This is a genomic window from Lysinibacillus sp. FSL K6-0075 (genome assembly GCF_038592945.1).
GTDB lineage: Bacteria > Bacillota > Bacilli > Bacillales_A > Planococcaceae > Lysinibacillus > Lysinibacillus fusiformis_F.
The window spans coordinates 922,745-980,415 of the sequence record NZ_CP151947.1 but is presented as its reverse complement, the minus strand read 5'-3'; the positions used below and the strand labels follow the sequence as shown (position 1 = coordinate 980,415).

Sequence of the window (57,671 nt, the reverse complement as noted above, 5' to 3'; positions counted from 1 at the left end):
GTTACAAGACGGCCCCCTAATAGAATTAAACCAATGACTAACATCCAGTTAAATAGTGCTTTAAGCATTTTTTGGCCCCTCTACTTTCATTGCTGTCCATATAATATTTGTTACTTCGTGACTATACTCCTCTGCTGTAATAGCAAGCGGTCCCCCTATTAGCATGTATTCACCAATAGCTCCTTGAATAACTTTTGCCATTACATTGATAGAGCTGACACTAAATGTCCCCTGTTTTTTACCCTCTTCTAAAATATTACATAATGCAGTCAATAGCGGATCTTCTTCTTCATCTGGCAGTTTATAGTAAGGGATATCTTCTGCCGTCCGAGCATTGAAGACAATTTCTAATAATGCCGCATTTTCCTTCGGGTGTGTCGCTTGATAAGCAATACTTGCCTCTATGAAGTTTGCTAATTGTGTAACAGGATTATTGGCAGTATATGTTTTTGTCAAAATAAAAGTTGTTGATTGATCAATTAGCGCTTGCAGACTTTGATTGATTAAATCTTGTCGATCTACAAAATGATAAGAAATTAATGCTGTGCTAATAGAAGCACGTTTAGCGATTTGTGCTAAACTCGCCTTCACATAACCAATTTCATCAAGGGTCGTTATCGTAGCTTCAATAATTTGCTGCTTTCTTGCTTCCTGAATAAAGGTATTTTTATTACGATCCATAGAACCTCCAATTGATTGATTGAACATTTTTTTGATTAACTAATCAAATTTTATATAATTTATCACTTAAACACAATAAAAAAAGGTTATGTAGATACTAATAAAAGTATCTAATAACCTTTTTTCACGACTATTTATTCAATTTCAATCAGTAAGTCCCCTGTTGAAATCGCATCTCCTGCACTTGCATATACCTCTTTTACAATGCCGTCTTTTGGTGCTTGGACAGTTGTTTCCATTTTCATCGCTTCTGTAATTAATAGGTGATCGCCACGTTTAACTGGACTACCTTTAGAAACAACGACTTTCAACACAGTACCTGGCATTGTAGCACCGATTTGATTTGGATTGCTTGGATCGGCTTTTAATGCTAGATTGCCATCTACCTCAACAGTCATGTCTTGAATCACCAATTCACGCGATTGTCCATTGAGCTCAAAGTACAGGACACGTGTTCCATTGTGTTGCGGTTCCCCGATTGATACGAGTTTAATAATCAATGTTTTCCCTTTTTCGATTTCGACTTCAATAATTTCTCCAAGCTTTAAGCCATATAAGAATGTTGGTGTGTCGAGAACCGAAATATTGCCGAAGGATTCTGCCGTTTTTGCATACTCCTCAAAGACTTTTGGATAGAGAGCATAAGCCAGTACATCCTTTTTCGTTACAGGACGATTTAATTTCGTCTCTAGCACAGCCTCTAATTGATCAAACTGAATAGGCTCTAATAATTCTCCTGGACGAACGCTAATTGCTTCGCGGTCTTTTAGCACTACTTGTTGTAATGCCTCTGGGAACCCGCCATGTGGCTGCCCAAGATAGCCTTGGAAAAATTCAATGACTGAATCTGGGAAGTCAATCGTTTGCCCTCTTGTTAAAACCGTATTTTCGTCTAGATCATTTTGTACCATGAATAAAGCCATATCACCTACCACCTTGGAAGATGGTGTCACTTTGACAATATCACCAAATAGTAGATTTACACGGGAATACATGCGCTTCACTTCTTCCCAACGATCACCAAGTCCTACTGCTTTTGCTTGCTGCTGTAAGTTACTATATTGTCCACCAGGCATCTCATGCACATAAATTTCTGAATGTGGGCTGATCATGCCACTTTCGAAATCTTTATAGTATTTACGAACATCTTCCCAGTAGTACGATAATTTTTCCATAGAATCGATATCCGCACGTACCTCACGTTTACTGCCCTTCATCGCATAGTACAAGGAGTTTGCACTTGGCTGAGATGTTAAGCCCGCCATAGACCCAAGTGCTGTATCGATAATATCTACACCAGCTTCAATGGCTTTGGCATATAAGTAAATTCCATTGCCACTTGTGTCATGCGTATGCAAGTGAATTGGCAGACTTGTCGTCTCTTTTAACTCGGAAATTAAACGATAGGCCGCTTCTGGCTTCAGTAAACCAGCCATATCTTTAATAGCTAGAATATGTGCACCTGCTACCTCTAGCTCCTTCGCCATATCCTTATAATATTGCACAGAATATTTCGCACGACTATCATCCAAAATGTCACCTGTATAACAGATTGCTGCTTCGGCAATTTTTCCTGATTGACGCACCGCATCAATCGCTACTTCCATACCTTTAATCCAGTTTAAGCTATCGAAAATACGGAATACATCAATACCTGATGAAGCTGATTCAGCGATAAATTCACGAATTAGGTTGTCAGGATAGTTTGTATAACCAACAGCATTAGCTCCACGTAGTAACATCTGGAATAACACATTTGGCACTTGTTCACGCAGCTTCGCTAGGCGCTCCCACGGGTCCTCTTTCAGGAAACGATAGGCTACGTCAAATGTTGCCCCGCCCCACATTTCCAGCGAGAATAATTGATGCATCATACGTGCTGTCGCATCGGCAATTTGGTACATATCTTGCGAACGAACACGTGTAGCGAGTAATGATTGATGCGCATCACGGAATGTTGTATCTGTTAGTAGTACATCGTCTTGTGCTAAAATCCACTGCACCAAGCCATCTGCCCCTTGTGTATCTAAAATCTGCTTCGTACCTGCTGGTGGTACAATTAAAGGATCGATTTTAGGTTGGTTCGGCTGCACAAAAATGGGCTTTGACTTCTTTTCTACTCCTGGGAAGCCATTTAATGTCACGTTTCCGATATAGCTTAATAGCTTTGTCCCACGGTCTTGACGAACAGGGAACTCGAAAAGCTCTGGCGTTGTATCAATAAAGCTTGTATCAAAGGCACCTGATATAAATTTCTCATGCGTAACGACATTGTTTAAAAATGGGATATTCGTTTTGACACCACGAATACGGAATTCTTTCAAATTACGATCCATTTTCGCAGCAGCTTCTTTAAAGTTCATGCCCGATGTCGAAATTTTCACTAATAGAGAATCATAATAAGGTGTTACGACAGCACCTTGGAATCCATTCCCGGCATCTAAACGTACTCCAAAACCGCCACTAGAACGGTAAACCATTAATTTTCCTGTATCTGGCATAAAATCATTTGCAGGGTCTTCTGTTGTCACACGAGCCTGAATGGCATAGCCAATCATTGGCATATCTTCTTGCTTTGGCATATGAATTTCTTCACTGTGTAGTCCATAGCCTGCTGCTACCTTAATTTGGGCATGGACGATATCTACACCTGTAATCATTTCTGTAATCGTATGTTCTACTTGAATGCGAGGATTTACCTCGATGAAATAAAAATCGTCTCCTGCGACTAAAAATTCCACTGTCCCTGCATTTATGTACGAGACATTCTTCATTAATTTCACAGCAGCATCACAAATACGATTTCTTAACTCCTCCGAAATCGAATGAGATGGCGCAATTTCTACCACTTTTTGGTGACGACGCTGGATCGAGCAATCACGCTCATATAAATGCACAATATTGCCGTGTTGATCACCAATAATCTGTACTTCAATATGTTTTGGTTTTATGATGGCCTTCTCTACATACACTTCATCAGAACCAAAAGCAGCCTTTGCTTCTGATTTTGCTCTTTCATAAGAAGAAGCAAGATCCTCTGGCGTATGGACAAGACGCATCCCACGACCACCACCGCCAAGTGCCGCCTTAATCATAACTGGATAGCCATAATTGCTAGCAAACGTCTCTACCTCTGCTAGATTGGCTACAGGGCCGTCTGTACCTGGTATAACAGGAATCTCAGCCGCAATGGCTTGTGAACGTGCTTTGACTTTATCTCCAAACATATCTAAATGCTGAGAAGTTGGCCCGATAAAGACAATGCCCTCTTCCTCACAGCGACGTGCAAATTCCACGTTTTCAGATAAAAAACCATACCCTGGATGAATCGCATCAACATCTGCATCTTTTGCGATGGCAATAATACCTTCAATATCTAAATAAGCATCAATTGGTTTCTTGCCCGCTCCCACTAAATAAGCTTCATCTGCTTTAAAGCGATGAAAAGCACCACTATCCTCTCTTGAATAGATGGCAACAGTTTGGATATTCAGCTCCGTACAAGCACGGAAAATACGAATTGCAATTTCTCCTCGATTGGCTACGAGAATTTTGTTGATTGATTCCATAGGTATCCCCCTTTATGATTGTGTTTTTTTCCTCTCTACCTTTTCAAACATAGAAACATTGATTAATATCCCCATCGCTAAAGATAGAATGATTATAGATGTACCGCCATAGCTTATAAAAGGTAACGTTACACCGGTTAACGGGATTAACCCGGTTACACCCCCAAGATTAATAAACGATTGCCAGCCTATCCAGCTCGCAATGCCGGCCGCAATCATGCGTGCCAATGGATCTTTTGTTCGTAATGCAATAGAAAAACCTTTATATACAATAAATCCTAGACCACATAAGACAATTAAAACGCCCCAAATCCCTAGCTCTTCCATAATAATTGCCATAATAAAATCTGTTTGTGGTTCAGGTAAGTATCCTAATTTTTGAATGGATTGACCAAGGCCACGTCCTTCTAAGCCACCACCGCCAATGGCATAATAACTATTCACCACTTGGTGACCACTACCATCCTCATACTCAAACGGATTTAAGTAAGACAATATCCGTCCTTTTCGATTTCCTGTCAGTAGCTCTCCCTTAAATAACCAAAGAATACCAAGAATAGCTGTACCAAATGCACCTAACACACCAAAAAATTTCCAAAATGTTTTAAACGGGATACCACTTGAAGCTACAACTGAAACGGCAATTCCGCATAGAATAATTACTGCTCCTAAGTCTGTTTCAAAGGCTACCCCAGCAACCACTAAAATCCATAGAAAAATTGGGTAAAAAATTTCAGTAGGTTGTAGCTTTTCAAATGTATACTTTTGCGCTTTTCGATAAAAAGCAGCTGCAAAATATAAAATTATAAATAGTTTCGCATACTCTGAAGGCTGAAAATTCCCTAATCCTGGAATAGCAATCCAACTTTGAGAGCCTACTTCATCTGCCCCATGACCAAACAATTTTAACCATGTGAATAACACCGCCAATACGACCGTTAGCAATAACATAATGTTCTTATTCGCATAATGTTTGTATGGAAAAAAGGCCGCCACTATAAAACCGAGAAAAGCCACCATTAAATTGGTCACTTGCTTTTGATAAAAAAAATCAGGTGCTTGTTTTTTCTGTGCAATAGCAACCATCATACTTGAACTGTAAATCATTATTAACCCAAATAAACTTAATAATAGGACCGTAAAAAATAAGGGGTAATCAAAATTTTGTGCATAACGTTTTAAGTATTGTCTCATTGGAAAACCTCGTTCTAGTAAAAAAACTCAAAGCGCAAAGAAGCGTTTGAGTTTTTCTTTTTATTTGTCTGTATACGCGTCGTGTAGTACAGAAAGTTCCTTCTCGAGTGAATCGAGAATTTCTTTGCCCTTATCACGTTCAATCAATCCAAGCTTCACAGCAAAGTCAATTTCACGTGACAGGCCGAACATTTGTGTATCTAATACTTCCTCATATAAAGGGCATTGTGGCATTGTTAAATGATCCATTTGTACTCGAATAAGGCGAGCAATCTTATCTGCATCAGCAACTAATAGCTCCAAAGCCTTCTCTTGAAAAGAAGTTTGTGATTTCGTATCCATGAGGACGCCCCCATTATCTGATATTTCTTCGATTCTATCTTAATAAAGTTTATCTTTTAGTCGATAAAAATGCAAGTGTCTTCGTTGGAAAATAGAGAATTGGAATTATATTTCTTTATTATCTCTAGGTATTAGCGTTATACTATGTCATGGATATACAAGATTTGAGGAGGATTTCTATTATGGAAACAATAATTCCTATCACAGGTGCAGTCACATACCAACTAACATTAGATCCTACTGTGTGGATTTTCGATGATCGTAAATTAGATTTAAACACTTACTTCATTACTCAAGATATTGAGGAAGATGCCGACATCAAATATATGCGTGAAGTAGGAGCTCACTGGTCACGTGAAATTATGGAAGGGGCAACATTCCCACCTACATTAAAATCTGAGCGGAAATTTGACCGTAAAGGAATGGAAACAGGTACTTTTGGTATCGAATTAAGTCATTTCTTGAAGAATGCTGAAATTAAACAAGAAGCGACAAAAATCGTCTTAACTTGCAAAGATGGTCAAGAATATCCATTCACAATTGAAGAAGCTTATACACTTATTTTAAAATATAGCCAAGATGGCAAGCCCCTTTTAGAAGATGGGCCAATCCATGTATTACTAAGAGACGGTTCAAATATTGACAATCCTATTAAAAACGTATCAGCCATTCGTGCTGAATAGGAGGGAATGCAATGCGCGTTAAATGCGTTATTTGCGATACGATTCATAATTTAGATGATAATTTACCTTTAGCAAAAAAATTGCGTAATCGACCAATTCATACCTATATGTGCGATATTTGTCATGATCGCATTTCTGAAAATACGGTTGCACGAATGGAAACAGGCAATTTCCGTTTTTATCGTACTTCACCCCAGATGGATAAAGAATTTTAAATAAATCATGCTAATAACAAAATCATTCCGAGATATGAGTATTCTCGGAATGATTTTTTAGTGTTGAAAAACAAAACAGTCAATTGAAAGGTAGAAATGGATTTCCGTTGCTGGCACTTGCTTTCCTGTGAGCGAGCGCCGAGCCGCTTCCTCTGCTACCGCTCCGTTTAGTGTCTCGCTATCCCACGGGAGTCAAGTAGCCTTCCACTCCAATCAACAAAAGTGTTACCTTTTTAGCAAAGGTTTTCAAATAAAGTGTAGGTTTTATGAAGAGGTGTTGTCACGCATCACTTCCCCAATAAGAGCTTATCCCCTCTAAGAATACAGATAATGGGCGATTTGATCGCTATTATGAAAAAAGTAAAGACACTTTGCAGAATGGTTGATTGGAATGGAGCCAGCGTCACTCCTAGGGGATTTAGCGTCACAGAGGAGACCCTGGAGCGAACGGAAGTGAGTGAAGCGGCTCATCGGACGCCCCCTGGAAAGGACGCTGGCGGAACGGAAATCAACCCCTCACCTTGCAAAGTAGCTTTTTCTGCCGTTGACATCATCTTTTTGCAACAACATGAAATCATTCCGAGATATGAGTATTCTCGGAATGATTTTTTGCTTGATTAGGATATATACTAGGAACAGTATTAATTTGTAGTTAAGAGGTCAGGTTAACTTATTTTCGCTGATATCCCCTACTGTCTTACCATGAGTGTTACCTGGAGGATGAACTATTCTTAACGATAAATCAAGAAATTTTCCATCCTTTCGCCTCTAGCTGCTCATGATAAAGCTGAGCATAGCCTCCTTCTAATTTAATTAACTCATCATGTGTTCCTTGCTCAGCAATCTGTCCATCCTTTAACAATAAAATTTTATCTGCATTTTGAATCGTGTTTAATTTGTGTGCAATAACGACTACCGTCTTTCCTTGCATTAATTCATCAATGACCTCCTTTATCTCCATTTCATTATCGGGATCAAGCGATGCCGTTGCCTCATCCAACAAAATAATAGGTGCATCTTTTAAAAACGCTCTTGCTAGAGAGATTCGTTGTTTTTCGCCTCCAGATAAAGTTGAGCCTCCTTCACCAACGATTGTTTCATAACCTTGTTCCATTGCCATAATGAAATCATGGCAATTAGCTCGTTGACAGGCTATTTCCACTTCCCTACGTGTAGCCTGTGAATTACCAATTAAAACATTATTGTAAATGGAATCGTTCAATAAAAATGGATGTTGGAACATAATACTCATATTTTGTAGCAAATAATCAGGTGCTATGCGAGAAATCGTTTCTCCACCAATCATAATTTTCCCTGCATCAATATCCCAAAAGCGAGCTAGTACATTTAATATAGTGCTTTTACCAGAACCAGAAGTACCAATTAAAGCGACAGTAGATTTTGCAGGTATCGTAAAACTAATATCATTTAAAACCGCTTGCCCTTCTTCATAGGAAAACTTTACATTTTCAAAAACTATATCAAAATCTGTAAATGTGGGATTTTCCAATTCATAAGTAGGCATCTCTTTTTTATATACAGATGCAACATAATTAACAGCTACGGACAACATTTTTATTTCAGTGTAAAACTGACTAAACGGTTTAAACATTGCGGATATACCTAACGAAATAATGATGAAAAGAACCATCGCTTGGGCGTCAATTGTCCCTCCTAATAGACTGTAGGAGCCTACTAGGAAAACAAGTGGTATGATACAGTCAATAATTATAAAAAATAAAAAATTAACGGGTACAAGCTGCAATTCAACTTTAATACTAACATCACGATACTTTTTTAAAGCATCATGCAAACGTTTAAAAGCCTCGCCTGTTTGATTATGAGCTCGAAATACTTTAATACCATCAATATATTCCATTACTCGCGACAACACTTCAGCCACAATATCTTTTTTATGTTCCCCATTTTTACGCCCTAAGTGACCAGCTAAGAGGAGCAGCGGAATCGATAACAGCACCATAATCAGCTGTGCCATAGCAAGTTGAGGATTAATGAAAAATGATACACTTAAAATATAAGTAGTGATCATTGTAATTTTTAAAATATCCCCTATTAAGTGCGTAATAACCCGTTCGATATCACTCATATTTCCTGTGCAAATATTAATCAGTTTGCCAATGCTTTGTTTTGAGAAATAACCTAGAGGTAAGGATTTTAAATGGTTGGATACGTTGATACGTGCATCACGAATAAGTATGGAACCTCTTAACTGATACAAATATTGAGAAAAACCAATGAATACAACACGGATGACAAAGCTGCCTATCAGCATCATGAACGCAAGTTTCAAGACATCAGAGGTAAAACTTCCTTGAACAATATTTACAATGACATAATACAGTGCTCCATACATAGTAGCGGTGCCAAATGTATCTAAAATAGATAATCCAATAGGTAGATACATGCGCTTCAATTGTCCTTTAAAGATGAGCTGTAAGTTGCTAAACATTGAGTGATACCCCCTTCTCATACTTAGTATAGCTTTTCCACATCTGATAATATATACCTTGCTTGTTCATTAATTGGGCATGTGCACCATACTCAATAATCTCTCCCTCATCAAACACATAAATAATATCTGCTTCTTTAATCGTATGTAAACGATGGGCTATAATAATGGTCATTTTATCTTTTAATAAATGATCAAGGGCTCTTTGTATTTTCCTTTCGTTCTCTATATCTGAATGTGAGGTTGCTTCATCTAAAATAACAATAGGAGCGTCCTTCAATAGGGCTCTAGCAATCGCAATTCTCTGTTTTTGTCCTCCACTAACTTTTATACCTGCCTCACCAAGCTTCGTCTGATAGCCGTTTGGTAAAGAAACGATAAAATCATGAATTTCTGCATTACGGCATACGTGCTCTACTTGCTCTATAGAATAGTTTTGACCCATAATGATATTCTCATAAATTGTATCCTCAGATAAAAAGGTATCTTGAAAAACAAAGGATATTAAATTCATTAAGTTGTGTTGAGCAATCGTTTGTATTGGCTGACCATTAATACAAATCTCGCCCTCTTCTGCGTCAAAAAATCTAGCTGCCAGTTCAGCTGCAGTCGTTTTACCTGCACCTGATGGACCAACAAAGGCAATTTTTTGTCCCTTTTTAAGCTGGAGTGAAATATCTTTTAGTACATACTTTGTATCATACTTAAATGATACATTTTGAAAGGATAATGAACGTACTTCTTTCGATTGTATATTGATTGCTCCCTGTGGCTGAGAAGGTACAAGCCAAATATCCTGAATACGAGATACCCCCTCCAATGTCATCGCTAATGTGCCTCCAAAATCAAGCAATTGCTTGAGCGAAGATAAAAAAGTCATACTCATTACAACAATTAACAAAAAGGCACTAGGTTCAAGCGTCCCATGTAAAACTCGTATGCCTCCAACAGGAATAATAAACACTAAAGCAGATTCTGTTAAAACAACAAACAAAGCATAGTAAGGAGATTGCTCACGATTGATAGATGCCCACATCAATTGGTATTCTTCAATCGCTGTTCGCAACTTTTTAAAGGAGGAGCCAGCAATATTAAAGGCTTTAAAAACAGCCATTCCTCGAATATATTCAACAAAAGAGGCATTCATATTTTCTAAATGAGTATGATAATTTTGCATACGACTATCAAAGTTTTTAAACATTATTATTTGTAGTAAAAAACTTAACCCTAATGGTATTAAAAGGATTAAGCTCAGCTTCCAGTCAATCGTCATTAAATAAATAAAAATAACAAGCGGTGCCATTATGGCGGCTGCAAAATCCGGCAATTGATGGGCCAATGAGTTTTCTATTTTTTCAATATCCTCATTGATAGATTTCTTTAATTCGCCTGAATTTTTCTTAGAAAAATAGCCTAGAGGCAATGTTGCTAGATGATTGATTGTTTTAATCCGTAACTGATACAGCACGCTAAAAGCCGCAATATGTGAAAACGTTCCTGATACTCCTAAAAGAACAAAGCGCACAACAACAATCACTGCAGTCCATATTGACCATACTTTAATGTGCTCATAATTAGGTTCAGGCTGTAATAACTCATTTAAAATAAAATAGCCCACTAAAAAAGGTGCATATGTTAGTAATGTACTCAGGACACTAAATAGTGCTGCTAAATATAATTTCCCATGCTCCTCTTTAGCCTCTCGCCAAAGAAAAGTGAGATTAGATTTCTTCTGCATACAGTTATGCGCCTCCAATGTAAAAGTATTATGCATAGTCTAATTGATAATGGTTTTCGATTACCACTCTAAAAAATAAAAAAACAATCCAAAAAGCTGCCCATTTAACAACAAGTTAAAATGGACAGCTTTCGTTTTGTTCAAAGACATGTGTTATTTTTTAAATTTTTTTCGATACTGTAATGGCGTCTCTAAATAAGTACGTTTAAAAATGGTCGTAAACTTGCTCGGATTATCATAACCAACCTCTAATGCAATAGCCAATATAGGTATAGTTGTGTCTTGTAATAGTTCTGCAGCCTTTGCCATTCTTCTTTTTTGAATATAACGGTATACTGTGCAACCAACGATATTTTTAAAGCCCACTTGTAAATCAGCTAAAGCTATATGATATGTCTGAGCTAAAGCTTTTACTTGAAGAGATTTACAATAGTCCTTGTCAATTTGTTCCTTTATTTGATGAATTCTTGAATCGTGACAGCAAGCCAATGTATTTGTACATACACTACTAGAATTTTGATTAATACTATGTGTTAAAAATTCCAATGTTTTGGTCTTTATTAATAATTGATTTAACATATTCTCTTCAAAATTCCCTAATAATTGTTTCGTTAACATTTGATGAATGGGTGTACTTTCTTGTTTATAAATATGACCATTTTCTGAAAAAATGGTCTGAACAAAATTTCTCCATTCCTCTAATATATTTCCATTATCACTACATAGAGATTTACGCATCACTTCTACATCCATACAAACTGAAATACCTGTTAAATTCTCACAAATAAAATCATAATATGGCAGTGGTTTTGAAAAATTAAAAAATAGTAAATCATGTGGGCTAAAAACCATCCATTCATCACTATTCCTACAGCGCACTTTCCCTAGCCCCTTTACCAAAGAAGTAATTTCAATTAAGTGACATTGATGATAAGGAACTTTACCTGCTTCTACTTTATACGTACAATCTCGAAAAATAGATATTTCAATTCCTGGCTCTACCATACAATGCTGTAACAATCCACTACCACTGGGCTGTTGTATGACATATTGTGTACCTAGCCAAGTATGACGTATATGCTTGACGTTAGTTGAAAGAGCGTAACATTTAGATAGAATATTTTCACACATCTCGTACCTCCTAAATGATAATTACTCTCAATTATATAAAAGGAAGCTGCATACTGCCAACTTTAAAAATGAATATATATTTTTTCTTTTGGAGCAATTTTCTTATGTAATGGGGTAGCTTGCTTAATTGAGAAATATTATCATTTAGAAAAATAATTTAGAAGCGAGGTTATTAGGTATGAAGACGTCCAAATGGCAGGCAAAAGATTTGATTACAATTGGTTTGTATACTATTTTAATTTACATTATTCATAATGTAATTAGTATTATTTTAAGTCCGATCATGCTTTACATCTATCCTTACATGTCAGGTATTTGTTTATTCTTTTCAAGTATTGTGTATTTATTGATGGCAATTCGAGTAGGCAAAAAAGGTACTCTATTACTTATGGCTACGGTTACAGGCTTTATCTATACGTTGATGGGCGCACCACTGATGCTACCATTCTTTATAGTTGCAGGTATTGTTGGTGAATTGACTCTGTTAAGTGGCGATGGTACACAATATCGTCAAGTTAAAAGGCAGGCTGTTGCTTATGGAATTTACGGTATTTTATTTGGCTCTGGCGCCTTTGTTATGATTTATGTACTAGGAACTGAGTTTTTCGAAAGTATGAAATATACAAAATCCTTCATTGATCGTATTCTTGAATATGCTTATTCTCCACTTTGGATGGCATCTGGGCTTGCCGCTTCCTTTTTCTTATCCTGGTTAGGCTGTATGATTTCAAAAGGTATTTTAAGCAAGCATTTTGTAAAGGCCGGCTATATTAGCTATCAGTCCTAATGGTGATTGCATATGAAGTTTGATGCTCGTATACAATTTTTCATGTTATTACTTTGCAGTATCATTGCTCTATTTATCACTGTAGAAAGTACGATATTACTTATTTTACTTGCATTAATAACCTTATTATTACAGGGCTTATACACACATTTTTTTACTTGGCTTTTCATGGGAGGCTTAATCGGCATATTTTATTACTTAATCCAATTAAATCCGCAATCTATTTTTAATGTCTTTAGCTTTTTACTATTTATCTCAATCAAATTATTACCAACACTTATCATTGCTTCATCTTTAAGCACGATACCTGTTGGAAAATTACTAGCCAGTCTACAAAAGTTAGCTATACCTAATAGCATACTTCTAACATTTACTGTTGCTTTACGCTTTTTTCCTATATTACGGATGGAATCAAAAATTATCAATGAACATGCCAAAATCAGAGGTATTTCCTATATGCAGATAAAAAATTGGATAAAGCCAAAGCAATTATTTGAATATACAATCGTCCCTTTACTCATGAGAACAATTAAATTAGCAGATGATTTAAGTGCTGCAGCTACTACAAGGGGAATTGATGCACCAACAAAAAAAAGCAGCGTGTACGCTATACAATTTGGTTACTATGATTACCTTGCCATACTACTACTATTATGCATGGTACTAATTCCATTTATTTAATAACGAAACAAAAGAACCATTACGAAAGGAAATTACAAGTGATTGCCTTAACAAATGTTAACTTTCAATATAATTCGGAAAACCCCTTGCTTAAAAATATATCTTTAACCATTAATGAAGGTGAATTTATCGTTTTAACCGGTCCTTCTGGGTCAGGAAAAACAACATTAAGCCGTATTATTAATGGCTTAATACCACATTTTTATGATGGTCAATTACATGGGCAGGTTACAATTAACCATACATCTCTTTTAGATCTACCAATGTGGCATTTAAGCCAATGGGTGGGAAGTGTCTTTCAAGATCCTAAAGCACAATTTTTTACAGCTAATGTTTATAATGAGATTGCATTTGAGCTTGAAAATCATGGGATACACCAACAAACTATTGCTAGACGAGTTGAAGATGTCTGTGAGCAGATGACTTTAAATATGATAAAACATCAATCATTGCATTCACTTTCAAGTGGACAAAAGCAAAAGGTAGCCATAGCTGCAGCAACAGCGATAGAGCCACTAATTTATGTAATGGATGAACCCTCTGCTAATCTTGATTTACAGGCAACGAATATCCTACAAAATGAACTACTCCGCCTAAAAAAAAGTGGAAAAACCATCATTGTAGCTGAACATCGTCTGTACTACCTGATGTCTTTAGCGGATCGTATTATTTATATGGAAGATGGTCAAATTCAGTGGGAATATAGTCCAGAGCAATTACTAGCATTATCTGCTCAACAATTGCAGCAATTTGGTTTACGTTCTCCCTCACTTACAAATGGATATAAAAAAACTATACCTTCTAGGGGTAAAGAGCCTGTCGTAACAAGTATGAATTTATGCGTTAGCTATAATAAGATTCAGGCTTTGGATTACCTACAATTACATTTACAAAGTGGTGAGGTATGTGCTCTAATTGGTCAGAACGGGGCAGGTAAAACAACACTTGCTCGTACTATAGCTGGACTTATTAAAGAAAAAAAAGGAGAAATCCGTATCCACGGTGATGTAAAAAATGCAAAGAAGCGTTTAGAGGATGTTTGGCTAGTTATGCAAGATACAGTTTATCAATTATTTACTGACAGTGTATGGAACGAGCTATTATTAAATAAACCATTAAGAGAGGAAACTTTAGAATATGCCGAAGATTTGCTAAAATCATTAAAACTATGGCACTTAAAGGACCAACATCCTGCAACACTTTCAGGCGGTGAAAAACAACGCCTTGTGTTGGCAATTGGCTTAATGCAACACGCCTCTATTTTCATCTTGGATGAGCCAACATCAGGATTAGATGGTTTTAATCTACAGCGTGTAATCGAGATTATTCAGCAACTTAAGGAAAGAAACTGCCATATTCTTGTTATTACCCACGATTATGAGCTTGTTGCAGGAGCATGTGATCGAATTATTAAATTACAATCTGGAAAAATTACGGATGACATTGCAACAGAGAACTTATCTTTTGAAGATATTGTACATATCATGCAATAGCAATTTTCCATAACGATAAAAGCGAGGAATCTCACAATGCTGAGATAAACCTCGCTTTCATTTTTTCAATTTAGGAGCCACTTCACCTTATGCCTTATTCTTTATGATTATCTTTTCAATCAGCTCCACCACTTGATACATAATGGTTGCAAAAAAGGCAATGATTAAAAGTGACATAAGAACAAGGTTAAAATTAAATACTTGGAAGCCGTAGATAATTAAATAACCGAGTCCTTTTGAAGCTACTAAAAATTCCCCTACAATAACCCCTACCCATGATAAGCCAACATTCACTTTCAAGGTTGAAATGATCGTAGGAAATGAGGCTGGCAAAATGACCTCACGAAAGATTTGCCATCTTGTTGCCCCAAATGTTTGTAACACTTTACTATAATTTGGATCGACACCTTTAAATGCTGTATATACTACTATGGTTGTAATAATGATGGAAATTAAGGCACCCATGGCTATGATGGAAAAATAACCTGGACCGAGCGCAACAATCAAAATCGGACCAAGTGCAACTTTTGGCATCGCGTTTAAAATCACTAAATATGGATCGAGTACTTTTGATAGGAGTGGAGACCACCACAAGACAACAGCTATCAATGTTCCTAATAAAGTCCCAGCTATAAAGCCAATCACGGTCTCCATTAATGTAACACTAACATGCAATGTTAAAGACCCATCACTGACTTTTTCAATAAATGTATGCCATACATGAGTTGGTGAGCTAAAAATTAAACGATCAATCCATTCTAGTCTTGAAAGTAGCTCCCATCCCCCAAAGAAAATAAGGAGAATAATAAGCTGATATAATCGAACGAAGCGTTTTTCTTTTTTTAACAATTGCTGATATTGTTTAAATAATGTGTTATCCAAGGCTCTCCAGCTCCTTCCAAATAGTTTGGAAAATATCTGAATAGGCTGGATGCTGTCTTATATCAAAAGGTGATAGATCACTAAGGGCTTTAGGTATTTCAAACACCTTGTGCACTGTCCCTGGGTTTGCTGAAAATAGAAATACACGCTGACTCATCGCGATTGCCTCGCCAATATCATGTGTCACAAGAATAGCGGTCTTTTTATAAGCTTTTAAAGTTTCCACCACTAAATCCTCAAGCTTTAATTTCGATTGATAATCTAACGCAGAAAACGGTTCATCTAATAGTAAAATTTTAGGATTTACAGCTAAGGTACGCGCAAGTGCTACACGTTGTCTCATACCTCCAGATAATTCTCGAGGATAATTGTTTCCCACATGAGGTAATCCTACTTCCTGTAACAACGCATTGGCAGTTACTTTATGTGTTTTATGGCTACGCTCCATTATTTTTAAGCCAATTGTGACGTTTTCTTCAATGGTCTTCCAAGGAAATAAATAGTCCTGCTGAAGCATATAGCCAATACTAGATTGATTACTTGCTGATAGCTTTTCACCATCTATATAGACATTGCCTTCAGTTGCAGGGAATAATCCTGCAATGATTGATAATAATGTGGTTTTACCGCAGCCACTCGGCCCAATAAACGAAACAAATTCTCCTTCATGAATGGCTAAACTGATATCACGTAATACTTCCTTTGCCTGTGTGCTTGAAAAATAACTATGGTGAATATTCTCCAGCTGTAAAAATTCCATATTACTCAGCAGCCTTTTTGGCAAAGGTTGTGTTCACAAGTTTTTCATACTCCACTCGTTGAGGAAGTTCACCTGCTTCCTCCATAATTGTTTGCAAGTTATCCCACTCCCCTTCATCAAGGATTGGGTCAGTGGCATAAGAGCCTTGTGCTTTATACCGCTCAATGACTGTTTCAATTATCGTTATATCTACATTTTCAAAATACGGTTGAATAATCTTTGCTACCTCAGCAGCACTCTCATTTTGTACAAAATCCTGTGCTCGTTGTAATGCATTTGTAAAAGCTTGAACAGTTGTAGCTTCATCCTTTAAATAACTACTTTTGGACATAAAGGATGTGTAAGGGAGATTACCAGACTCTGTTCCAAACGAAGCTACAATATAACCTTTTCCTTCTTTCTCGAAGACACTTGCAGTAGGTTCAAACAATTGTACATAGTCACCAGTACCTGATGCAAAGGCTGTAGCAATGTTAGCAAAATCAATATTTTGAATGAGCGTTAAATCATTTACAGGGTCAATGCCATGTTTTTTCAACACGAATTCACCTGCCATTTGTGGCATACCACCTTTACGTTGCCCCAAAAATGTTGAGCCCTCCAATTGATCCCACGAAAAATTATCCATCTTATCTCTTGCCACTAAAAAGGTACCGTCCGTTTGTGTTAACTGTGCAAAATTTTGAATGGGATCATTAGCACCTTGTAATGTGACATAAATAGACGTCTCCGACCCAACTAAAGCTATATCAATTCCATCTGACAGTAACGCCGTCATCGTTTTATCGCCACCTGCAATCGTTTGTAGCTCAACAGAAAGACCCTCCTCCTCGAAGAATCCCTTCTCAAGCGCTACATATTGAGGCGCATAGAAAATTGAACGAGTTACTTCTCCTACTTTGACTTTTTCTAGCTCTGCTTTATTACATGCCGTCAAAGAAAGGAGTAACAAAGCAATGACACCTAATAATAAACCTTTTGTAAGCCAACGCATTCCCTTTCCTCCTTGATATGATGAAAATAAGCCTATCGACATTAACTTATTCACATAAGGAGATTTCGGTGCCTATCAATTTATTTTGAAGCAGTAATATTTTGGTGCTAAAAAAGTAGAAGACTCTCCCCTCTAACGGAAAAAATGGATGCTTGTAGTGTTTTTTTAGCAGGCGTACAAATTTTGAGGAGAAGATATACATACAAAAAAACAGCCTTAGCTTAAAAATCGCTAAGACTGTTTATCACACGATAAAAAGTTCTTATTACAAAGTACGTAATTGTTACTGATTAGTGGCTTGTTGCTCTTCTCTTTTTTCACGCCATAATCTTGTTTTATAAACGATTAAAATTAAGGCCGCTACGATCAAACCTTCGATCATTGGCAAGAATAGGGCGAAAAACGTAAGCATGATACAACCTAAAAATAGGAACGCATAAATAATAATGTTTTGAGATAGTTTTAATTTCTTGGCAAAGCCTAACTTATAGACAATGGCAGAAAGTGCAAATACAAGAAGAAATACAACATAGCCTGCAATTTCATAGCTTGGTAAATTTTCGTATAAAAATCTAGTTATACCCGCCATTCTTCCATAAACTCTTGTTGTTTCATCGGAACTTGTCTGTGCAGCAACTTGAATAACATTTAGTTCACCCAATAAAGCGGACTTAATATCCAAGACTCCTCTTCCTTTCATGTCAGCGGAAAATTATTGTTCTGCGTTACGTAATTTTTTCGCTGCTTTCTCACGTTCATTTTTATCAAGAATTTTTTTACGCAGACGAATAGATTCTGGTGTGATTTCTAAGTACTCATCATCGCCTAGGTATTCAAGCGCTTCTTCTAAAGATAAAATACGTGGTTTTTTAATAACATTCGTTTGGTCTTTATTTGCTGAACGGATGTTTGTTTTTTGTTTCATTTTTGTGATGTTTACAGTGATATCAGCGTCACGAGTATTTTCTCCAACGATCATACCTTCGTAAATATCTGTACCTGGCTCTAAGAACAGTGTACCACGGTCTTCAATTTGCATCATCCCATAAGTTGTTGATTTACCAGTTTCCATTGAAACTAGTACACCTTGGTGACGTCCACCAATTTTACCTGGTAGTAATGGTTGGTAGCAATCAAACGTATGATTGATGATACCGAAACCTTTTGTCATAGACATGAATTCAGTCGTATAACCGATCAAACCACGCGCTGGTACTAAGAACGTTAAACGAACTTGACCACTGCCGTTGTTCACCATATCAAGCATTTCACCTTTACGTGTACCAATCGATTCAATAATTGAACCAACATTTTCTTCAGGAACATCGATTTGAACGCGTTCGAATGGTTCACATTTTACACCGTCGATTTCACGCACGATTACTTGCGGTTTAGATACTTGTAATTCGAAACCTTCACGACGCATATTTTCGATAAGAATTGATAGGTGAAGCTCACCACGACCTGAAACTGTCCAAGCATCTGGAGAATCCGTATCTTCAACACGTAAAGATACGTCCGTTTGTAATTGCGCACGTAAACGCTCTTCTACTTTACGAGAAGTAACCCATTTCCCTTCACGACCTGCGAATGGAGAATTGTTTACTAAAAACGTCATTTGTAAAGTTGGCTCATCGATACGTAATGGTGTAAGCGCTTCTTGGTGCTCAACAGGACAAACTGTTTCACCAACGTTGATATCTTCCATACCTGAAACGGCGATTAAATCACCAGCTTTTGCTGTCTCTACTTCTTCACGTTTTAAACCGAAGAAACCAAAGATTTTCGTTACACGGAAGTTTTTCACTGTACCGTCTAATTTCATTAGGGCAACTTGTTGACCTACAGAAATTGTTCCACGGAATACACGACCAATTCCGATACGTCCAACGAAGTCATTATAGTCAAGTAGAGCTACTTGGAATTGTAATGGGTCTTCTGAGTTATCAACTGGTGCTGGAATAGCCTCGATAATTTTTTCGAATAGACATTTCATATTTTCTTCTTGTTTAGACGGATCCGCATCCAAGGAAGCTGTACCATTTACACCTGAAGCATAAACTACAGGGAAGTCTAATTGATCATCATCTGCACCTAGCTCGATAAATAATTCTAGCACTTCATCTACTACTTCTAGTGGACGAGCTGAATCTTTGTCTACTTTATTAACAACAACGATTGGTGTTAGGCGTTGTTCCAATGCTTTTTTCAATACGAAACGTGTTTGAGGCATACAACCTTCATACGCATCGACAACTAGTAAAACGCCGTCTACCATTTTTAAAATACGTTCTACCTCACCACCGAAGTCAGCGTGTCCAGGCGTATCAAGGATGTTGATACGAGTTCCCTCATAGTTTACTGCTGTATTTTTAGCTAAAATCGTAATACCACGTTCGCGTTCAATATCATTAGAGTCCATTGCACGTTCTTCAACACGTTCGTTTGAACGGAATGTACCTGATTGTTTTAGTAATTGGTCGACTAAGGTAGTTTTACCATGGTCAACGTGGGCGATAATTGCGATATTGCGAAGATCTTGACGTAAGTTTGTCATTATTCCACTCCATATTCTTTTTTCGAATGTTTAACTGTGATATTATAGCACAAGAAGGATAGAAATGTCCTTATTAGAATTTCCATCATTCTAAAAAATATATTTAATCGACAAATTTTTTATATAGGAGGCTAGGCTATGAATCGTGCAAAAATCGTAATGGCCATCTACGCATTAGCTGCTGTATTAGCAATGTGTGCTATCGGTTACTCTGTTGCAGCTAGTAGTGTATTTGGTGCAATAGCTGGTATTGTGGCTACTTGTGTCATTTTCATGACAGCCTTTAAAATGAAACGTAAACTACGTGCGCAAGGATTACTTTAAGCAACATAAAAAGGAGCTGTCTAGTAAATAGACGGCTCCTTTTTATTCATATGGCACTATATATTTTTCTAATAATTCTTTATGAATAGCCGGATTGGCGATAATAAACGTATCCTGATGAAGGAAATCAAAGCCCTCACCATGTAAATTTGTAGCAACTGCTCCAACTTCCTGAGCAATGATGGTACCCCCTGCAATATCCCATGGTGCTAAACGCATAGAGACATAGGCATCTAATTTACCACTAACCACAAATGCAATTTCCATTGCTGCTGAGCCGTAGGACCGTGTACCTCGAACTTTACGAACCATATCTATCACCTTTTCATGGTGAATATGTCGATTAGGTGCTACCCAATGTGCATTAATCCCAATAACAGACTCCTCCATTGTAACAGACTGTAGTTTACGCAATGGTGAATCATTATACCATGCTCCTTGACCTTCGATGGCATTAAACAAATCCTCTCGCATGACATCAAATATGTAACCTAACTTTCCTACGCCATTTACAAAAATACCTATCGAAATCATAAAATGACGATGCTGTTTGACGAAATTCATCGTGCCATCAATCGGATCAATAATCCAAACTACACCATCAAGCGATTTAACCTGCTCGCCCATTCCTTCTTCCCCTAAGATTTTGTGGGTTGGATCAAAAGCTTTAATTTGCTCAATAAAGAATAATTCAGTCTCTCGATCAATATTGGTAACAAGGTCATTTGCACCTGATTTTGTCTCAATAACTAGATTATACGAAAAAGCCTCTCGAATACGTCTCCCAGCTTCAAAAATGATATCTTTTGCAAATTCATCAATTTGTTGTAAATCCACTAATAACCCACCCTTCGAATATAAGAAAAGGCCTTCTATATTTCTCGCTCCCGTATGTCCATAATACCTTTTCCCACTACTTCATAACTTTTTTGCTATATAAAACCTAGTACTACCTTATGATATAATTTCTATTTTACCCTTTGTCACAATAAAAATCACCTGCTGTCGGAATATTCAGCAAGTGATTTTTTAAATGGGTATTAGATTTTGATTACGCATAGGCGTGAAAACTTTCAAGTTCCATCTGAATTTCTGCCAGACGTTTTTTACTTTTTTCAATTTCAGTGTCATTTTTTTCATTCATTGCTGCAAAGAGTGAAGCTAATTCATAATCTAATTCTAATTGTAAAATATGCTCATATTGCTTTTCAATGTCAACTTTACGTATAATTTTTACGATCGGTTTCATAAAAACACTTCCTTTTTTTAATTTTTTTACAAAAACTTTTCTAATTTGATAAAGTTCTTGTTATAAGATTTTTTCCCAAATTCAGCGTAAAATAAACCTTATAAAACGAAAGGAGTAAAATAAAATTGCCAAAAATAAAGTGGACAAACAAAGATTTTAAGGTTTTTACAATAGACGGTTTAGAACAAAGAATGGATGCTTTAAATGTGGATGTACGTCCAAAATTTAATCAGCTAGGAGAAGATTTTTCTGCATATTTCTCCAGCCATTTAGGTGAAGAATTCTTCCCACATGTTGCTAAACATGCTCGAAGAACTGTTAACCCGCCAGAAGATAGCTGGGTTGCCTTCGCCCCCTATAAAAGAGGTTATAAATCATTGCCTCACTTTCAGATTGGTCTATGGCACACACATTTATTCATCGTTTTAGCTATTATTTATGAAGCGCCACAAAAAAATGTTATGGCTGAGCGTTTACTAGCTCATAAACCTTTAATTGAGCAGCTTCCAGATGATTTTATTGTATCAGGAGACCATATGTCCCCAGAGGCCATTTCTCTCGGAGAGGCAAAAGAAGACAAGCTTGAAGACCTGCTTATCCGCTTACGAGATGTCAAAAAGGGTGAGTTCTTAATTGGCCGTCACATTCAAAAAGAGCAAGCAACAAAACTAACAGCAAGTGAATTACAACAATTAACAGAAGACACATTTAACAGCTTACTTCCTCTTTACAACGTTATTGTTGGAAAATAGCCCCACTAAAAAATGTGGTTAAGTTCACCTTATAAAGTTTTTTATTGATGTAGTTTATGCAAAATGTCGTTTTTTAACACAAAAAAATAAAAAGTGGATGTGAGTTGACCTCACATCCACTTTTTTATCGACCGTTTCTAGGGGCAACTTTTATGATCATCCCATCTTCGGCTTCCTTTGTTTGCTTTACGACAGGATAGCTAATATAGCCACTTGCCTCTTCAAATTCACGAAATATTGACTTTTCCTGTGCTTGGGAAGGCACAATCTCTTTAAAGCGTCGATATTTAGCCAGCATGACTTCACGCTTGATGCCCTTTTCATAAGCTTTCTCAATCCCCTCGAAGAATTGAACAACATCCACAATCTCCTCTGTGGACCAATCAGTTGAAAACGGATAAGAATATTCCATTCGACAAAACCACCTTTACGTTATTGCCCCCATTTTAACCGTATACTTTCAGCTTCTGCAACCATTCGCTTGATGAGGTCTTCAACGGTTGGGATATCGTGAATCATTCCTGTTACCTGCCCAGCCCAGCCAAAGCCCTGATTCTTATCACCGTCATAAATAAAACGCTTGTTGGCTGAACCACCTATATATTCTTTCAACGCCTCATATGTTGGTGTTTTTTCTTCAATTTCTAAAATCTTAGCCGTAAATTCATTGCGTAAAGCTCGAGCTGGTGCACCAATAGAACGCTTAATAATAGTTGTATCGGCCTCCGTGCTTGCAAGTAGCGCCTCTTTATAAGCCTCTGAAGCATCGACACATTCTCGTGTTGCTATAAAACGAGTGCCCATTTCAATGCCTTCAGCTCCCAGCGCGTGAGCCGCCATCCAGCCCCGACCATCGCCAATTCCTCCAGAAGCAATGACAGGAATTTTCACACTATCAGCTACTTGAGGAACAAGTACCATTGTACCTACATCATCACGTCCCAAATGACCGCCGCCCTCTTGACCCACAACCATCACAGCATCTGCTCCTAGCTGCTCAGCCTTTTGAGCTTGTCTACGAGCAGCTACAAGGACTAATTTTTTTATGTCCGTGCCTGCCAGCAAATCAAATATAGGTGCTGGATTTCCTCCCGTCATTGTTACAACAGGAACTTTTTCTTCGACAGCAACACGCACCATATCCTCATAGCCTGTACCATGCATACCAATCGCAAAATTCACACCAAATGGTTTATCAGTCAATGTTCGTACTTTATGGATCTCTGCTCGTAACAAATCGGGATCTCGTAAACTCATGGCCGTTATTTGACCTAGACCACCAGCATTCGACACAGCTGCTGCTAAATCAGCGTAGGCTAAATAAGCCAATCCTCCTTGAATAATTGGGTATTTAACCTGTAAAAGATCCGTCACCCGTGTATTCCAATTCATAGTACCTCCCCTTTCGTTCAATACTATTTTCTCGATATCCTGAAAAAAATCCTTTTATTTTTTAGGAAAAGCCTATTTTTTCGTGTCGTTAGGTGCTATAATTCATTTGTTTTCTTAGATATTATAAAGTGAGGTGGTACCTGCGTTGTCACAATTAGAGACTCCATTGTTCGACGTATTACTAAAACATCGGAACAGACATCCCATTCAGTTCCATATTCCAGGCCATAAGAAAGGGCAAGGAATGGATCCTGCTTTCCGAGAATTCGTCGGCGACAACGTTTTATCAATTGATTTAATTAATATTGCTCCACTAGACGATTTACATTCACCAAAGGGTGCTATAAAAGAAGCCCAAACCCTAGCAGCTGAAGCCTTTGGTGCTGATCATACATTCTTTTCCGTTCAAGGTACTAGTGGCGCCATCATGACGATGATTCTGACCGTCGTCGGTCCAGGTGATAAAATTCTAGTGCCACGGAATGTTCATAAATCTATTATGTCAGCGATCGTATTCGCTGGTGCCATTCCAATTTTTATTCATCCTGAAGTCGACAGCGAATATGGGATTTCGCATGGCATATCTCCAGAAGCTGTTGAAAAAGCGTTGAATGCTTATCCAGATACAAAGGCAGTACTTGTGATTAATCCGACATATTTTGGCTTTACTGCTGATTTAAAACGTATTGTTGAGATTGCTCATGACCGTAATATTCCGGTAGTAGTAGATGAAGCACACGGTGTACACATAAAATTCCATGATGACTTACCATATTCAGCTATGGAAGCAGGTGCTGACATGGCAGCAACAAGCGTACACAAGCTTGGTGGCTCCATGACACAAACGTCTATTTTAAATGTACGTGAAGGTCTTGTTTCTGCAAAACGTGTACAAGCTGTATTTTCTATGTTAACAACTACATCGACATCCTATCCGTTACTTGCTTCACTTGACACAGCTCGACGTCAGCTAGCCATTCATGGATACGATTTAATCGACGATGCACTGCGTTTAGCAAAGGATGCTCGTAAACGCATCAATCAAATACCGCATTTAAAATGTGCAGGTAAGGAAAAATTACACTCATCTGCGACCTATGATATGGATCCATTAAAACTTCTTATTAGTGTGAAAGATTTAGGTATCTCTGGTCATCGAGCTGAGGAATGGTTGCGTCATAATGCAAATATTGAAGTAGAATTGTCTGACCTTTATAATATCTTATGTTTAGTGACTTTAGGAGATACAAAAAAGGAAATTAATCTTTTAGTGAATGCACTAACTCGTATGTCAAAAGCATTTGATTCTGAAGCAGCTATAACAGAGGCTGTAGTGAATGTACCAGAAATTCCAGCACTTGCCATGTCACCACGTGATGCTTTTTATGCAGATACAGAAGTCGTGCCTCTTGCAGAAGCAGATAACTGTATTTGTGCAGAATTTATTATGGTATATCCTCCTGGAATTCCTATTTTTATTCCCGGGGAAATAATAACACAAGAAAATATTCATTATATTCAAATGAATATTGAAGCAGGTTTACCAGTTCAAGGACCCGAAGATACAACATTAAAAACAATTCGTGTTATCAAAGAACGTAAGCCAATTTTCTAAAAAATCCAAGCTAGCTCTTCAATAAAAAGGGCTAGCTTTTTCATTTATAAAACATAGAAGAGAGTAGATCTGAATATGGAAATTATACTCACTAAAAACCTTTTCGTTCTGAGTGAATTGTGGTTATTCTCTCCATTACATAATAGATAGTAATTGAATATTATGTGAGAATTTTTTTTTCATTTTCACAACGATTAGTTGCTTTTACAATATCTCTACTATTATCTATAATAAAGAAAAGGGAGTGAGCTAAATGAATACATGGGATCAACGTTTTCAAAGTACAGAATATGTTTATGGAGAACATCCAAATGCCTTTATTCAAGATTATGTATATTATTTGAAGGATTACCCTACTATCGCTGCTTATGCAGAGGGTGAAGGACGTAATGCTGTTTTTTTAGCCTCAGAGGGACATACTGTCACTGCCTATGATTATGCACAAAGTGGTCTTCAAAAAACTGAACAATTAGCATTAAAACACGATGTTACAGTTCAAACCGTGCTAGCCGATTTACTGCTGGATGAGCTTCCTGTGAATAAATATGATGCAGCTATTATGGTATTTGGACATTTTCCAGTCATGCAACAACGAACTGTTATACAAAAAATTATCGATTCAGTCAAACCAGGAGGACGAATCATAATGGAGTTATATTCCATTTATCAACTCCCGTATGCCTCAGGTGGTCCACAACAGCTTGATTTTTTATATAACCCTTTAAATGTCCTGGAATGGTGTCAAACACATAAAATAATCCATTTTTTTACAGGCGAACAGCTTCGACATGAAGGAACGCTCCACACAGGACTAGCCCACACCATTCAATTGATTATTGAAAAAAGCTAAAGGAGTTGTCTCAAATAGTTTTTGAGACAACTCCTTTTTACACGAAGCGACAATTGTATTATAAAAATAAATATACAAATAAAGGACAGAAGAATGCTCCGATAACAGCCGTTAAGCCCATTGATAAGGAACCAACTGATAATTCCTGTTCCCCATATTCTCTTAATTTTACAAGACCTACGCCATGTGAAGCACTACCTACTGCCACACCTCTACTAACAGCAGAGTCGATTTTGCCATACTTAATGACTAATGGTCCGATAATGGCCCCTACAAACCCTGCAATCATGACGAAAACAGCTGTTAAAGGGGGAATGCCACCAATCGTTTCGCTCACTTGCATCCCAACAGGCGTTGTTAACGATTTAGGTAAGGCCGTCAGCATCCAGCTAGATGTTACACCAATCCATTTTAGTAACACAAAAATGGTCACTAAGCCTGTTATCATGCCGATTAAAAGCCCTGATAAAATAGAATACTTATATTTCATAATAATGGCTCGTTGATTATAGAGAGGATATGCAAGTGCCACAACAGCTGGCCCAAGCATTTTCTGGAGCCATTCCCCACCTTCCATATAAGTTGTATATGGAATATCAAAAACAAGTAAGATCACTGCACTGACAATCGTAGTGGTGACCAAGGGAATCATGATAGGATGAGGAAATCGTTGATAGAGCTTTGTAAATAAAATGAACAGGATAATGGTGCTAAGAACAACAATTGCTTCAATCAACAGTTAACTCCCCCTTTCCTTCTTCCACCGTAGTTTTCGAGCTTTCTTTTTTCGCTATTTCTCTTTTTTCAATGAGTTGTGTCAGCAATCCTGTAACATAGATAGAGATTAACGTACTAACAATAACTGCTAAAATAATAAGTAGACCAGTGATTGTCATGAGTTCTGGGTAATCAATAACACCTACAGTTGCTGGAATGAAAAACAACGTTAAGATGCCAATTAAAAAGCCCGCTCCATCTTGTATATATTCGACCTTAATTAGTTTAAAATTGAGTGAAAGTGCTAATAACAGTAATCCAATGACGCTTCCAGGAAGAGGAATGTGCAAATAAGAAACAATGCCTACCCCCATATAATAGAAAATAGTAAGTATCCCTATTTGAACAATTATCCGAACAACTCGTAACAACAACGCAGCAAAATTTTCGTTCAACATTTCGCCACTTTTCACCCCCTATATCGTTCATTCTACATCTGTAGGAATTTTCTGTCTATTATAATTTTAGAAAAACAATAGAAAAGAAGAAAGCGCAAGGCTTTCTTCATAATCAATAAGATACATATAGAAATTGTCTTATCATATTTTAATTGGCAATCATTAAAATTTCTTTTCTTCAAAAATATTAGCCTCTTTATAATGCGTGACCAGAGCCACCATCAATATTAACAACAGTTCCTGTAACATAACTTGCCGCATCAGATACTAAAAAAGTGATAACGTTTGCGGCTTCTTGCGTATCACCTACACGACCAAGTGGAATAGCTTGCCCCACTTTACGAGAATATTCTTCCCACGATAAATTTGGTTCTTCCTTTTTCCATTTCTTTTCGATTTGATCACTACGAATAAGTCCTATACATACAGAGTTTACTCGAATATTATCCTTCCCTAAATCCTTGCTCATCGCTTTTGTCAACGCAAGCCCTGCAGCACGACTCACAGTAGTAGGAAGTGAGCTTGCAGGTGGAGTTTTAGCCATCACGGCTGTCACATTAACAATTGCACCGCCCCCAGCCTTACGCATATATGGCGCAGCATATTTTGAACAATGAATAGCTCCAAATACCTTTAAATCTAAATCTGCTTGCCACAGCTCACTACTCACCGATTCAAAGGGATTTGCTGAAGCTGTACCCGCATTATTAATAAGTATATCAACACGTCCATAATGTTCGACAGTACGCTCAATTAGATACTTACAATCTTTTTCTTTTGTAATATCAGTTGGAACAATTAAAACATCTACGCCTGTTTCATTTTTTATACATCCAGCAGCCACTTGCAGCTGTTTTTCCCCACGTGCGCATAGAACAACCTGTGCCCCCTCTTTGACAAGCTGCATGGCCGTGTAATAGCCAATTCCTTTACTCGATCCTGTTATGATTGCTACTTTCCCTGTTAAATTAAGCTCCATTATGAAATCCTCCCTTACTTTCTACAATGCTATCATTATAGCATTTATCGATTATTCAGAATAATCAAAGGAGCTTGTAAATGATAGAAATAATATTTGAAGCCAATACCACTACCAAATCTTTCCCATCAATAATTGCTTACCATTTTCTTTGTAACCTTTTATGTAGCTGACTCACGCATCAAGCAAATACGGTAAAATAGCATGTAGTTAGAAAACAACTACATGCTGACTATTATTTTCGTTCTTATTTTTCTGCACCTAATGCACGTGGTACCATCGTTTCTACTACATAATTCTCTTCCTCATATAGTATTTTTTTTAGCTCTATACCAAAAAACGACTGCATTCTCTCCTCTGTCATTATTTCATGTACAGTACCATATACAACATCCTTATCCTTTGCCGTCATTAGAACCCGATCAGCTAAATAAAAGGCATGATTAGGATAATGCGTGTTAATAATACAAGAAATGCCACGCTCTCTTGCTAATTGCTTAATTGTTTGTAAAATAATTATTTGTTTTTGAATATCCAAATGGGACTCGGGTTCATCTAAAATAAGTATTTCTGGATTGGCAACCAATGTACGTGCTATTAAAGCTAATTGCAACTCCCCACCACTTACCTCATTACATGATTTTTTGGCTAAATGGACAATACCAATTGTATCTAGTGCCAAATGTGCCGCTTCTAAATCTTTTTTTGATGGTTGGGCTAATGTACTAATAAAAGGGGCTCGTCCCATTACAACAAGCTCTTCTATTGTAAAACCAAATACCATTTTATGAGCTTGCGGTACATAGCCAATACGTTGCCAAAGCTCCTTACGCTTGACAGTAGACAATGGCTTGCCATCTATATAGGTTTCTCCCTGCTTCCACTCTAGTAACCCTGTAATACATTTAAGCATTGTTGTCTTTCCAGCACCATTAGGACCAAGAATAGCCATAATCTGTCCTGTTTCCAGTGTAAAATTAATATTGTTCATATAAAGATTTTGAGATTTCTTATGACGCTTTTCATAATAAAAATTGCCATTTTTCACTTCAATTATCACGCCCATCCACCTCCAGATTTACGCAGTAAATAAGCAAAGAATGGTGCGCCTATAATCGCTGTTAAAATGGATAAAGGTATTTCTGTTGCTGTTATAGAACGTGCTAAATTATCAATTACTAACAAATACATACTTCCTATAGCAATCGACATTGGTAGTACATGCTGATTATTATTCCCCACAAGCATACGAGCAACATGTGGAATAATTAAACCAACCCAGCCAACAATTCCTGCAACCGCAACAGATACCGCAGTAATCAATGTAGCACCGAAGATAATCATCCATTTTAAAGGCACTACGGAAATTCCCATTGATTTTGCCTCATCCTCTGGGAGGGTTAAAATATTTAATCGCCACCTTAGGAAATAAAGTATTAACATACCGATAATAATCAATGGTCCGCCTATATATAAATCTTTATAAGTAACTGTTCCTAAGCTTCCCATCAGCCAATAGGTAATGGCAGGTAGCTTTTCTTCTGGATCAGCTACAAATTTAGTTAACGAAATAAGCGCATTAAACAGTGCCGATGTAATAACACCCGCTAAGACAAACATAAATATAGGGGCATTTTTGCGTGCGCCGGCAATTAAAAATGTAAAGCCAATGGCACCTAATCCAAAAAGCAATGCCATTATCTGTGTAGCAAAATTTTGCCCAAACAATAATATTCCAAGAGAAGCACCAAAGCCAGCTCCCGCAGAAACACCTAAAATATCTGGTGATACTAGGGGATTACCAAACATTCCTTGAAAGCTAGCACCTGCAATAGCCAAACCTCCACCAATTAACAATGCGAGAAGAATACGTGGCAAGCGAATATTGATAATAACCGTTTCTTCCATCTCTGTCCAGGTCGGTTCTATAGGGAAAATCTGTGAAGCAAGAATTTTTAATATCTGCTCGATGCCAACTTCAAAGCGCCCTACACCAAGGGAAATGATGGCAATTACCAGGGGTAGGAACCATATAATAATCTTTTTCCAGTTTTGCATTTACCAATCATTCCTTAATATTTAGCTGCTTCTGATGATGGATTTAAAATAGCTTGAATATCTTCATCTGTCACATCAAATTCATAAAAATCTTTGTAATATGCTTTAATCTCGTCCTCTATTTTATAATCAAATAATGTAGGATGATTTTTTTGCGCTAACCACTTTAACATTAATGGGGCGTCACCACTAGGTGGGAACCAACGATAAATCCCTAATGGTATCTTATAAACTTTACCCTCCTGTACTGCCTTTACCTGACTCCAATCCTGTCCATCTACCTTGTTTTCAAGTAGATCAGCTGGTTGTGTTTCTGTAAAATTGGTAATAAAAATAATATCAGGATTCCAAGCATAAATTTGCTCCATATTCACTTCTTTTTGCCCTTGTATATCATTTTCAGCTACATCAATTGCTCCAGTCGCATTGAGCCATTGGTTACCAAAGAAGTTTTTCCCTCCAATTGTAATCGACTTTTCATTATGTCTAAACAACATCATTGCACGAGGCTTGTCTTTTTCTTCGATTGCTTTTAATTTTTCATCTAATTGAGCTTGTACTTTTTTCCCTTCCTCTAGGAAGCGATTGGCACGTTCTGTTGTACCAGTTATTTGGCTTGTTACTTCTAACCAACTATTAAATGTAGCTAATGGCTCTGCCGCAGCCGCATCAATTGCCTTGAGTGCCACTACTGGGATGCCTGCTTCTGTTACTTTATTAATCGATTTCTCATCTGTTGCAATCTCAATATATAATTGTGGATTTACTTTCATTAATTCTTCGACATTGACTTCGCCATTCTGAATAAATGACGTATCAGCCTTTAAAACATCTGGAGACATTTTACCTAGCATCGAATGTTTTGCTGCATTATACGAATTCGGATGCATACCAACAATTTCCTTTGTAGAATTTGTTGCTACATACCAAGTAGAGAAGTATGGAAGAATGCCTCCCGTTACAACACGCTCAATCGAGTTTGGTACTGTTACTTCACGTCCTAATTGGTCAACTACAAGCTTTTCTTCCTTAGTCGTTTGCAACTCTGATGATTGTTCCTCCACCTGAGGCTCAGTTTTATTTTGCGTCTCTTCGTTATTATTATTACAAGCTGCCAACAACATTGTTAGTGCTGCAGCAGCGACAAGTCCATACTTTTTCAATGTTTTTCTTCCTCTCTTAACCATTTTGCAATCCCATGTAAAAACGGCTTTGATTGATCAATAAAACCTAATCCGATATGAAACATCGGATCAAGTGTAGTGACAACTAGTTCTCCATTAAAGCTCACATTATCCACATAAAATAACGATCGTCCATTTGGAATATCTAATAACGATTGCGCTCCTTGAGGCGGTAAAAAAGAACCGTGATAATGCCATTTCATATCATGTAATGTGACGTATTTGAAAAGTGGATGCACATTATTTTGCATTTTCATCGGTAAATCACCGCCATCTCTCACCCACCAACTAAAATTGACTTCAGAATCTTCCCAATCAATTGTCGGAAACCAGCAATCCAATATTTCACCAAAAATAATCAGCCTTTTGCCAGCATTAATAAATTTCAGTAATTGTGACTGATACCGTTTTAAAGAACGGATATCTAAGCGACAAGATAGAATAAGTGTGTCATACTTTGTTAAATCATATTGATGTAAGTGGCGAATATGTAGCACTTCATCATATAAATAATGAAATTCTTGCTCTGCAAAAAAACGATTTTGAAATGGTAAGCCATTCGTCACAATCCCTATCATTCGCCCATACCTCCACTTGCATAATTGCGGTTAGCTTCCTCACGAATACAATCTAGCATTTGCATACTAAGCTTTTTCGATGTATTTTCTTCATTAATAAAAACCTTGTAAATATCGGTGCCTGCTCCTGCAAAAATGGTGCCATTTGTTGAATGTCGGTCAACATAAAGTATTGGTACACCGCTTTGATCTGTAATTAACACTTCCGCATGTGCAGGTACTTTTTCAAAATAACCCCGAGAAAAGAAGCCCCGTACACCTTTTCGATAATTAATATCATAGGGCTCTATCCCTTTAAATAAAGAACAATTAGATTGCTCAATCATAATTTCACGATCTTTCAATGGAATAGGAGAGCGCTTCCAATTAGCTACATTTGCTAACCATGGCAAGGATATTTCTGTCAGTGAAAAGATCACACCACCGTGTAGCAAATATTCATCTAAAATCTTTTTATGTTCTAGTAGAAATTGTTCTTCTACATGATTTGTGATAATTATTCCTGCATAGGCTGTTAAATCAACAGAGGGTAAATCATATAAATATAAAAATACTAAGCCACGTTCACGATCCTCATCTGTTAATCGAGTAAATTGAATATCAATGCCAACATAAGCAATAGGTTCCACTAGTTCTCCTACTTTCTTTTATCAAAAAATTTCCTTATCAATGACGAGAAATTTCAAATTTAGTCCAATATCCACAAGCTTGTTTTTTCTACACTATGTACGGCAAGCTTTCCTGTCAAAGCCTTGAACCAACATACTGCTTGCGTCTCAAATAGAGCTATTAGTAATCATTTTGCGCATTTAGCGTTCCTTATATCTGCCCTTTCTTTAGCCAAGGTAAAAATCCCCGCAAGAACCGTTCCGTTGCCGGCATAAAATAAGAGCCAAAATGATAATCTGGATCCAATGTTGTATTGACCCAAACCCCATTTGTGTTCACTCGGTCAATATATAAAACGGCACCACCATCATCTGTCGATACTAATACTTCGCAGCCCTCACTTGGCCAGTACACACCATGTTGATGCCAAGTTGCATCCTCCAATGTAAGATAATTCTTAAATAAATCATGCGTTGCTTTTTCTAAACGCAGGCCACTATCAGCATTAGGTTCTAGCCACCACCAAAAATTAGTTGGTCTGAATTCCCAGTTATGCATCGGCAACCAATCTCGATGCTGCGGGCCAAATGTGACCACTACTTTCCCTGTATTCGCAAAATCATAGATCTTTTGAATGTTTTTATCTAATAATCCTGTATGTGTTTGAGAAGGGATGATTAATACATCAAAAGCGTCTAAATTTTCTTCCTCTAACTGACGCACTGGAATCAATTGATCGATATACTGAGCGAATTCAGATGTCTTATATGTACGCCAATGTTGTGAACTACCACTATACATAACAGCTATTTTACGCACTACTTGACACTCCTTTCCGCTAAATACTTGTATTCTTCCTGTATCCATTGCATTAGCTGTGTAGGAATACGATTGGTCGTTTTTGATATTGACGGTGTCATGCCCCCAATATTAAAGAGATTATTACCTGCATGCATGAAAATGGTCCCATTTGTTGAGCTTCGATCAATAAATGTCACAGGCTCACCGTCTGGCAAAGTTAATAATATCTCTGCATCTGCTGGTGCTGGATGATGTCCACGAGCAAAAAACCCTTTCACACCTTTATTTATTGTCATATCTTCTTCCCTTACACCTGCAAAAATTCCGTGTTGTTTCGCAATAGAGATGTCATAATCCCAATGATTTCGAATCTCCTTTGCGATAAAAGCCTGCTGTCCTGGTAACCAATCTGTGACTAAGTTACCAAAGAAGCATACAATCTTATTATTTGCCAAAAAATCAGCGATAATTTGTTTCTTTTCTTGCAAAAATTCTTGATCAACAAACCCTAAAATCACCATACATTTATAAGAAGATAGCTCAATATTCGGTAAATCATACATATCTACTATTTCAAAATTTTCATCTGCTTTGCCTTGAGAAAAAATATTACATGGATGAACTACAATATAATCTTTTGACATCTTCATACCTCCTTGCATTTCGAACTATATCATCACTGATAACGATTATCAATATCATGTAGGGTGTAGTATTTTAATTTTCTCTGACCGCTTATCAGTTTTTCTCAAATTATAAAAATCTCCAATTGTACTATTACATTTTCTTATAGAATGCTATAAACCTACAAATTAAGGATGATATTCTACCAGAAATGATCCTTGGAAGTCATCGCAGAAAAGCGATATAAATTCCTCCAAGTGCTACCATATTGCTGACATAGAGGCTCAATTAAGATAAAAAAAACCAAACAATGACGAAACAGTAAATAAAAGCTTCGTATATTGCTTGGATTAATTTAGAAAATATTTTATTTTAATGAATATAATGGTAAAAAAATATAATAGAAGAAACACTATAAAGGATTTATTTACCTTTATAAGTTTAACTTACCTGACAGACTCCATCTTCAATTTCTTCTTTAAACGTTCACAAAATGCTTGTTCTTGCTCATTTAAAATTTTGTTACGGTTAAATACAATACCATTTTTTCGTTTAATAGATAGACCTTTCACATATTTAAACGTTAATTTATCTAAGCTATCCTCTATTGATTTATAAGGTAAAAAAGATACGCCCATACCCTGCTGTACAGCCTTTTTAATAATTTCAAAATTAGTCATCTGTATATAATAAACAGGTACTGCCTTCTGATGTAAAGCTTGTTTAATATGCTGATTCAAATAAGAACTTTGAGACAATAGCATCGATAGGTTTTTCAAATCTCTTGTATAAATGATTTGACGACTTGCTAAAGGATGATCATTTGTCATCACTAATACTAATTCTTCCTCAAATAAAATATCTATATCAAATGACTCGTGAACAATCGTATCAGCATCATAAATCGGCATCACGGCAAATTTAGCATGGTTTTCTACTAAACTACTTTTTAAATCTTCATAGCAATAGCTATTAATTTCATAGGGATATTGTTTATATGTGCTATTATTTTTATCAAATAGCTCGTCAAAAAAGCTATCGGCAATATAGTGACTTATATATAATTTGATATTTTCCTGTTGTGTCTGCTTTACTGCTCTTCGCAATTGTTGATCCATTTCCTGCATTTTTTGCGCATAAGCCAACACAATTTCGCCTTGTGTAGTTAATTTAATTTGCCGTTGTTTCCTTGAGATTAGCTGGCAGCCTAACTCATTTTCCAATTGCTGAATGTGCTGAGAAACTGTCGGTTGGGAACAAAACATATGCTTTGCTGTTTCAGTAAATGATTTGTGTTGTGCTAATAAAATAAATGTTCGATAGCGCTCATTCATCGTAACCCATTCCTTTATATATAATTGATAATTATTATCAATTATAATACTATCTTTTATGCATAAAGTAAAATGTAATATCTTTAGGGGGCAACATCTTCAAGTTATTACCTTTTATTCAACGGCAATCTGCATTTAATAAAACAATTGCTAGTAAAAAAGGAGTGTAGATAAGCGAATGAACATCCGCTTTTTCTACACTCCTTTATTCATATTATTTTTTCGCTACAATGTGGATTGGGTTGCCAAGTAATACTTCAGCAGTTTCCATTGTAATTTCACCTAATGTTGGGTGAGCATGAATTGTTAAAGCGATATCTTCAGCAGTCATGCCGCCTTCAATCGCTAAGCCCATTTCAGCGATCATATCAGATGCACCAGCACCTACGATTTGAGCACCAATTAATAAACCATCTTCTTTACGAGCAACAAGCTTCACGAAACCTTCTGATTGGTTTAATGCAAGAGCACGACCGTTTGCTGCGAATGGGAACTTCGCTGCAGTGTATTCAATGCCTTCTGCTTTCGCTTGTTCTTCGTTGTAACCAACTGTCGCCATTTCTGGATCTGTGAAGCATACAGCAGGTACAGCAAGATAATCAACAACTGATTTTTCACCAGCAATCGCTTCAGCAGCAACTTTACCTTCGTAAGATGCTTTATGTGCAAGCTGAGGACCTGCAACAATATCACCAATTGCATAGATGTTTGGAATATTTGTACGACATTGTTTGTCAACATTGATTAGACCACGTTCACCGAATTCAACTCCGATTTCAGCAAGGCCCATTTCATCTGTATTTGGACGACGACCTACAGTAACTAATACATAATCAGCTTCAACTTTTTTCTCTTCTCCGCCAACTTCATAAGTTACGACTACGCCGTTTTCAGTTTCTTCAACGCCTTTTGCAGATGCGTTAACTTCAATTTCAACGCCTTTCTTTTTAAGGCCTTTTTTCACGATTTGCGTCATTTGTTTTTCGAAGCCAGCTAAAATATCTTTTCCGCCTTCAATAATTGTTACTTGAGAGCCAAGGTTTGCGTAAGCTGATCCTAGCTCTGTACCAATATAACCTCCACCGATAACAACTAATTTACCAGGAACTTCTTGTAAAGAAAGTGCACCAGTAGAATTTAGTACGCGATCAGTGAATTTGAATGTTGGAATTTCAACTGGACGAGAACCTGTTGCAATAATGACATTGTTAAATGTGTAAGTTTGAGCAGATTCACCATTGATGATACGCACTGAATGAGCGTCAACGAAATAAGCTTCACCTTGTACAATTTCAACTTTGTTGCCTTTAAGTAAGCCTTCAACACCGCCAGTTAATTTTTTAACAACGCTGTCTTTAAATGCTTGTGCTTTTGAGAAGTCTAATTTCACATCAGAAGCGATGATTCCCATGTCATCTGAATGTTTAGCTTGCTCAAAACGGTGACCTACTGAAATTAATGCTTTTGATGGAATACAACCTACGTTTAAGCACACACCACCAAGTACATTTTTTTCAACGATTGTTACTTTTTGGCCAGTTTGAGCTGCACGAATTGCTGCTACATATCCTCCAGGACCTGAACCAATGACAAGAGTATCTGTTTCGATTGGGAAATCTCCTACTACCATTTTTGTTACGCCTCCATTAATAATAATTCTGGCTCACTTAACAAACGCTTTAAGTGATTTAAAGCATTTTGCGCAGTGGCTCCATCGATCATACGATGATCAAAGCTCAATGATAATGCTAACACAGGTGCGGCTACAATTTCACCATTTTTTATTACAGGTTTTTCTGAAATTCGACCAATACCTAGAATTGCTACTTCAGGATGATTAATAACTGGTGTGAACCATTGTCCTCCTGCAGAGCCAATATTCGTAATGGACATAGAAGCACCTTTCATTTCATGTGGCGCTAGTTTGCCTTCACGGGCTTTCGTCGCTAACTCATTGATTTCATTAGACACTGCAAATACAGATTTACGATCTGCATGCTTAATAACTGGTACTAGTAAGCCTCTTTCCGTATCTGCTGCAATACCGATATTGTAGTAATGCTTTTGGATAATTTCTTGTGTCGCATCATCTAATGAGCGGTTAAATTCTGGGAACTCGCGTAAAGTTGAAATAAGTGCTTTCACTACATATGGTAAGTATGTTAATTTAACACCTTTTTCAGCAGCGATATCTTTGAATTTTTTACGATGTGCTACAAGAGCCGTTACATCGACTTCATCCATTAGTGTAACATGAGGAGCCGTTTGTTTCGAGTGTACCATTGCTTTAGCAATCGCTTTTCGAATACCTGACATTTTCTCACGAGTCTCTGGGAAATCCCCTTCAAGAACTACTGGTGCTGGTGTAGACGTTTCTTGTTGAACAGTTTCTTCTGTTGTTTCGACATTTGTAGTTTCTGCCTCTACAGTGCCGCCACCTTTTAAGAAGTTTTCAATATCTTCTTTTAAGATTCGACCGTTTTTACCTGTACCCTTCACTTCACGGATATTCACATCGTTATCACGGGCAAATTTACGTACAGAAGGCATTGCGATCACGCGTTTTGTTTCATCAACAACTGTCTCCACTTTTTCTGGAGCTTTTTCTGGTGCCTTTTCCTCTTTAGCAGGAGCTTTCTCTACGTTCTGACCAGATTCAGCAGTTGCTTGAACTTGTGCCTCTGTTTTCGCTTCAGCATGATCGTCACCTTTTAGCTTTAAGTCTTCGTAGCCAGGTGCATCCAATCGGATTAAGACATCGCCAACGACGGCAACTGTCCCTTCTCCTACTAAAACTTCCTCTACTGTTCCTTCAACTGGTGAAGGGATTTCTACTACTGCTTTATCATTTTGTACTTCACAAAGAATATCGTCTTCTTTTACTGTATCTCCAGCTTTAACGAACCATTTCACAATCTCGCCTTCGTGAATACCCTCGCCAATATCCGGTAATCTGAATTCAAATGCCATGTGTACCCATCCTTTCTATTTACTGTTGTTCAAGTTTAGAAGCTTTATTAGAATGTTAAAACTTTTTTCGCTGTTTCCATTACATCTTTGTAGTTTGGTAACCAAACACCTTCAGCTTGTGGGAATGGGTACACAGTATCTGGTGCAGCCACACGAAGAACAGGAGCCTCTAAGCTTAAAATTGCGCGCTCTGTAATTTCTGCTACTACGTTTGCAGCGATACCTGCTTGTTTTTGAGCTTCTTGGACAACGATTGCACGACCTGTTTTTTCAACTGATGCGATAATTGTTTCCACATCGATTGGTTGAATTGTACGTAAGTCAATTACTTCTACAGAATGTCCTTCTTTTTCTAGTTCTTCTGCAGCCTTTAAGCTTTCATGAACCATTAAACCGTAAGCAACGATTGTTAAATCAGTACCTTCACGTTTTACATCCGCTTTTCCTAGTGGAATTTCGTATGCTTCTTCAGGCACTTCTTCACGGAATGAACGGTATAATTTTAAATGTTCTAAGAAAATAACTGGGTTGTCATTACGAATAGAAGAAATAAGTAAACCTTTTGCATCATATGGTGTTGATGGAACAACAACTGTTAATCCTGGTTGTGCTGTCATTAAGCTTTCTAAGCTATCTGAGTGCATTTCAGGCGTATGCACACCACCACCAAATGGTGAACGGATTGTTACTGGTGCATTGTACACGCCACCACTACGGTAGCTCATACGTGCTAATTGGCCACTGATTGAATCCATTACTTCATAAACGAAACCGAAGAATTGAATTTCAGGAACTGGACGGAATCCTTGAAGAGAAAGACCGACTGCTAAGCCACCAATACCTGATTCTGCTAATGGTGTATCAAAAACGCGGTCAACCCCAAATTCTTTTTGTAGGCCTTCTGTCGCGCGGAATACCCCACCGTTGACACCTACATCTTCCCCGAATACAAGAACGTTTTCATCATTCTTTAATTCTGTGCGAAGTGCATCTGTAATTGCTTGAATCATCGTCATTTGTGCCATAGGTTATTTCGACTCCTTCTCTTTATAGATTTCATACTGTTCTTTTAGATTAGATGGCATTTCGCCTTTATACATATTTTCCATTAACTCTGTTACTTTTTGTTTTGGAGCAGCATCTGCTTTTTTGATTGCTTCTTTAATTTCTTCTTTTGCTCGCTCGATTACTGCTTCTTCTTTCTTCTCATCCCATAAACCTTTTGCTTCTAGGTATTTACGGAAGCGAACTAGAGGATCTTTTTGAGCCCATTCATTATCTGTATCAGAAGTACGGTAACGAGTTGGGTCATCCCCAGCCATTGTATGAGGACCATAACGGTAACACATTGTTTCAATTAATGTTGGGCCTTCACCATTAACCGCGCGCTCACGAGCATCACGAGTTGCTACATAAACTGCAAGCGCATCCATTCCATCTACTAAAATACTTGGTAAGCCTGCTGCTACACCTTTTTGTGCAATTGTTTTAGCAGCTGTTTGCAATTCACGAGGTGTTGAGATTGCATATTGGTTATTTTGTACGATGAAGATTGCTGGAGATTTAAATGCACCTGCAAAGTTAATGCCTTCATAGAAGTCTCCTTGAGAAGAACCACCGTCACCTGTATAAGTTACTGCAACAGCTTTTTTCCCACGTTTTTTAATTCCAAGTGCTACCCCAGCAGCTTGAATATATTGTGCACCGATAATGATTTGTGGAGCTAAAACGTTTACACCTTCAGGAACCTGATTCCCCATAAAGTGACCACGTGAGAATAAAAATGCTTTTTCAAGAGGTAAGCCATGCCATACAATTTGTGGTACATCACGGTAACCTGGTAAAATCCAATCTTCTTGTTCTAATGCAAAGTGAGAAGCAAGTTGTGAAGCTTCTTGACCAGCAGTCGGCGCATAGAAGCCTAAACGACCTTGACGGTTAAGTGAGATTGAACGTTGATCTAAAATACGTGTATAAACCATACGTGTCATTAGTTCAACTAGTTCCTCATCTGATAATTGTGGATCTGCCTCTTTATTTATAATTTCGCCTTCTTCATTCAAAATTTGAAACATTTCAAACTTATCTTCGATTTCAGTTAGCGTTTGTTTAGCATCAAAAATATTATTGTTTTTCTTGCTCATTTGTCACATCTCCCTTTCAGCTGTATTAAAATAAATCACCTTTTTAACTAGTACAACTTATTCTTGACACTCAGTATACTGAATAAAATACTGTCGGTCAATCATCTATTACTGCTCTATACAAAGATTTTTTCTAGAATAACAATCAAACATCGCTGTCCTATACTGTATTACTAATATTCAAAATCTGTATTACAACACCTTACTCACACCATACGACTCTTACGTTTTCCAACAGGTTTTCCCCTAGTAGAATACCCCATTCTCGAAAATCTAATAGCATTAGAAAAATTTTTTGAGTATATTCAAATAAGGTCTTTTTTCATGGGATTGTATGAAGACGTGATGTATAATTATTAGTAAGCACTACAAAGTTGAAAGGAAGATTACTATATGATTTTAATGGATGATATTATCCGCGAAGGTCATCCGACTTTACGCACAAAAGCAGAGGAAGTTAAATTCCCTTTAACTGATGAAACAAGAAAGCTTGCTCAGGATATGCTCCAATATTTAATCAACAGCCAAGATCCTGAAATGGCAGAAAAATATAATTTGCGTAGTGGCATTGGCTTGGCTGCTAATCAGGTAAATAGCTTACAGCGCATGTTTGCCCTTCATTTAAAAGATGAGGCTGGTGAACAATTAAGCTTTGTAGCCATTAATCCAAAGATTGTTAGCCACTCTGTTGAAAACACCTACCTATCAGCAGGTGAAGGATGTCTTTCTGTTGATCGTAATATTCCTGGGTATGTGCCGCGTCATGCGCGCATCACAGTAAAATTTAAAACAATTGATGGTGAAGAGAAAAAAATGCGTCTCAAAGGACTACCAGCTATTGCCTTTCAGCATGAGTTAGATCATTTGAACGGCGTGATGTTTTATGACCGTATCAATGAAAAAAATCCATTTGCTGATATACCTGATTCTATTCCCTATGAGCGCGACTAAAATAAGCCTCGGCAGTTACTACTATCTGCCGAGGCTTGTTTTTATTTGTATTCTAATTGTTTTTCCACATTTAAACGCGCATTGATCGTTTCAATTAACGCTGGCAGCTCTGCCATTGTTTCAATTGTATAATGAGCGCCGGTTTCTTCAAAAATACGTTTCGTGTTCGCTATCACTTGTTGCTGTTCTTCTGAAGACAGGGCATGGAATTCTTCTTCAGATAGTCCCATTTCTGAGCTTCCGATAATAACGCCAACAGCCCAAACACCTGCATTCAACGCTTCCTTTATATCAGAGGTAGTATCCCCAACCTTCACAACTTGCTTCGTTGCTTGCGATCCTAATGCCTCCATATTTTTGAAAATCATATATGGATATGGTCGCCCTTTATCGCCTACCTGTGTAGGTGTTACAAGAAAATCAGGTTGATAGCCCTTGTCAGCGGCATGCTTCGTTACTACTTCCATCATCGTATTTGTATAGCCGGTTGTAGAGCCAATTCGAATACCCGCTTCTCTTAATTGCTGTACCGTTGTTGTCACATGCTGGATAGGATCTGTGTAGGTCGCTAAAGACTCCATTAATTTTGTTTCGAAATGATTATACAATACATGTACATCTTCTTCCGTAAAGGATTGTCCATGTACTCTATGCCATTCTTCTTTAATTCTTGGCATTTCTAGCATGGTGCGGATATGATCAATTTTCAGCATACCCATTGGTTTTCGAGCCTCTTCGAGTGTAACTGTGACACCAGCATCTTCAAAAATCGTTAAAAAAACATTTACAGGGGCAAAGCAACCAAAGTCAACTGCTGTTCCTGCCCAGTCTAAAATAACCGTCTCAATTTTCATTGTTTTTCACCACCATATAATTTTCAATGACTTCACATAACGTAAGCATATCATCCTCATGAATATCACCAATATTGCCAATACGGAATGTATCGACATCCGTCAGCTTACCTGGATAGATAACGAAACCTGCCTTTTTCATTTCTTGATAAAAATGCTCAAAAGAAAACTCTTTATGCGGGAATAAAAATGTTGTGATAATTGGCGATTGCAGCTCTTCCGAAATATACGCTTTAAATCCCAGCACTGACAAGCGCGAGCGAAGTATATGATTATTATACGCATAGCGCTTATAACGGGCATGAATGCCACCTTCTTCAATCAACTCTTCAAGCGCCTTCGCGAAAGCGGCCACTACATGTGTAGGTGATGTGAAACGCCATTTCCCATCTTGCTTCATCACTTCCCATTGACTATACAAATCTAGTGCAACACTTCGAGCTTGTCCCTTACATTTTTCTAGTGCTCTCGTATTCGCAATAACAAACCCAAATCCTGGAACACCTTGAATGCATTTATTGGCACTACTTATGCAAAAATCAATATGCAAGCCTGATAAATCCATTGGTACGCCTCCAAAGCTACTCATGGCATCCACAATAAACGTTTTGTTGAACGAATGAACAACTTCTCCAATTTCTTTAATTGGATTTAATATACCAGTAGTCGTCTCACAATGTACTACGGCTACATGTGTAATACTTGCATCTTTTTCAAGGAAGGCCTGAACCTCTAACGATGATGGCTGTTCATCATAAGGAACATGATAAACAATATGCTGTAACTTTAATACTTTGGCCATTTCAGCAATTCTTTCGCCATAAGCTCCATTTGTTAGTATTAGTACTTTATCATTTTCACCAATCGCTGTTGTTAGAACTGATTCTACGACAAAGCTTCCGCTTCCTTGCATAAGCACCGCTGTGTACTCAGACTCATCGACTTGTCCTAATTTTAAGAGCTGCTTACGAATCACTTGTGTCACATTTTTATAATCATCATCCCATGTACAACGGTCTTTTAACATTTCTAATTTTACTGCTTTCGTTGTTGTCAATGGCCCTGGTGTCAATAATTTATAGTTACTCATCTGCTATAGCTCCTTATCGCTGCGCTTCTTTAAAGAAGGCTTGGTGTTTTTCTAATAAATCTACGGTTAAGGTTGTATCCCATTTTTTCAGATAGGCTGGAACGTGCTCGTCTTTTACTTGTTCTCCTTCATATAGAGCTACAGGATATTGCTCTAATAGACCATTGCGAGCCTCCGTTGCGATGACCTTTGCAATTTCTTTAGCTAACGCTTCATCACCTTCTTTATCTACAACAGCTACAGATTCCGTTAAAGTGAAATTTCCTTCTGTCGGGTCAATATAATCAATCGGCAACCCTTCATTTTTTGCATCAATAGCTTGGATACGTAAACCAAAGCCTGCTGCAACTTCTCCTGTTTTCACTTTTTTAATAGGACCAGAACCTGAACTTTCAATATGTGGCCCAGCATTTTTAATTAAATCTGCTAAAACCTTTTTCCCTTCCTCTTCACCATATTCCTTTATAATAGCTTGTACTAGAAGCCATCCTGTTGAGGAATCCATAATATTTGGGAATGACACTAAGTCCTTATAAGCAGGGTCTGTTAAATCCTTAATTGATTTTGGTATAGATAGACCTTTTTGTTGTAATACCTCTGTATTGATAAAGATAGAGCCAACATTACCTAAAATCGGCAGTGCATACGTGACTCCTCCATCCAGCGGCTTTAAGTCCGAAGAAATATCTACAAACATGGCTTTAGAGGTTTGAGCACTTTCTATAAAATAGGAAGCCATTGTCACAACATCTGCTTCAATATCTGTCCCTTCTGCCATCATTTTGCCACCTAACTCAGAAGTACCGAATGATTGGATTAAATACTTACCTTGATAGCCCTTGTCATCCAATGTAGATTCCATCACTTCAATAGCTTCATCATCAGCATTTGAATAAATGATGACTTGCTCTTTGGAATCCGCTGCTGCCCCTCCACATGCAGCTAATACGACTGCTGCTGCACTAACTGTCCCTAACATCATGCCTGTTGACTTCTTCATTTTGAAATCTCCTCCACTTTTTCTTTATGTGCTGTTATATAATCACAACCTAATTTCACAATGAGGTTTGTACATAAAATAAATATCGATAGTACAAAAATATCGGTGTACTTTGCGAAATGCTGAAGCTCTTTTATCCGTGTCGATACAAGCATTGTCTTTGTGCTGACAAGGAAAATAACACCACTGACCGTGACCATCGCATTTAAAAAATAATAGCTAAACATTTGATAAATCGTTGGCCTAACATTCGGTAAAATGATTCGTACCACGGTTTTTAACCACGAATCCTTTAACAGCTCAGCTGTCACTTCCCAGGTAGGATCCATCTTCTGCAATGAATTTTTCGCCATTAAATAAGGTGTTGTAAAAAAATGGACAATATTACATGCGATAATGATAAAAAATGTACCTTTTAATGAACTTCCATTAAAGAAAAACAAGTAGGATAGTCCAAGCACCATTCCTGGTACTGTATTTGTGATCATAGATGCTATATCTAAGCTTTTTCTTCCTTTTAATGGTGTCCTTGCATTAAGAAGCGCTGACATAAATGTTATGCCCACACCAAGTACGGCTGTTAATAGCGCTACGATGAGAGAATTGATGTAAACCTTCGTTAAATCTTTCTCCGCAAGTACATTTTGAACATGCTCTAATGTAAAGCTAAAGTCATACGGATAACCTTTGGTAAAAGGCACAATAAACATGGTTGAAAAAATAATACATACGACTGTGACACAGACAATTGAATAAGTCGTAAAGAGCGCGTCACGTAAGCGATGCTTTACAAGTTCACTTTGCCCAACTTGTTTATATTGAAAATTGAAGCGCTCTAAAATCGTTAGCATGACAACCCCAAGTACTGCAGGTACTAGCATCAACACAGAGATCACTGCCCCACGCTCAAAATGGACAATGGAGCCTAGCATGGCTTGGTAAAGCTCAGTGGCAATCACGCTGTAATTTCCACCAACTGATGCAGGTATCCCAAAATCTGTGAAGCTTAAAATAAATGTTAAAATAAATGCCCCACCAACAGTCCCTAACATAGGACGGAATACGGTATGATAAAAACGACGCAGTGGATGATCATGCATTAACATGGACACTAGTAAAAATCGTTTATCGATATATTGCATGGAATTTTGCATTAAAATAAAAGCAACTGGCAATGTGTATAATACGTAACCGAGCACCAAACCGTTATACCCATAGATTGTAAAAAGAGGCTGCCCCACTAATTTTGTTAGAATTCCTTGATTACCAAATGTATAAATCAATACAAATCCATAAGTGATAGTTGGCAGTAGCATAGGCAACGTAATTCCAATTTGCACTAACTTTTTTGTATGGCGGTGCATCGTTGTAAAATGAACAGCATACGCCAATAAAAAAGCTAAAATAGTTGTCACTACCGATGCTACAAAGGAAACTTTAAAGCTATTAATGAAAGCTTCACGAATTTCGATATTTTGTAAAGCCTCTATATAATTTTGAACAGTCACGACATTTCCTATTTTGAATGACTGCCAAAACATATAAAGCAATGGCACAATTAAAAAGAATAGAAAAAATAGTAGAATCGGCAGAAAAATTAATTTCATCATTTTATTCGTTTTAAGCATATGTTTCTCCAAACAATTGATAGATGTTATGTCGCTTAATATGAAGCTGCCTTAATATGAAGTCCTCTATAAATTGATTTTTTGGCGCTGTTACGATTTCATGAGGTGTGCCAAATTGAGCAACAGTACCTTCATTAATAATCATGACTTTATCTGATAAGGTGAGGGCTTCTTCTGGATCATGTGTCACAATAATAGTCGTCAAATCAAATTCACGAGCGATGGATTTAATGCGCTCCTTTATCGATTCCTTAATGACACCATCCAGTGCACTTAATGGTTCATCTAATAATAGAATTTTAGGTTGCATCACGAGTGTTCTTGCAATGGAAACACGCTGTTTTTGCCCACCAGACAATTCATGAATTTTTTTATGCAAATGTGGAGCTAGCTCTAAAAAATCAATGTATTCTTGTATCTCCTCTTTGGACATTTGCAGGTTTTTATTTTTTAATCCATAAACGATATTGTCGTATGCGTTTAAATGAGGAAATAACGCAAAATCCTGAAACACGATATTAAATCCTCTTTCTTGCATCGATTGCTTTGAAATATCTTGTCCATTGTAGATAAGCTGACCAGCCGTTGGATCCGCGAGTCCTAAAATGATATTCAGCAAAGTAGTTTTACCGCAACCACTTGGCCCTAGTAACGAAATGATCTCACCTGATTCGATGGTTACGTTGATATCTACTAAAACTTTCTTATTTTTATAGCTTTTTGAGATATTTTTTAGCTCTAACAATTTGGTCACCTCTCTCAGTTCTTAGTTTTAGTATAGAGACCATTTGTAAAGGAAAATGCTTTTTCGTGTAAATGTTGAGTAAATTCTGACCAACTGTTGACAAAGTTATGATTACTTTGAGTAAATATCTAGTAGAGGTGATGAAATGTATATGATAGAAAGGCAACATCAAATTTTGCAGTTTATACGTCAACATAAGGTAGTAAAATTAGTAACTCTCACGAAAGAGTTTAACGTTTCGATGGAAACGATCCGTCGTGATGTCCAACAGTTGATGCAAAACAAAAAAATTGAAAAGTTTTATGGAGGCGTTAAATATATTGAGCCAGTTGAGGGATTAATTGATCAACGACTTCACGAGCAGTTAGCAGAGAAAATTGCTATTGCCAAAGCATGTGCTTCGCTCGTTCAAGATGGGGAATGTATTTTCATTGATAGTGGAACAACTACCTATCAAATGACACCCTTTTTATTGGACAAGGAAAAACTAACAGTAGTAACAAACTCACTACCTGTGGCATTCGATCTAATTGGCTCTAATATCGAGGTTATACTGCTTGGCGGTAAAGTTCGGCATTCTGAAAAATCAGTGACGTCGAATGAATTCTTATTTCGCTTTGAACACCTTAATATCAACAAAGCATTTATTTGTGCTAGTGGCGTCTCAATTGAGAAAGGTATATCTGATTTTAGCTTGGATGAAGCGATTACCAGAAAGCAAATAATATCCATCTCTCAAACAGTCTATGTCGCTACAGATTCCTCAAAATTTAATAAAGATGTAGCGATTCAGGTTTGTCCAGTGAATGACATAGATATCATTATCACAGATGACGCACTACCTAAAAAAACGATTCAACATTTTGCAGATAATGGCGTTCCAATAAAAGTGGTCAACATAGTCGAGGATTAAAAAGCGCTGATGTTAAGAACAGATAGAGTATATTTGGCAAGGCGAGGGTTGATTTCCGTTCCGCCAGCGACACTCCAATCAACTATACGGAAGAAATATCGAGCAGTAGTGAATAAATAGCCCTTTATTTCAAATTTTAGGGTATGCATTTATTTTTAACAGATTAATGACAACAACGTTTACTAAAATGAGTAGTAAACAACTTTAAGTTAAGACTTATTGGAATGAAAGTCTTTTTCACCTTTCACACTAATGATTACTTTGTTTTTCAAAAAAATGAGCAACTAGTCGCGAAGTTGGCAACTAGTTGCTTCTTTATTTTAAATAATCGATAGCTTGCGCATTATTTTTGAGAGACCATCCTCATCTACATGGTCAGCAATATGATGAGCGACTGCCTTCACTCGCTCATGCCCATTCCCCATGGCAACACTTGTCCCTACAGCCTGCAGCATCTCAATGTCATTTATGCCATCTCCAAAAGCAAAGGCATCTTGTAAAGTGATGCCCATTTTTTCAAGCACCTTTTCAATACCAGCAGCCTTCGAACCTCCTTTTGGCAAAATATCACAAGAATAACGATGCCAACGTACAAATTGAACATTCGGAAATGTTTCATTATATAAAGGTTCATCTTTTTCTTCCATAAAAATAAGTGTTTGATATACATCGTTCTGCATATAATAAGATGAGTCTAATTCTGGATATGGATATTTAAGAGTGTCTAAGCTTTCAGCTACCATATGATGCTCGCCAACTGAGGCAATCATACGTTTATCATCTAAAAACACCACTGGTTCATTGCGGGCCTCACCAAAGGCAATGATATTAGCTAGCTCTTCCTTTGCAATCCCATTTGTATAGACAACCTCACCTTTATAGACAACATACTGTCCGTTGAAAGTAACATACGTATCGATCTCTAATTCTTCTAGTAGTGACTCAATCATAAATGGTGCTCGACCAGTAGCAATTGCCAATTCATAACCATTACGTCGTGCTGTCAAAAGCGCCTCTTTTGCAGATATAGGTAATTTTTTTTCACTGTTATAGAGAGTACCATCGACATCAAAAAATAAAATTTTTTTCATTCTATTAACCCTTTCCATAAATATTATCCTTTCAAGTTAAATGACTTTACATAGACAATAATTTTTATTATAATGATCCTAAGGAGTGATGTGCCATGCTGAAGAAACTCAAACGAAAATTGTTGAAGCAACTTCGTGGCGTACTCGGAAAAAAATCAATTGCCTAACATTTGCCCTTCATTATTTGAAGGGCTTTTCTTTATTTTAGAGGAACTGCGTGATAATATAAAGGAAATGCATTTATTTGGCTATACGCAACCACTGTCTCACTACTTTCTATACAATTTTATAACATAGTGCACATCTGAAGTATTGAGATACAAGTATTACAAACGTACATTTCTTCAATAAAAGAAATTCGTTGTTTTCTTGTAGCACGTGTGTGGTAGTAGTCAAAGGTGCAAGAAAATTGTACGCAATTAAAGGAGAGCAAACTATGATTTACAAAGTTTATTATCAAGAAAATGCAAATGAGATTCCAGTTCGCGAAAATACTAAAAGTCTATACCTTGAAGCTGCTTCAGAACGTGAAGTACGTGAAAAGCTAAAAGACCGTAACTACAACATCGAGTTCGTTCAACTGCTTGAAGGTAACTATTTAGAGTACGAACAAGCAAGCCCGAACTTCGTCTTGGAGGAAATTTAACAAACATGAAGTTTGTTAAAAATGACCAAGCAGCTGTTTTCGCGCTCGGCGGACTGGGCGAAATCGGCAAAAACACTTATGGCGTTCAATTTCAAGATGAAATCATTTTAATTGACGCCGGTATTAAATTTCCAGAAGACGACTTACTCGGCATTGACTATGTTATTCCTGATTACACGTACTTAGTGCGTAATGTCGACAAAATTAAAGGACTGTTTATTACCCATGGGCATGAGGATCATATCGGAGGTATTCCATACCTTTTACGACAAGTAAATATCCCTGTCTATGGCGGTAAGCTCGCACTTGGCTTATTACGTAATAAATTAGAAGAACATGGCTTGCTACGTACAACAAAACTAATCGAAATCAAAGAAGAGGATGTTATTAAATTTAGAAAAACATCTGTTAGCTTCTTTAGAACAACACACAGTATTCCTGATGCATATGGAATTGTTGTGAAAACACCACCTGGTAATATCGTTCACACAGGTGACTTTAAATTTGACTTTACACCAGTGGGCGAACCAGCCAACCTAACAAAGATGGCTGAAATTGGACGAGATGGCGTGCTTTGCCTTCTATCAGATAGTACAAACGCTGAGAAGCCTAATTTCACAATGTCAGAACGCACAGTTGGAAAAAGTATCGATGAAATTTTCCGCAAAGTGGATAGCCGTATTATTTTTGCTACATTTGCGTCAAATATTCACCGTTTACAGCAAGCCACTGACGCAGCCATAAAATATGGAAGAAAAATTGCTGTCTTTGGTCGCTCAATGGACAATGCTATTACAATTGGTCGTGAGCTTGGTTATATTACCGCTCCAAAGGATACATTTATTGATGCTCAAAGTATCAATCGACTACCTGCAAACGAAGTCATGATTTTATGTACAGGCTCTCAGGGTGAACCAATGGCCGCCTTATCACGAATTGCCAATGGTACGCATCGTCAGATTCAAATACAGCCTGGCGATACAGTTATCTTTTCTTCTTCACCAGTACCAGGTAATACTGTAAGTGTTAATAAAATTATTAACTTATTGTTCCGTGCAGGTGCAGAAGTCATTCATGGCGCATTAAACAATATCCATACATCTGGTCATGGATCTCAAGAAGAACAAAAACTGATGCTTCGTTTAATGAAACCCAAATTCTTTATGCCTATCCATGGAGAATACCGTATGTTAAAAATGCATACACATCTAGCAGAAGATTGTGATGTTGCATTAGACAATACATTTGTTATGGAAAATGGTGATGTACTAGCATTAAGTGCTAATGAAGCACATGTAGCTGGCCGTATTCCTTCAGGAGATGTTTACATTGATGGCAATGGTATTGGCGATATCGGTAATATCGTGTTGCGTGATCGCCGCATCCTTTCTGAAGAAGGTTTAGTGATTGTAGTTGTCAGCGTGGATATGGAAAAACAAAAAATTGTTTCTGGTCCTGACATCATCTCGCGTGGATTTGTCTATATGCGTGAATCAGGCACGATGATAAACGAGGCACAAAAAATGCTGAACCGTCATCTGAATGAAACAATCCAAAGTAAAACACCTCAATGGACAGAATTGAAAAATGAAATTACAGACGTTTTGGGACCTTATCTATTCGAAAAAACAAAACGTCGACCAATGATTTTACCGATTATTATGGAGGTTTAACCTCGTAGAAAGAAACTATGTAAATTTTACATAGTTTCTTTTTTATTTTTGAAACCTCCTTTTTATTTTTGCGTATATAGTAATAACAACATCAAAAAGGAGCGTTTTTATGCTAGATAAAATTCTTCATTCCTTATTCAATAGTAAATCCAAACGCCATTATTCTTCATCAAGTAGCCGTAGCAGATATTCAAAAAAACATAATTATTATGGTCACAAGCATTATAAGCGTAGCTCTCGTAAAAGCTCACGCAGTTTTTTCAGCTCTATGAGTTTCTTTAGTAGCTAATGTGGTGGAAACGACTGTCCGAAAAAAGCTTTGATCAGGCTGTGGAACTTTACATTGCCGAACATCCCGCATTCTCTTTTAAAAAATTTCTTGGCTATGGCTCATATGGTCGTACGTATTTAATTGAAGAACGCTCGTCAGAAAAGCTATTCGTTTTAAAATGCTTGCGTCCCAAACATCGTCACCACCAGAAAACCATTCATAAATTTCAACAAGAAATACACATACTCCAACAAATATCACTACCCTACGTTCCTACCATCCATTCAACAGGAACGATTCAAGATAGCCCATTTTTTATCATGGACTATGTCAATGGGCATACATTTGAGCAGCTTATTTTTCAAGACGGTGCCAAGTTTACAATCGCTCAATCACTTGTTATTACAAAGCAACTATTAGAACAAATTGTACAGTTACACAATGATGGTATTGTACATCGCGATTTACGTATTCCTAATATACTGTTTGTACATCAACAATTGCATATTATTGACTTTGGTCTTGCTACCACTTATCAAAAGCAAATCGATATCTCTACGATCAAAAATCCTAAACGTGCAGAAAATCATATTAGTGATCTTTATTTTGTCGGTCATTTTTTGTTATTTTTACTATACTCAGACTACAAGCCAAGCAATAAAAAAGAAAAAGCCTGGCAGCAGGAATTGAAGTTACCAATCGAAGTCCAAGATTTTCTTGAACGATTATTATGGATTCAAGAACCTTTTGCTAGTGCTTTAGAAGCTTTGCAATCTATGCCACCATTAATAAATAGAAAACATTAAAAAATAGAATTGTTCACCTCCAAAAGTGAACAATTCTATCCTGAAGTTCAAATATTAAAGTATTTTGCAGTTACATATGCAATCCAATGATACGCTGGATCTAGACGTAGATTTTCAATTAGCCCTTTTATGATCGCTCTACTGTAAGTAGGATTTTCTATTTCTTGCTTTAACAGCTCAAGGGATTCTTTTTCTATAGAATCCTCGGTAAGATCTATATTTTGCTTCAATAATTGTAGTAAAGCATCTTTTGATACATCTTGTTCACAAGGCTTTGCAATAAATGGCACAAGATCTGCTGTAATAAAAGGAATGGTTGTATGATGTGCGATAATATCTGTTTTTTCTGCTAAAGATTTAGCTAATTGCTCTAAATCAAGAGGCATATCTGAAAAAATAAAAAGCTCAGCATAACTCTTCATAAACCCTTTTATACAATACATCACATCATATTTCGTTTCTTGTAATTTATCCTGATAAAGTTGCTCAAGCATATAGAGAATTGATTTCGACATTTCTGCTTCATACGCTGTTATTTTATGAAATAACTCTTTTTTCGTTAGAAAGACCTTTTCGTTAAAAAATACACGAGCGGATGCAGAATGATCTTTGAATGCTTGAAAGATGCTTTTATAAAATTCAACCAAAACGGTTTCTTTGTTATACGCTCCTCTGACTACTTGGTCAATATCTGTGATGAACTGCTGTAAATAGTAATCCACCATTGAAATAACAAGCTCATCTTTCGTTTTGAAGGATAAATAAAATGCACCTTTAGAAATCCCACAGCGTTCCGTAATTTGTTGTACTGACGTAGCTTCAAAACCCTGTTCAGAAAACAGCTCTAACGCTTTCTCCATAATTAATTGCTTTTTTAACATATTTTTAACTCTCTCCTAATGCATTTCGTTGACAAATGACCGATTAGTCATTAGTATAAATAATTGAATTTAGATAGTCAATAAAGGGTAGGTGTGAAGGTGAAAGGTTTAGTTAATTTCGTATTAAAAAACAAATTGGCAGTGTGGTTATTAACAATTATCATCACTGTCTCTGGTATTTATTCGGGTACAAGAATGAAAATGGAATCGATACCCGATATTTCGATCCCATACTTAATTGTCATGGGTGTATATCCTGGCGCAACGCCTGAACAAGTCATGAATGATCTTTCCATCCCATTTGAAAAATCCATAGAAAGTTTAGAAGATGTCAAGGCAGTTTACTCAACATCCTCTTCCAACGTAGCACAAGTTCAAGTGGAATACGACTATGGAATTGATATGGATGAGAAAAAACGACAATTAGAGGCAGCTTTAGATAATATTAAACTACCTGAAGGTGCTCAAGAGCCTACTATTATGGCAATCAGCATGAACATGATGCCTGTAGTCGCATTATCTGTAAGTAGCTCTAAGGAAGATATTGTGGATTTAACTGCAACAGTTGAAGACGTTTTACTTCCTAAAATCGAAAAAATTGATGGTGTTGCTTCAGCTACCATCACAGGTCAGCATATTGAACAAGTATCATTTAAATATGATGAAGAAAAAATGGCAGCACTTGGTTTAACGGAAGATACTGTTAAACAGATGATTCAGGCAAGTGATATGTCACTGTCACTTGGTTTATATCAATTTACTGTTGGCGAGCAAGCCGTTTCAGTAGACGGTAAAGTACAATCCGTTGATGAACTGAAAGATTTATTAATCCCAGTTACACCTTCAGCTACAAATCCTTCACCTTTCGTTCGTCTAGGTGATATTGCAAAAATTGAAGTAGAAGGTAAAGTACAATCTGTTTCACGTACAAATGGTCAAGATGCCATTGCTATTCAAATCGTTAAAGGCCAAGATGCCAATACGGTAACAGTTGTCAATGCAGTAAAAGACCTCATGAAGGATGAGGAAAAACGATTAGATGGCTTAAACGTAGAAATCTCTCTTGACCAAGGTGCCCCAATCGAAGATTCCGTATTTACAATGATCGAAAAAGCAGTATTTGGTGGCGCAATTGCCGTATTAATCATTTTACTATTCTTACGTGATTTCAAATCAACTATTATCTCAATTATTTCTATCCCAGTTTCTGTCTTCATGGCATTACTGCTTTTAAACTGGATGGATATCACATTAAATATCATGACCCTCGGCGCGATTACTGTCGCAATTGGGCGTGTTATCGATGACTCCATTGTAGTTGTCGAAAATATTTACCGACGAATTCACTTAAAACAAGAAAAACTTACAGGTCGTGCCCTAATTCGTGAAGCAACGATTGAAATGTTTAAACCAATTCTTTCTTCAACATTAGTAACGGTAGCTGTATTCGCCCCACTTATTTTCGTAGGTGGTATGGTAGGCGAATTATTCATGCCATTTGCCCTTACAATGACATTTGCATTAGGTGCTTCGTTATTAGTTGCCATCACAATCGTACCTGCTTTATCTCACTTCTTATTCCGTAAAAAATTATACGGTGAGAAGACAGAAAGCCAACATAAAGAGGTTGGTAAACTTGCTACTTGGTACAAAGGTGTCTTAGAAAAAGTATTAAATCACAAAATTATTACATCTGTCATTGCAATTCTTTTACTTGTTGGTTCTCTTGCATTAACACCACTTATTGGTTTTAGTTTCATGGGCTCACAAGAAGAAAAAGTTATGTACTTAACGTATACGCCTGCAACGGGAGAGCTTGCTGACGAAACAGCAGCGAATGTTGAAAAAGTAGAAAAAGAATTAATGAAACGTAAAGATGTTAATATTTTACAAGTTTCCATTACAGATGCGAAGAATGTAGATCCATCAGCAATGATGATGGGTGGAGGTGCTGGTGGTGCCTTAATGTACCTTATCTTTGATCCGGATATGGAAGACTTCCCTAAAGCTCGTGAAGAGGTTGAGGACTATGTATTTAACATCGGTCAGTCAGGAGAATGGAAGTCTCAAAACTTCACTTCTATGTCTATGTCATCAAACGAAGTCAGCTATACACTTTATAGTGATGACTTAGATAAACTTCGAGATTCTGTAAAACAAGTAGAGGGTGCTCTAAAAGAAGTGGATGGCTTAGAAGATATTAAATCTGATAATGAAGATCCATATGTAGAGCATGTGTTAAAAGTTGAACAAAAAAATGTCCTTCAATATGGGTTAACAACAGCTCAAATCGTGATGGCATTAAATTCGAATACATCACAAGAAGTGTTAACGACCGTGAAAAACGATGGTAAAGATATTGATGTAATTGTTCAACGTGATGCTAAAGCAGCTGCGACTTCACTTGATGATGTCTTAGCTACTGAAATTAAAACAGCATTAGGCACAACAATGACAATCGGAGAATTAGTAGATGTTGAGGAAGGTACGACACTTAACTCATTATCTCGTTCAAAAGGTGAATATTTCGCAACAGTATCTGGTACGATTATCGGTGACGATATTTCAAAAGCCACTACTGCTGCTGATAAGAAAATTGATAAATTAGATTTACAAAAAGGTGTAACGCTTGGCGTTGCTGGTGTTGCTGCAGATATGCAAGAAACATTCACGAAGCTTGGTATTGCGATGTTAGCGGCCATTGCCATTGTTTACTTCATTCTAGTGGTAACATTCGGAGAAGGTTTAGCTCCGTTCGCTATTCTTTTCTCACTACCATTTGCTGTAATTGGTGCATTCATTGGTTTATTCGTTACAGGTCAAACCATTTCTGTATCTGTTATGATGGGTCTATTGATGTTAATTGGTATCGTCGTAACCAATGCCATCGTATTAGTTGACCGTATCATTCATATGGAACATGATGGTCTTGCCATGCGTGAGGCGATCCTCGAAGCAGGAGCAACACGTTTACGTCCTATCCTAATGACAGCCATCGCAACAATCGGTGCTATGATTCCAATGGCACTTGGAACTGGTGGTAGTGGATTAATTTCTAAAGACTTAGCCATCACTGTAATTGGCGGTTTGTTATCTTCTACCCTATTAACACTAGTTGTTGTACCAATTGTTTATGAAATGCTATCTAAAATGTTAAAGAAAAACCGTAAAGATACTGAAGAAAATTAATAAAAAACAGCCACTCATGCAGTCATTGCATGAGTAGCTGTTTTTTTATTGATCTTCTTTCACTACAAAAACTTCCTTGCTTTCCACACCTGTTGCAGATACAGCCGTAATGCCGTATGTATAGCTATGCTTAGCAAGAGCTGACTTGTCCACAAATTTAGTGAGGCCATCCATATTATAAACAACATCCACTATATTTCGAGGGTCATCATAAGAGCCTTCTTTGTTTCCTGTAAAACGATAAATGACATACTTGCGTGGTTGTGTTTCATTTTCGTCTATAATCTCAATCTTGCGTCCTGCCGCTTCCTTTGTCACTTGCACAAAAGTCGGCACGTTCGGCACTATGTCATCATCCCAAGTTGTTTCTGGTGTCAGTGCTGTGTAATTGTATAGTTGTTGGCTAACAATCGTTGCATAGCCTAGTTTATTGTTTTGAAAACTTCTTAAGGAGAAATGCATTTGCCCCTCAGCCGCAACCTTTTCCGAACGATTCGCTAGTATTTGATTTGGTAATTCCATTTTATTTTTCCATGCTGCATCACTGTCATTGCCCACCTTGTAATCAGCAAGCCCAATGTATAGATGCACAGGGTGCGTTGTTGCGTATGTTTGCACTTCATGGCTCCACCAATCCAGCAGCGTCCCATATTTCGCAACAGATAATGTTCTTGACCAATAAATTTGTGGTGTAATGTAATCAATTGTGCCATTTTGAATCCATGTTCTAACGTCTGCATATAAATCATCGTAATTATTGACACCAGCCCGTGTATCGCTTCCTGTTTTATCAAGCGATTTATTGCGCCATACACCAAATGGTGAAATACCGAATTGAACATATGGCTTTGTGTCTTTAATGGCCGTATAAAGATTTTCTACAAGCTGATTGACATTATCTCGTCGCCAATCCTCCACCTTTTTAAAGGAAGCACCATATTTTTTAAAAGCTGCTTGATCTGGAAAAACTTCATTAGCAATTTTGTATGGATAAAAATAATCATCCATATGAACTGCATCAATATCATAATTGGCAACTAACTCTCTTACTACTTCAACTAAATAGTCTTGTACTTCGGGTAAACCGGGATTTAAATAATATTGCTTGCCATATTTGA

Annotated in this window: 56 protein-coding genes (2 of these 56 running past the window's edge); 16 read left to right on the top strand and 40 right to left on the bottom strand. The window is 37.2% G+C overall.

Annotation, left to right across the window (positions count from 1 at the left end; all coding sequences use genetic code 11):
- The 5 genes from MHB65_RS04535 to MHB65_RS04515 form a co-directional block, all read right to left on the bottom strand.
- A protein-coding gene (locus MHB65_RS04535) for a hypothetical protein (RefSeq protein ID WP_342442630.1) crosses the window boundary here: on the bottom strand, positions 1–68 show its 5' end (the start). It extends 121 nt beyond the left edge of the window; the window shows 68 of its 189 coding nt (coding positions 1–68); it begins with the start codon at positions 66–68; its stop codon lies off the left edge, out of view.
- Positions 61–681 (bottom strand): TetR/AcrR family transcriptional regulator, encoded by a 621-nt coding sequence (locus tag MHB65_RS04530; protein WP_342442629.1) that lies wholly within the window; start codon positions 679–681, stop codon positions 61–63. The genes MHB65_RS04535 and MHB65_RS04530 overlap by 8 nt, the downstream gene beginning before the upstream one ends.
- Positions 682–815: 134 nt before the next feature.
- Complete coding sequence (gene pyc / locus MHB65_RS04525; RefSeq protein ID WP_205441742.1) at positions 816–4,250, bottom strand: pyruvate carboxylase; 3,435 nt, start codon at positions 4,248–4,250, stop codon at positions 816–818.
- Between the two features lie 12 nt (positions 4,251–4,262).
- Positions 4,263–5,444 (bottom strand): FtsW/RodA/SpoVE family cell cycle protein, encoded by a 1,182-nt coding sequence (locus MHB65_RS04520; protein ID WP_205441740.1) that lies wholly within the window; start codon positions 5,442–5,444, stop codon positions 4,263–4,265.
- Positions 5,445–5,504: 60 nt separating this feature from the next.
- On the bottom strand, positions 5,505–5,786 hold the full coding sequence (locus MHB65_RS04515; RefSeq protein WP_036125355.1) for a YlaN family protein: 282 nt from the start codon (positions 5,784–5,786) through the stop codon (positions 5,505–5,507).
- A 182-nt stretch (positions 5,787–5,968) separates the two neighbouring features.
- Here MHB65_RS04515 and MHB65_RS04510 point away from each other — a divergent pair, with 182 nt between their 5' ends.
- The 3 genes from MHB65_RS04510 (at position 5,969) to MHB65_RS04500 (ending at position 7,305) form a co-directional block, all read left to right on the top strand.
- Complete coding sequence (locus MHB65_RS04510; RefSeq protein WP_205441738.1) at positions 5,969–6,469, top strand: peptidyl-prolyl cis-trans isomerase; 501 nt, start codon at positions 5,969–5,971, stop codon at positions 6,467–6,469.
- Positions 6,470–6,480: 11 nt separating this feature from the next.
- Entirely contained in the window at positions 6,481–6,684 is a 204-nt protein-coding gene (locus tag MHB65_RS04505; RefSeq protein ID WP_048394712.1) for a YlaI family protein, read from the top strand.
- 330 nt (positions 6,685–7,014) lie between these two features.
- Positions 7,015–7,305, top strand: a complete 291-nt coding sequence (locus tag MHB65_RS04500; RefSeq protein WP_342442628.1) for a hypothetical protein — start codon at positions 7,015–7,017, stop codon at positions 7,303–7,305.
- 121 nt (positions 7,306–7,426) lie between these two features.
- Here MHB65_RS04500 and MHB65_RS04495 read toward each other — a convergent pair whose 3' ends face one another.
- The 3 genes from MHB65_RS04495 to MHB65_RS04485 all read right to left on the bottom strand — a co-directional run bounded on the left by MHB65_RS04495 (position 7,427) and on the right by MHB65_RS04485 (position 12,023).
- Positions 7,427–9,154 carry an ABC transporter ATP-binding protein gene (locus MHB65_RS04495; protein WP_342442627.1) on the bottom strand — a complete coding sequence of 576 codons (1,728 nt, stop codon included), beginning with the start codon at positions 9,152–9,154 and terminating at the stop codon, positions 7,427–7,429.
- The gene (locus tag MHB65_RS04490) at positions 9,147–10,892 is read right to left on the bottom strand and encodes an ABC transporter ATP-binding protein (protein ID WP_342442626.1); all 1,746 of its coding nucleotides are present in this window, start codon (positions 10,890–10,892) and stop codon (positions 9,147–9,149) included. The genes MHB65_RS04495 and MHB65_RS04490 overlap by 8 nt, the downstream gene beginning before the upstream one ends.
- A gap of 153 nt (positions 10,893–11,045) precedes the next feature.
- Complete coding sequence (locus MHB65_RS04485) at positions 11,046–12,023, bottom strand: AraC family transcriptional regulator (protein ID WP_342442625.1); 978 nt, start codon at positions 12,021–12,023, stop codon at positions 11,046–11,048.
- Positions 12,024–12,201: 178 nt separating this feature from the next.
- Between MHB65_RS04485 and MHB65_RS04480 the strand changes: the two genes are divergently transcribed.
- The 3 genes from MHB65_RS04480 to MHB65_RS04470 are packed head-to-tail and all read left to right on the top strand — an operon-like array spanning position 12,202 to position 14,984.
- Positions 12,202–12,810, top strand: a complete 609-nt coding sequence (locus MHB65_RS04480; protein ID WP_342442624.1) for an MptD family putative ECF transporter S component — start codon at positions 12,202–12,204, stop codon at positions 12,808–12,810.
- Between the two features lie 12 nt (positions 12,811–12,822).
- Positions 12,823–13,491: an energy-coupling factor transporter transmembrane component T gene (locus tag MHB65_RS04475; RefSeq protein WP_342442623.1), complete on the top strand. Its 669-nt coding sequence runs from the start codon at positions 12,823–12,825 to the stop codon at positions 13,489–13,491.
- Positions 13,492–13,529: 38 nt separating this feature from the next.
- Positions 13,530–14,984: an energy-coupling factor ABC transporter ATP-binding protein gene (locus MHB65_RS04470; RefSeq protein ID WP_342442622.1), complete on the top strand. Its 1,455-nt coding sequence runs from the start codon at positions 13,530–13,532 to the stop codon at positions 14,982–14,984.
- Positions 14,985–15,071: 87 nt separating this feature from the next.
- Here the strand turns inward: MHB65_RS04470 and MHB65_RS04465 are convergent, their stop codons facing one another.
- The 5 genes from MHB65_RS04465 to typA all read right to left on the bottom strand — a co-directional run bounded on the left by MHB65_RS04465 (position 15,072) and on the right by typA (position 20,177).
- Entirely contained in the window at positions 15,072–15,866 is a 795-nt protein-coding gene (locus MHB65_RS04465) for an ABC transporter permease (RefSeq protein ID WP_342442621.1), read from the bottom strand.
- Complete coding sequence (locus MHB65_RS04460) at positions 15,859–16,626, bottom strand: ABC transporter ATP-binding protein (RefSeq protein WP_342442620.1); 768 nt, start codon at positions 16,624–16,626, stop codon at positions 15,859–15,861. Before MHB65_RS04460 ends, MHB65_RS04465 begins: the two co-directional genes overlap by 8 nt.
- A 1-nt stretch (position 16,627) precedes the next feature.
- The gene (locus MHB65_RS04455) at positions 16,628–17,620 is read right to left on the bottom strand and encodes an ABC transporter substrate-binding protein (RefSeq protein WP_342442619.1); all 993 of its coding nucleotides are present in this window, start codon (positions 17,618–17,620) and stop codon (positions 16,628–16,630) included.
- A gap of 283 nt (positions 17,621–17,903) precedes the next feature.
- Positions 17,904–18,302 carry a YlaH-like family protein gene (locus MHB65_RS04450; RefSeq protein WP_036125369.1) on the bottom strand — a complete coding sequence of 133 codons (399 nt, stop codon included), beginning with the start codon at positions 18,300–18,302 and terminating at the stop codon, positions 17,904–17,906.
- Between the two features lie 30 nt (positions 18,303–18,332).
- A complete protein-coding gene (gene typA / locus MHB65_RS04445) occupies positions 18,333–20,177 on the bottom strand; it encodes a translational GTPase TypA (protein WP_205441715.1) in 1,845 nt (614 codons plus the stop codon).
- A gap of 138 nt (positions 20,178–20,315) precedes the next feature.
- On the opposite strand from typA, the gene MHB65_RS04440 reads away from it, so the two are divergent.
- Positions 20,316–20,501 (top strand): DUF5325 family protein, encoded by a 186-nt coding sequence (locus MHB65_RS04440; protein WP_205441707.1) that lies wholly within the window; start codon positions 20,316–20,318, stop codon positions 20,499–20,501.
- A 42-nt stretch (positions 20,502–20,543) separates the two neighbouring features.
- Here MHB65_RS04440 and MHB65_RS04435 read toward each other — a convergent pair whose 3' ends face one another.
- The gene (locus tag MHB65_RS04435; protein WP_205441705.1) at positions 20,544–21,338 is read right to left on the bottom strand and encodes an inositol monophosphatase family protein; all 795 of its coding nucleotides are present in this window, start codon (positions 21,336–21,338) and stop codon (positions 20,544–20,546) included.
- Positions 21,339–21,552: 214 nt separating this feature from the next.
- Entirely contained in the window at positions 21,553–21,750 is a 198-nt protein-coding gene (locus MHB65_RS04430; RefSeq protein ID WP_205441703.1) for a hypothetical protein, read from the bottom strand.
- A 125-nt stretch (positions 21,751–21,875) separates the two neighbouring features.
- Between MHB65_RS04430 and MHB65_RS04425 the strand changes: the two genes are divergently transcribed.
- Positions 21,876–22,502 (top strand): DUF1054 domain-containing protein, encoded by a 627-nt coding sequence (locus MHB65_RS04425; protein WP_342442618.1) that lies wholly within the window; start codon positions 21,876–21,878, stop codon positions 22,500–22,502.
- 124 nt (positions 22,503–22,626) lie between these two features.
- Here the strand turns inward: MHB65_RS04425 and MHB65_RS04420 are convergent, their stop codons facing one another.
- Together MHB65_RS04420 and MHB65_RS04415 are read right to left on the bottom strand one after the other, a co-directional pair.
- On the bottom strand, positions 22,627–22,914 hold the full coding sequence (locus tag MHB65_RS04420) for a UPF0223 family protein (protein WP_205441699.1): 288 nt from the start codon (positions 22,912–22,914) through the stop codon (positions 22,627–22,629).
- A gap of 20 nt (positions 22,915–22,934) precedes the next feature.
- A complete protein-coding gene (locus MHB65_RS04415; protein ID WP_342442617.1) occupies positions 22,935–23,894 on the bottom strand; it encodes a nitronate monooxygenase family protein in 960 nt (319 codons plus the stop codon).
- A 145-nt stretch (positions 23,895–24,039) separates the two neighbouring features.
- On the opposite strand from MHB65_RS04415, the gene MHB65_RS04410 reads away from it, so the two are divergent.
- Both MHB65_RS04410 and MHB65_RS04405 read left to right on the top strand, forming a co-directional pair.
- The gene (locus tag MHB65_RS04410; protein WP_342442616.1) at positions 24,040–25,509 is read left to right on the top strand and encodes an aminotransferase class I/II-fold pyridoxal phosphate-dependent enzyme; all 1,470 of its coding nucleotides are present in this window, start codon (positions 24,040–24,042) and stop codon (positions 25,507–25,509) included.
- A gap of 253 nt (positions 25,510–25,762) precedes the next feature.
- The gene (locus MHB65_RS04405) at positions 25,763–26,359 is read left to right on the top strand and encodes a class I SAM-dependent methyltransferase (protein WP_342442615.1); all 597 of its coding nucleotides are present in this window, start codon (positions 25,763–25,765) and stop codon (positions 26,357–26,359) included.
- A gap of 58 nt (positions 26,360–26,417) precedes the next feature.
- Here MHB65_RS04405 and MHB65_RS04400 read toward each other — a convergent pair whose 3' ends face one another.
- The 15 genes from MHB65_RS04400 to pdhA all read right to left on the bottom strand — a co-directional run bounded on the left by MHB65_RS04400 (position 26,418) and on the right by pdhA (position 40,815).
- A complete protein-coding gene (locus MHB65_RS04400) occupies positions 26,418–27,095 on the bottom strand; it encodes an LrgB family protein (protein ID WP_342442614.1) in 678 nt (225 codons plus the stop codon).
- Positions 27,088–27,534, bottom strand: a complete 447-nt coding sequence (locus MHB65_RS04395) for a CidA/LrgA family protein (protein ID WP_342442613.1) — start codon at positions 27,532–27,534, stop codon at positions 27,088–27,090. Before MHB65_RS04395 ends, MHB65_RS04400 begins: the two co-directional genes overlap by 8 nt.
- 196 nt (positions 27,535–27,730) lie before the next feature.
- Positions 27,731–28,513, bottom strand: coding sequence for an SDR family oxidoreductase (locus tag MHB65_RS04390; protein ID WP_342442612.1), 783 nt, complete (start codon positions 28,511–28,513; stop codon positions 27,731–27,733).
- A gap of 247 nt (positions 28,514–28,760) precedes the next feature.
- Positions 28,761–29,573, bottom strand: a complete 813-nt coding sequence (locus MHB65_RS04385) for an ABC transporter ATP-binding protein (protein WP_342442611.1) — start codon at positions 29,571–29,573, stop codon at positions 28,761–28,763.
- The gene (locus MHB65_RS04380) at positions 29,570–30,571 is read right to left on the bottom strand and encodes an iron ABC transporter permease (RefSeq protein WP_205441677.1); all 1,002 of its coding nucleotides are present in this window, start codon (positions 30,569–30,571) and stop codon (positions 29,570–29,572) included. Before MHB65_RS04380 ends, MHB65_RS04385 begins: the two co-directional genes overlap by 4 nt.
- A gap of 14 nt (positions 30,572–30,585) precedes the next feature.
- Positions 30,586–31,734 carry an ABC transporter substrate-binding protein gene (locus MHB65_RS04375; RefSeq protein WP_342442610.1) on the bottom strand — a complete coding sequence of 383 codons (1,149 nt, stop codon included), beginning with the start codon at positions 31,732–31,734 and terminating at the stop codon, positions 30,586–30,588.
- Positions 31,731–32,333 carry a hypothetical protein gene (locus MHB65_RS04370; protein ID WP_205441673.1) on the bottom strand — a complete coding sequence of 201 codons (603 nt, stop codon included), beginning with the start codon at positions 32,331–32,333 and terminating at the stop codon, positions 31,731–31,733. The genes MHB65_RS04375 and MHB65_RS04370 overlap by 4 nt, the downstream gene beginning before the upstream one ends.
- On the bottom strand, positions 32,330–32,962 hold the full coding sequence (locus MHB65_RS04365; protein WP_342442609.1) for a hypothetical protein: 633 nt from the start codon (positions 32,960–32,962) through the stop codon (positions 32,330–32,332). Before MHB65_RS04365 ends, MHB65_RS04370 begins: the two co-directional genes overlap by 4 nt.
- A gap of 190 nt (positions 32,963–33,152) precedes the next feature.
- Complete coding sequence (locus MHB65_RS04360) at positions 33,153–33,761, bottom strand: hypothetical protein (protein WP_342442608.1); 609 nt, start codon at positions 33,759–33,761, stop codon at positions 33,153–33,155.
- Complete coding sequence (locus tag MHB65_RS04355) at positions 33,761–34,387, bottom strand: phosphate starvation-inducible protein PhoH (protein WP_342442607.1); 627 nt, start codon at positions 34,385–34,387, stop codon at positions 33,761–33,763. The genes MHB65_RS04360 and MHB65_RS04355 overlap by 1 nt, the downstream gene beginning before the upstream one ends.
- 426 nt (positions 34,388–34,813) lie before the next feature.
- Entirely contained in the window at positions 34,814–35,701 is an 888-nt protein-coding gene (locus tag MHB65_RS04350) for a LysR family transcriptional regulator (RefSeq protein WP_342442606.1), read from the bottom strand.
- 214 nt (positions 35,702–35,915) lie between these two features.
- Positions 35,916–37,331 carry a dihydrolipoyl dehydrogenase gene (gene lpdA, locus MHB65_RS04345; protein ID WP_004224738.1) on the bottom strand — a complete coding sequence of 472 codons (1,416 nt, stop codon included), beginning with the start codon at positions 37,329–37,331 and terminating at the stop codon, positions 35,916–35,918.
- A 5-nt stretch (positions 37,332–37,336) separates the two neighbouring features.
- A complete protein-coding gene (locus MHB65_RS04340; RefSeq protein WP_342442605.1) occupies positions 37,337–38,671 on the bottom strand; it encodes a dihydrolipoamide acetyltransferase family protein in 1,335 nt (444 codons plus the stop codon).
- A gap of 47 nt (positions 38,672–38,718) precedes the next feature.
- A complete protein-coding gene (locus tag MHB65_RS04335) occupies positions 38,719–39,696 on the bottom strand; it encodes an alpha-ketoacid dehydrogenase subunit beta (RefSeq protein ID WP_004224734.1) in 978 nt (325 codons plus the stop codon).
- A gap of 3 nt (positions 39,697–39,699) precedes the next feature.
- Positions 39,700–40,815: a pyruvate dehydrogenase (acetyl-transferring) E1 component subunit alpha gene (gene pdhA / locus MHB65_RS04330; RefSeq protein ID WP_205441659.1), complete on the bottom strand. Its 1,116-nt coding sequence runs from the start codon at positions 40,813–40,815 to the stop codon at positions 39,700–39,702.
- Positions 40,816–41,208: 393 nt separating this feature from the next.
- On the opposite strand from pdhA, the gene def reads away from it, so the two are divergent.
- Positions 41,209–41,766, top strand: a complete 558-nt coding sequence (gene def, locus MHB65_RS04325) for a peptide deformylase (protein ID WP_205441657.1) — start codon at positions 41,209–41,211, stop codon at positions 41,764–41,766.
- 41 nt (positions 41,767–41,807) lie between these two features.
- On the opposite strand, the gene phnX is transcribed toward def, so the two are convergent.
- From phnX to MHB65_RS04300, 5 genes are read right to left on the bottom strand one after another with little or no spacing between them, the layout of a single operon-like run.
- The gene (phnX, locus tag MHB65_RS04320; RefSeq protein WP_342442604.1) at positions 41,808–42,620 is read right to left on the bottom strand and encodes a phosphonoacetaldehyde hydrolase; all 813 of its coding nucleotides are present in this window, start codon (positions 42,618–42,620) and stop codon (positions 41,808–41,810) included.
- Positions 42,610–43,710: a 2-aminoethylphosphonate--pyruvate transaminase gene (gene phnW / locus MHB65_RS04315; protein WP_205441654.1), complete on the bottom strand. Its 1,101-nt coding sequence runs from the start codon at positions 43,708–43,710 to the stop codon at positions 42,610–42,612. The genes phnX and phnW overlap by 11 nt, the downstream gene beginning before the upstream one ends.
- A 13-nt stretch (positions 43,711–43,723) precedes the next feature.
- On the bottom strand, positions 43,724–44,710 hold the full coding sequence (locus MHB65_RS04310; RefSeq protein WP_342442603.1) for an extracellular solute-binding protein: 987 nt from the start codon (positions 44,708–44,710) through the stop codon (positions 43,724–43,726).
- Positions 44,707–46,338, bottom strand: coding sequence for an ABC transporter permease subunit (locus MHB65_RS04305; protein WP_342442602.1), 1,632 nt, complete (start codon positions 46,336–46,338; stop codon positions 44,707–44,709). The genes MHB65_RS04310 and MHB65_RS04305 overlap by 4 nt, the downstream gene beginning before the upstream one ends.
- A complete protein-coding gene (locus MHB65_RS04300; RefSeq protein WP_342442601.1) occupies positions 46,331–47,083 on the bottom strand; it encodes an ABC transporter ATP-binding protein in 753 nt (250 codons plus the stop codon). Before MHB65_RS04300 ends, MHB65_RS04305 begins: the two co-directional genes overlap by 8 nt.
- A 145-nt stretch (positions 47,084–47,228) precedes the next feature.
- Between MHB65_RS04300 and MHB65_RS04295 the strand changes: the two genes are divergently transcribed.
- The gene (locus MHB65_RS04295) at positions 47,229–47,996 is read left to right on the top strand and encodes a DeoR/GlpR family DNA-binding transcription regulator (RefSeq protein WP_342442600.1); all 768 of its coding nucleotides are present in this window, start codon (positions 47,229–47,231) and stop codon (positions 47,994–47,996) included.
- Positions 47,997–48,316: 320 nt separating this feature from the next.
- On the opposite strand, the gene MHB65_RS04290 is transcribed toward MHB65_RS04295, so the two are convergent.
- Positions 48,317–49,087 (bottom strand): Cof-type HAD-IIB family hydrolase, encoded by a 771-nt coding sequence (locus tag MHB65_RS04290; protein ID WP_205441646.1) that lies wholly within the window; start codon positions 49,085–49,087, stop codon positions 48,317–48,319.
- A gap of 436 nt (positions 49,088–49,523) precedes the next feature.
- Here MHB65_RS04290 and MHB65_RS04285 point away from each other — a divergent pair, with 436 nt between their 5' ends.
- The 3 genes from MHB65_RS04285 to MHB65_RS04275 all read left to right on the top strand — a co-directional run bounded on the left by MHB65_RS04285 (position 49,524) and on the right by MHB65_RS04275 (position 52,483).
- Positions 49,524–49,733, top strand: a complete 210-nt coding sequence (locus MHB65_RS04285) for a DNA-directed RNA polymerase subunit epsilon (RefSeq protein WP_205441644.1) — start codon at positions 49,524–49,526, stop codon at positions 49,731–49,733.
- Positions 49,734–49,738: 5 nt separating this feature from the next.
- The gene (gene rnjA, locus MHB65_RS04280; protein WP_205441642.1) at positions 49,739–51,406 is read left to right on the top strand and encodes a ribonuclease J1; all 1,668 of its coding nucleotides are present in this window, start codon (positions 49,739–49,741) and stop codon (positions 51,404–51,406) included.
- A 288-nt stretch (positions 51,407–51,694) separates the two neighbouring features.
- Positions 51,695–52,483, top strand: coding sequence for a protein kinase (locus MHB65_RS04275; RefSeq protein ID WP_205441640.1), 789 nt, complete (start codon positions 51,695–51,697; stop codon positions 52,481–52,483).
- 47 nt (positions 52,484–52,530) lie between these two features.
- Here the strand turns inward: MHB65_RS04275 and MHB65_RS04270 are convergent, their stop codons facing one another.
- Positions 52,531–53,364 (bottom strand): TetR/AcrR family transcriptional regulator, encoded by an 834-nt coding sequence (locus MHB65_RS04270; RefSeq protein ID WP_342442599.1) that lies wholly within the window; start codon positions 53,362–53,364, stop codon positions 52,531–52,533.
- A gap of 99 nt (positions 53,365–53,463) precedes the next feature.
- Here MHB65_RS04270 and MHB65_RS04265 point away from each other — a divergent pair, with 99 nt between their 5' ends.
- Positions 53,464–56,553 carry an efflux RND transporter permease subunit gene (locus MHB65_RS04265; protein ID WP_205441632.1) on the top strand — a complete coding sequence of 1,030 codons (3,090 nt, stop codon included), beginning with the start codon at positions 53,464–53,466 and terminating at the stop codon, positions 56,551–56,553.
- 45 nt (positions 56,554–56,598) lie between these two features.
- Here the strand turns inward: MHB65_RS04265 and MHB65_RS04260 are convergent, their stop codons facing one another.
- On the bottom strand, positions 56,599–57,671 hold the 3' portion of the coding sequence (locus MHB65_RS04260; RefSeq protein ID WP_342442598.1) for a family 10 glycosylhydrolase. It continues 496 nt past the right edge of the window; 1,073 of the gene's 1,569 nt are visible here — the last part of the coding sequence; the start codon falls outside the window, past its right edge; it ends in the stop codon at positions 56,599–56,601.

Excerpts from the sequence above, each read along its gene's own strand:
- MHB65_RS04515 (WP_036125355.1), bottom strand. The coding sequence starts at position 5,786 with ATGGATACGAAATCACAAACTTCTTTTCAAGAGAAGGCTTTGGAGCTA.
- MHB65_RS04355 (WP_342442607.1), bottom strand. The coding sequence starts at position 34,387 with ATGTCAAAAGATTATATTGTAGTTCATCCATGTAATATTTTTTCTCAA.
- MHB65_RS04475 (WP_342442623.1), top strand. The coding sequence starts at position 12,823 with ATGAAGTTTGATGCTCGTATACAATTTTTCATGTTATTACTTTGCAGT.
- MHB65_RS04510 (WP_205441738.1), top strand. The coding sequence starts at position 5,969 with ATGGAAACAATAATTCCTATCACAGGTGCAGTCACATACCAACTAACA.
- MHB65_RS04305 (WP_342442602.1), bottom strand. The coding sequence starts at position 46,338 with ATGCTTAAAACGAATAAAATGATGAAATTAATTTTTCTGCCGATTCTA.
- MHB65_RS04495 (WP_342442627.1), bottom strand. The coding sequence starts at position 9,154 with ATGTTTAGCAACTTACAGCTCATCTTTAAAGGACAATTGAAGCGCATG.
- MHB65_RS04490 (WP_342442626.1), bottom strand. The coding sequence starts at position 10,892 with ATGCAGAAGAAATCTAATCTCACTTTTCTTTGGCGAGAGGCTAAAGAG.
- MHB65_RS04460 (WP_342442620.1), bottom strand. The coding sequence starts at position 16,626 with ATGGAATTTTTACAGCTGGAGAATATTCACCATAGTTATTTTTCAAGC.
- MHB65_RS04395 (WP_342442613.1), bottom strand. The coding sequence starts at position 27,534 with ATGTTGAACGAAAATTTTGCTGCGTTGTTGTTACGAGTTGTTCGGATA.
- MHB65_RS04430 (WP_205441703.1), bottom strand. The coding sequence starts at position 21,750 with ATGAAACCGATCGTAAAAATTATACGTAAAGTTGACATTGAAAAGCAA.
- MHB65_RS04405 (WP_342442615.1), top strand. The coding sequence starts at position 25,763 with ATGAATACATGGGATCAACGTTTTCAAAGTACAGAATATGTTTATGGA.
- MHB65_RS04275 (WP_205441640.1), top strand. The coding sequence starts at position 51,695 with ATGTGGTGGAAACGACTGTCCGAAAAAAGCTTTGATCAGGCTGTGGAA.
- MHB65_RS04455 (WP_342442619.1), bottom strand. The coding sequence starts at position 17,620 with ATGCGTTGGCTTACAAAAGGTTTATTATTAGGTGTCATTGCTTTGTTA.
- MHB65_RS04485 (WP_342442625.1), bottom strand. The coding sequence starts at position 12,023 with ATGTGTGAAAATATTCTATCTAAATGTTACGCTCTTTCAACTAACGTC.
- rnjA (WP_205441642.1), top strand. The coding sequence starts at position 49,739 with ATGAAGTTTGTTAAAAATGACCAAGCAGCTGTTTTCGCGCTCGGCGGA.
- MHB65_RS04370 (WP_205441673.1), bottom strand. The coding sequence starts at position 32,333 with ATGATAGGGATTGTGACGAATGGCTTACCATTTCAAAATCGTTTTTTT.
- MHB65_RS04440 (WP_205441707.1), top strand. The coding sequence starts at position 20,316 with ATGAATCGTGCAAAAATCGTAATGGCCATCTACGCATTAGCTGCTGTA.
- MHB65_RS04390 (WP_342442612.1), bottom strand. The coding sequence starts at position 28,513 with ATGGAGCTTAATTTAACAGGGAAAGTAGCAATCATAACAGGATCGAGT.
- MHB65_RS04335 (WP_004224734.1), bottom strand. The coding sequence starts at position 39,696 with ATGGCACAAATGACGATGATTCAAGCAATTACAGATGCACTTCGCACA.
- pyc (WP_205441742.1), bottom strand. The coding sequence starts at position 4,250 with ATGGAATCAATCAACAAAATTCTCGTAGCCAATCGAGGAGAAATTGCA.
- MHB65_RS04415 (WP_342442617.1), bottom strand. The coding sequence starts at position 23,894 with ATGAATTGGAATACACGGGTGACGGATCTTTTACAGGTTAAATACCCA.
- MHB65_RS04520 (WP_205441740.1), bottom strand. The coding sequence starts at position 5,444 with ATGAGACAATACTTAAAACGTTATGCACAAAATTTTGATTACCCCTTA.
- pdhA (WP_205441659.1), bottom strand. The coding sequence starts at position 40,815 with ATGAGCAAGAAAAACAATAATATTTTTGATGCTAAACAAACGCTAACT.
- MHB65_RS04480 (WP_342442624.1), top strand. The coding sequence starts at position 12,202 with ATGAAGACGTCCAAATGGCAGGCAAAAGATTTGATTACAATTGGTTTG.
- MHB65_RS04505 (WP_048394712.1), top strand. The coding sequence starts at position 6,481 with ATGCGCGTTAAATGCGTTATTTGCGATACGATTCATAATTTAGATGAT.
- MHB65_RS04340 (WP_342442605.1), bottom strand. The coding sequence starts at position 38,671 with ATGGCATTTGAATTCAGATTACCGGATATTGGCGAGGGTATTCACGAA.
- MHB65_RS04500 (WP_342442628.1), top strand. The coding sequence starts at position 7,015 with ATGGGCGATTTGATCGCTATTATGAAAAAAGTAAAGACACTTTGCAGA.
- MHB65_RS04310 (WP_342442603.1), bottom strand. The coding sequence starts at position 44,710 with ATGAAGAAGTCAACAGGCATGATGTTAGGGACAGTTAGTGCAGCAGCA.
- typA (WP_205441715.1), bottom strand. The coding sequence starts at position 20,177 with ATGACAAACTTACGTCAAGATCTTCGCAATATCGCAATTATCGCCCAC.
- MHB65_RS04290 (WP_205441646.1), bottom strand. The coding sequence starts at position 49,087 with ATGAAAAAAATTTTATTTTTTGATGTCGATGGTACTCTCTATAACAGT.
- MHB65_RS04380 (WP_205441677.1), bottom strand. The coding sequence starts at position 30,571 with ATGCAAAACTGGAAAAAGATTATTATATGGTTCCTACCCCTGGTAATT.
- MHB65_RS04270 (WP_342442599.1), bottom strand. The coding sequence starts at position 53,364 with ATGTTAAAAAAGCAATTAATTATGGAGAAAGCGTTAGAGCTGTTTTCT.
- MHB65_RS04530 (WP_342442629.1), bottom strand. The coding sequence starts at position 681 with ATGGATCGTAATAAAAATACCTTTATTCAGGAAGCAAGAAAGCAGCAA.
- def (WP_205441657.1), top strand. The coding sequence starts at position 41,209 with ATGATTTTAATGGATGATATTATCCGCGAAGGTCATCCGACTTTACGC.
- phnX (WP_342442604.1), bottom strand. The coding sequence starts at position 42,620 with ATGAAAATTGAGACGGTTATTTTAGACTGGGCAGGAACAGCAGTTGAC.
- MHB65_RS04285 (WP_205441644.1), top strand. The coding sequence starts at position 49,524 with ATGATTTACAAAGTTTATTATCAAGAAAATGCAAATGAGATTCCAGTT.
- MHB65_RS04420 (WP_205441699.1), bottom strand. The coding sequence starts at position 22,914 with ATGGAATATTCTTATCCGTTTTCAACTGATTGGTCCACAGAGGAGATT.
- phnW (WP_205441654.1), bottom strand. The coding sequence starts at position 43,710 with ATGAGTAACTATAAATTATTGACACCAGGGCCATTGACAACAACGAAA.
- MHB65_RS04350 (WP_342442606.1), bottom strand. The coding sequence starts at position 35,701 with ATGAATGAGCGCTATCGAACATTTATTTTATTAGCACAACACAAATCA.
- lpdA (WP_004224738.1), bottom strand. The coding sequence starts at position 37,331 with ATGGTAGTAGGAGATTTCCCAATCGAAACAGATACTCTTGTCATTGGT.
- MHB65_RS04295 (WP_342442600.1), top strand. The coding sequence starts at position 47,229 with ATGTATATGATAGAAAGGCAACATCAAATTTTGCAGTTTATACGTCAA.